This is a genomic window from Streptomyces sp. AC512_CC834, from assembly GCF_019049325.1.
Taxonomy (GTDB): domain Bacteria; phylum Actinomycetota; class Actinomycetes; order Streptomycetales; family Streptomycetaceae; genus Streptomyces.
Window position 1 is genome coordinate 159,764 of sequence record NZ_JAGMUO010000034.1, and the last position, 57,671, is coordinate 217,434.

The 57,671-nt window shown below is 72.7% G+C and carries 36 protein-coding genes (1 of these 36 cut by a window edge); 12 read left to right on the top strand and 24 right to left on the bottom strand.

Going from position 1 to position 57,671, the window contains the following annotated elements; genetic code table 11:
* Window positions 1–88 precede the first annotated feature (88 nt).
* Entirely contained in the window at window positions 89–1,948 is a 1,860-nt protein-coding gene (locus tag KUM40_RS14040; RefSeq protein WP_217166472.1) for a 2-oxoacid:acceptor oxidoreductase subunit alpha, read from the bottom strand.
* A 403-nt stretch (window positions 1,949–2,351) separates the two neighbouring features.
* Here KUM40_RS14040 and KUM40_RS14045 point away from each other — a divergent pair, with 403 nt between their 5' ends.
* A complete protein-coding gene (locus tag KUM40_RS14045) occupies window positions 2,352–2,948 on the top strand; it encodes a TetR/AcrR family transcriptional regulator (RefSeq protein WP_217166199.1) in 597 nt (198 codons plus the stop codon).
* A 692-nt stretch (window positions 2,949–3,640) separates the two neighbouring features.
* Window positions 3,641–5,389, top strand: a complete 1,749-nt coding sequence (locus tag KUM40_RS14050) for an MFS transporter (RefSeq protein WP_217166201.1) — start codon at window positions 3,641–3,643, stop codon at window positions 5,387–5,389.
* Between the two features lie 1,094 nt (window positions 5,390–6,483).
* Here the strand turns inward: KUM40_RS14050 and KUM40_RS42415 are convergent.
* From KUM40_RS42415 to KUM40_RS14085, 7 genes are all read right to left on the bottom strand, one after another.
* A complete protein-coding gene (locus KUM40_RS42415; protein ID WP_217166202.1) occupies window positions 6,484–7,173 on the bottom strand; it encodes a TetR family transcriptional regulator in 690 nt (229 codons plus the stop codon).
* A gap of 311 nt (window positions 7,174–7,484) precedes the next feature.
* On the bottom strand, window positions 7,485–9,359 hold the full coding sequence (locus KUM40_RS14060; protein WP_217166204.1) for an NAD(P)/FAD-dependent oxidoreductase: 1,875 nt from the start codon (window positions 9,357–9,359) through the stop codon (window positions 7,485–7,487).
* Window positions 9,360–9,373: 14 nt separating this feature from the next.
* Window positions 9,374–11,041, bottom strand: coding sequence for an NAD(P)/FAD-dependent oxidoreductase (locus KUM40_RS14065; protein ID WP_217166206.1), 1,668 nt, complete (start codon window positions 11,039–11,041; stop codon window positions 9,374–9,376).
* A gap of 44 nt (window positions 11,042–11,085) precedes the next feature.
* Entirely contained in the window at window positions 11,086–16,554 is a 5,469-nt protein-coding gene (locus KUM40_RS42120) for a type I polyketide synthase (RefSeq protein ID WP_217166208.1), read from the bottom strand.
* Window positions 16,551–25,865 carry a type I polyketide synthase gene (locus tag KUM40_RS14075; protein WP_217166209.1) on the bottom strand — a complete coding sequence of 3,105 codons (9,315 nt, stop codon included), beginning with the start codon at window positions 25,863–25,865 and terminating at the stop codon, window positions 16,551–16,553. The genes KUM40_RS42120 and KUM40_RS14075 overlap by 4 nt, the downstream gene beginning before the upstream one ends.
* 196 nt (window positions 25,866–26,061) lie before the next feature.
* A complete protein-coding gene (locus KUM40_RS14080; RefSeq protein WP_217166211.1) occupies window positions 26,062–27,420 on the bottom strand; it encodes an NAD(P)/FAD-dependent oxidoreductase in 1,359 nt (452 codons plus the stop codon).
* A 49-nt stretch (window positions 27,421–27,469) separates the two neighbouring features.
* Entirely contained in the window at window positions 27,470–27,739 is a 270-nt protein-coding gene (locus KUM40_RS14085) for an acyl carrier protein (RefSeq protein ID WP_217166212.1), read from the bottom strand.
* A gap of 207 nt (window positions 27,740–27,946) precedes the next feature.
* Here KUM40_RS14085 and KUM40_RS14090 point away from each other — a divergent pair, with 207 nt between their 5' ends.
* Both KUM40_RS14090 and KUM40_RS42125 read left to right on the top strand, forming a co-directional pair.
* Complete coding sequence (locus tag KUM40_RS14090; protein WP_217166214.1) at window positions 27,947–28,870, top strand: 4'-phosphopantetheinyl transferase superfamily protein; 924 nt, start codon at window positions 27,947–27,949, stop codon at window positions 28,868–28,870.
* Window positions 28,867–30,315, top strand: coding sequence for a thioesterase domain-containing protein (locus KUM40_RS42125; protein ID WP_302180849.1), 1,449 nt, complete (start codon window positions 28,867–28,869; stop codon window positions 30,313–30,315). Before KUM40_RS14090 ends, KUM40_RS42125 begins: the two co-directional genes overlap by 4 nt.
* Before the next feature lie 77 nt (window positions 30,316–30,392).
* On the opposite strand, the gene KUM40_RS14100 is transcribed toward KUM40_RS42125, so the two are convergent.
* The 5 genes from KUM40_RS14100 to KUM40_RS14120 are packed head-to-tail and all read right to left on the bottom strand — an operon-like array spanning window position 30,393 to window position 36,529.
* Window positions 30,393–30,923 (bottom strand): flavin reductase family protein, encoded by a 531-nt coding sequence (locus tag KUM40_RS14100; RefSeq protein ID WP_217166216.1) that lies wholly within the window; start codon window positions 30,921–30,923, stop codon window positions 30,393–30,395.
* A 57-nt stretch (window positions 30,924–30,980) separates the two neighbouring features.
* Window positions 30,981–32,456, bottom strand: a complete 1,476-nt coding sequence (locus KUM40_RS14105; RefSeq protein ID WP_217166217.1) for an amino acid adenylation domain-containing protein — start codon at window positions 32,454–32,456, stop codon at window positions 30,981–30,983.
* Window positions 32,453–33,592, bottom strand: coding sequence for an acyl-CoA dehydrogenase family protein (locus KUM40_RS14110; RefSeq protein WP_217166218.1), 1,140 nt, complete (start codon window positions 33,590–33,592; stop codon window positions 32,453–32,455). The genes KUM40_RS14105 and KUM40_RS14110 overlap by 4 nt, the downstream gene beginning before the upstream one ends.
* Window positions 33,593–33,645: 53 nt before the next feature.
* Window positions 33,646–35,124, bottom strand: a complete 1,479-nt coding sequence (locus KUM40_RS14115) for a citrate/2-methylcitrate synthase (RefSeq protein WP_217166219.1) — start codon at window positions 35,122–35,124, stop codon at window positions 33,646–33,648.
* 52 nt (window positions 35,125–35,176) lie between these two features.
* Window positions 35,177–36,529, bottom strand: coding sequence for a cation:proton antiporter (locus KUM40_RS14120; protein WP_217166221.1), 1,353 nt, complete (start codon window positions 36,527–36,529; stop codon window positions 35,177–35,179).
* A 313-nt stretch (window positions 36,530–36,842) separates the two neighbouring features.
* Between KUM40_RS14120 and ccrA the strand changes: the two genes are divergently transcribed.
* The 4 genes from ccrA to KUM40_RS14140 all read left to right on the top strand — a co-directional run bounded on the left by ccrA (window position 36,843) and on the right by KUM40_RS14140 (window position 41,936).
* On the top strand, window positions 36,843–38,312 hold the full coding sequence (gene ccrA, locus KUM40_RS14125; RefSeq protein WP_217166223.1) for a crotonyl-CoA carboxylase/reductase: 1,470 nt from the start codon (window positions 36,843–36,845) through the stop codon (window positions 38,310–38,312).
* Window positions 38,309–40,072: a 3-hydroxyacyl-CoA dehydrogenase family protein gene (locus KUM40_RS14130; RefSeq protein ID WP_217166225.1), complete on the top strand. Its 1,764-nt coding sequence runs from the start codon at window positions 38,309–38,311 to the stop codon at window positions 40,070–40,072. Before ccrA ends, KUM40_RS14130 begins: the two co-directional genes overlap by 4 nt.
* 396 nt (window positions 40,073–40,468) lie before the next feature.
* Window positions 40,469–41,725, top strand: coding sequence for a glutamate-5-semialdehyde dehydrogenase (locus KUM40_RS14135; protein WP_217166473.1), 1,257 nt, complete (start codon window positions 40,469–40,471; stop codon window positions 41,723–41,725).
* 16 nt (window positions 41,726–41,741) lie between these two features.
* Window positions 41,742–41,936 (top strand): hypothetical protein, encoded by a 195-nt coding sequence (locus KUM40_RS14140; RefSeq protein ID WP_217166226.1) that lies wholly within the window; start codon window positions 41,742–41,744, stop codon window positions 41,934–41,936.
* Window positions 41,937–42,127: 191 nt separating this feature from the next.
* Here the strand turns inward: KUM40_RS14140 and proB are convergent, their stop codons facing one another.
* The 3 genes from proB to KUM40_RS42665 all read right to left on the bottom strand — a co-directional run bounded on the left by proB (window position 42,128) and on the right by KUM40_RS42665 (window position 45,068).
* Complete coding sequence (gene proB, locus KUM40_RS14145) at window positions 42,128–43,303, bottom strand: glutamate 5-kinase (RefSeq protein ID WP_308401139.1); 1,176 nt, start codon at window positions 43,301–43,303, stop codon at window positions 42,128–42,130.
* A gap of 77 nt (window positions 43,304–43,380) precedes the next feature.
* Window positions 43,381–44,496, bottom strand: a complete 1,116-nt coding sequence (locus KUM40_RS14150; RefSeq protein WP_217166229.1) for an alpha/beta fold hydrolase — start codon at window positions 44,494–44,496, stop codon at window positions 43,381–43,383.
* Entirely contained in the window at window positions 44,493–45,068 is a 576-nt protein-coding gene (locus tag KUM40_RS42665) for a WhiB family transcriptional regulator (protein ID WP_217166231.1), read from the bottom strand. The genes KUM40_RS14150 and KUM40_RS42665 overlap by 4 nt, the downstream gene beginning before the upstream one ends.
* Window positions 45,069–45,665: 597 nt before the next feature.
* On the opposite strand from KUM40_RS42665, the gene KUM40_RS14160 reads away from it, so the two are divergent.
* Window positions 45,666–46,703, top strand: a complete 1,038-nt coding sequence (locus KUM40_RS14160) for a type III polyketide synthase (RefSeq protein WP_217166233.1) — start codon at window positions 45,666–45,668, stop codon at window positions 46,701–46,703.
* 189 nt (window positions 46,704–46,892) lie between these two features.
* Here KUM40_RS14160 and KUM40_RS14165 read toward each other — a convergent pair whose 3' ends face one another.
* Window positions 46,893–47,657, bottom strand: coding sequence for a TetR family transcriptional regulator (locus tag KUM40_RS14165; protein WP_217166235.1), 765 nt, complete (start codon window positions 47,655–47,657; stop codon window positions 46,893–46,895).
* Between the two features lie 266 nt (window positions 47,658–47,923).
* Window positions 47,924–48,574 carry a TetR/AcrR family transcriptional regulator gene (locus KUM40_RS14170; protein WP_217166237.1) on the bottom strand — a complete coding sequence of 217 codons (651 nt, stop codon included), beginning with the start codon at window positions 48,572–48,574 and terminating at the stop codon, window positions 47,924–47,926.
* A gap of 211 nt (window positions 48,575–48,785) precedes the next feature.
* On the opposite strand from KUM40_RS14170, the gene KUM40_RS14175 reads away from it, so the two are divergent.
* The 3 genes from KUM40_RS14175 to KUM40_RS14185 are packed head-to-tail and all read left to right on the top strand — an operon-like array spanning window position 48,786 to window position 51,873.
* Window positions 48,786–49,907, top strand: coding sequence for a 3-oxoacyl-ACP synthase III family protein (locus tag KUM40_RS14175; RefSeq protein WP_217166239.1), 1,122 nt, complete (start codon window positions 48,786–48,788; stop codon window positions 49,905–49,907).
* On the top strand, window positions 49,904–51,574 hold the full coding sequence (locus KUM40_RS14180) for an acyl-CoA carboxylase subunit beta (RefSeq protein ID WP_217166241.1): 1,671 nt from the start codon (window positions 49,904–49,906) through the stop codon (window positions 51,572–51,574). The genes KUM40_RS14175 and KUM40_RS14180 overlap by 4 nt, the downstream gene beginning before the upstream one ends.
* A gap of 56 nt (window positions 51,575–51,630) precedes the next feature.
* Complete coding sequence (locus KUM40_RS14185; protein ID WP_217166243.1) at window positions 51,631–51,873, top strand: acyl-CoA carboxylase epsilon subunit; 243 nt, start codon at window positions 51,631–51,633, stop codon at window positions 51,871–51,873.
* A gap of 95 nt (window positions 51,874–51,968) precedes the next feature.
* On the opposite strand, the gene KUM40_RS14190 is transcribed toward KUM40_RS14185, so the two are convergent.
* The 6 genes from KUM40_RS14190 to KUM40_RS14215 all read right to left on the bottom strand — a co-directional run.
* A complete protein-coding gene (locus KUM40_RS14190; protein ID WP_308401140.1) occupies window positions 51,969–52,676 on the bottom strand; it encodes a TetR family transcriptional regulator in 708 nt (235 codons plus the stop codon).
* A 28-nt stretch (window positions 52,677–52,704) separates the two neighbouring features.
* On the bottom strand, window positions 52,705–54,381 hold the full coding sequence (locus KUM40_RS14195) for an FAD-dependent oxidoreductase (RefSeq protein WP_217166244.1): 1,677 nt from the start codon (window positions 54,379–54,381) through the stop codon (window positions 52,705–52,707).
* The gene (locus KUM40_RS14200) at window positions 54,365–55,741 is read right to left on the bottom strand and encodes an MFS transporter (RefSeq protein ID WP_217166245.1); all 1,377 of its coding nucleotides are present in this window, start codon (window positions 55,739–55,741) and stop codon (window positions 54,365–54,367) included. The genes KUM40_RS14195 and KUM40_RS14200 overlap by 17 nt, the downstream gene beginning before the upstream one ends.
* A gap of 52 nt (window positions 55,742–55,793) precedes the next feature.
* A complete protein-coding gene (locus KUM40_RS42420) occupies window positions 55,794–56,687 on the bottom strand; it encodes an SAM-dependent methyltransferase (protein ID WP_217166247.1) in 894 nt (297 codons plus the stop codon).
* 1 nt (window position 56,688) lies between these two features.
* Complete coding sequence (locus KUM40_RS14210; protein ID WP_217166249.1) at window positions 56,689–57,471, bottom strand: class I SAM-dependent methyltransferase; 783 nt, start codon at window positions 57,469–57,471, stop codon at window positions 56,689–56,691.
* Between the two features lie 81 nt (window positions 57,472–57,552).
* Window positions 57,553–57,671: the end of a hypothetical protein gene (locus KUM40_RS14215; protein WP_217166251.1), read on the bottom strand. The gene runs 610 nt beyond the window's last position; only the last 119 of its 729 coding nucleotides appear in the window; the start codon falls outside the window, past its right edge — the gene reads right to left on this strand; the stop codon is at window positions 57,553–57,555.

Below are 57,671 nucleotides of genomic sequence, written 5' to 3' on the forward strand. Positions count from 1 at the left end.
GACCTCCTGGTCCGACTTGAAGTCCTTGGCGGACAGGGCGACTTCGCTCTTCGGAACCATCGGTACCTTCGGCACCAGGGGCAGTGTCTCAATGGTCATGAAGGGCCTCCGTGAGCGCCTGCGCGAGCTGTTCGGCCTTGAACGGCATGCCGTTGATCTGGGTGTGGCTGTGGGCGTCGACCGCGTAGGCGGCCCGGACGAGGGTGGCGAGCTGGCCGAGGTTCATCTCGGGGATCACCACCTTGTCGTACCTCTCCAGCACCGCGCCGAGGTTGGGCGGGAAGGGGTTGAGGTGGCGCAGGTGGGCCTGCGCGATCCGGCCGCCCTCCTTGCGGATCCGGCGCACGGCGGCGGTGATGGGGCCGTAGGTCGAGCCCCAGCCGAGGACGAGGGTGGTGGCGTCGCCGGTGGGATCGTCGACCTCCAGGTCGGGGACGTCGATGCCGTCGATCTTGGCCTGCCGGGTGCGGACCATGAAGTCGTGGTTGGCGGGGTCGTAGGAGATGTTCCCGGTGCCGTCCTGCTTCTCGATGCCGCCGATGCGGTGTTCGAGGCCGGGGGTACCGGGGATCGCCCAGGGGCGGGCGAGGGTGTGCGGGTCGCGTTTGTAGGGCCAGAAGACCTCGGTGCCGTCGTCCAGGGTGTGGTTGGGTCCCTGGGCGAACTGGACACGCAGGTCCGGCAACGCGTCGGTCTCGGGGACGCGCCAGGGTTCGGATCCGTTGGCGAGGTATCCGTCGGAGAGCAGGAAGACCGGGGTGCGGTAGCTGACCGCGATCCGGGCTGCCTCGATGGCCGCGTCGAAACAGTCGGCCGGCGTGCGGGGCGCGACCACCGGGACCGGGGCCTCGCCGTTGCGTCCGTACATCGCCTGGAGCAGGTCGGCCTGCTCGGTCTTGGTCGGCAGGCCGGTCGACGGGCCACCGCGCTGGATGTCGATGACCAGCAGGGGCAGCTCGAGGGAGACCGCGAGACCGACGGTCTCCGCCTTGAGGGTGACCCCCGGACCCGAGGTCGTGGTCACCGCCAGCGAGCCGCCGAAGGCCGCGCCGAGAGCCGCGCCCACGGCTGAGATCTCGTCCTCGGCCTGGAAGGTGCGTACGCCGAAGTTCTTGTGCTTCGACAGCTCGTGCAGGATGTCCGAGGCCGGCGTGATCGGGTAGGAACCGAGGAACAACGGCAGGTCCGCCTGCCGGGAGGCGGCGACGAGCCCGTACGACAGGGCCAGGTTCCCGGAGATGTTCCGGTAGGTCCCGGTGGGGAAGGTCTCGGCGGCGGGGGCGACCTCGTAGGAGACGGCGAAGTCCTCGGTCGTCTCGCCGAAGTTCCAGCCGGCGTGGAAGGCGGCGATGTTGGCGGCCGCGATCTCCGGCTTCCTGGCGAACTTCGACCGCAGGAACTTCTCGGTGCCGTCGACGGGCCGGTGGTACATCCACGACAGCAGACCCAGCGCGAACATGTTCTTGCACCGGTCGGCGTCCTTGCGCGCCAGCTCGAACGAGGCGAGCGCCTCGACGGTCAGCGTCGTCAGCGGGACGGGGTGGACGCGGTAACCGTCCAGCGAGCCGTCCTCCAGCGGCGAGGTCGCGTAACCGACCTTCTGCATCGCACGCTTGGTGAACTCGTCTGTGTTGACGATGAGTTGGCCTCCGCTCGGCACGTCCCCGACATTCGCCCTCAGCGCGGCGGGGTTCATCGCCACCAGCACGTTCGGCGCGTCGCCGGGCGTGAGGATGTCGTGGTCGGCGAAGTGCAGTTGGAACGACGAGACGCCGGGCAGAGTGCCTGCGGGGGCGCGGATCTCGGCGGGGAAATTCGGCAGGGTCGCCAGATCGTTGCCGAAGGTCGCCGTCTCGGAGGTGAACAGGTCACCTGTGAGCTGCATGCCGTCGCCCGAGTCACCCGAGAAACGGATGATCACCCGGTCGAGCTGCTCTGTCTGTTTCATCACCGGCAAGTGCCTCTCCCTGGGGCGGAATGCGCGTGTGCGGGCAGCACCCGTAGAGCCGTCGCGCCGACGGAGGGCTGGGCGCCCGCAGCGAGCGTAGGACGGCCACGAGAGAATTTCAATGGGCGTTGAATTGCGGCCGTCCGGAGGTCCGGCGCCCCGAGGTGTCGACGGTGGCCCGGCGTGATTTCGCGGTTGGCGTCGAGACGGGTGGGGCTGGTGTGGCTGGTGTGACTGATGGAGTAACAAAAGCCGCATTTTGCCCGATGGTTGAGGGTCTGGAGGGGCCGGAAAGCTTTGACCCTGGAAGTCACTGAATGTAGACTTCATGATCAGGTGAATTGATGTAACCGGGCGGAAAGCACGTCTTACGGGGGACTCGTGATGGAGAGGAAGTGCCGCCGTGGCCGAGGCTAGAGGAGTTTTCAACACCCGTCAGGCCATCATGCGGTCCGCGGCGGACCTGTTCGCCGAACTGGGCTACGGAAACGCGTCGTTGCGCGCCATCGCGGCCGACGCGGGCTGCGATCCGGCGCTGATCGCGCACTACTTCACCTCCAAGGAGGCTCTGTACGACGCGGTGGTCGCCGAGACGGTTCGGCCGGCCGGTGTGTTCCGGGAGGCGGTCGGGCGCCGGGACGCCGCCGCCGCGGAGTGGCTGCTGCGCCATGCCGTCGCCGACTGGGACGACTCCGTGCAGCGGCTGCGGATCCTCGGCGTGCTGCGGTCCGCGCTGGACCTGCCCGCAGCCAAGGCGCGCATCCGGCAGTCGCTGGTGCCGGAGGGGGTCGGCGAGGACGACGAGATCCGGCTGGCACTGGTCAGCAGCCTCTTCATCGGAGTCATGACGGCCCGTCACATGGACCTGCTGCCGCCCGAGCTCATGAAGAGCGACGAGGATCCCGAGGGGCTGGTGAGGGCGCTGGCACCGGTGGTCGCCGCGTACCTGGCCGCAGGCCCGACGGAGGACGAGGGCGGAGGCGGGGCGGCGCGGCGGTAGCGGGGCGCCGGTGCGGGCGGTGTCCGCGCAGCCCGCACCCGCACTCGCACCCGCACTCGCACCCGCACCCGCACTCGCACCCGCACCCGCACCCGCACCCACACCCGCACCCGCAAGCGGTCCTCCGTATGCGCGGCGACCTCGGCTGGCCGCTTCCGGGCCGACGCTGTTGGTGATTCCGTAGCGGTCGGTGTTTGGACAGTCTGTCCCGGCGCAAGCGCCACTTCGGCGGCGTGTCGCCGGGGCAAACTGTCCAATCATGAGCCCCGGACCACGGGGTCGACGACCCATGGCCTCAAGTCCTCGACGGCCGCGTCGATCCCCGACTCCTCGGCGAGCCGGCGGGGTGTTCGTGCCGAGGCTCGGCGCCCCCGCTGTCGGCCGCTGCGGCCCGCTGCGGGCACGTTCGGCATCCGTTGACTTGGCCGGCGGTCGGACCTCGCGTGCTCTCCGAGCCCCGTGGTTCCGGGGTCCGGCATGACGGTGCGGTGGGCCCGCCGGCGTGCTCCGCCCCACGTCCGCCCGCCTGACGCGGCCTCAAACCCGATGGCCACCAGTGATGTTGAACGGAGTGTCGGTGTCCGGATCGCGGTCATCCAGCTTGCGGTGTGGAATTCAGTGCTCGTAGACTTCATTGGAGAATGAATAACTCGCGGGCGCTGTCACTAGGGCAGTGGACCCAAGGAGGGAACATGGAATCGACTGACACGGGCGTGCAGGGGACTGCGCCGCCCGGTACCTCACGTGGTCCGGGCGCCGTCGCGAATCCGGCACGTTGGGTCGTCCTCGCGGTCACACTGTCCGCGATCTTCATGCAGATGCTGGACACCACGATCACGATGGTCGCGCTGCCCTCGTTGCAGAGCGACCTCGGCGCCACCTTCGCCGAGATCCAGCTCGTCGTCGCGGTCTACTCGCTCGCGTTCGCCTGTGTGCTGGTCACCGGCGGCCGCCTCGGCGACATCTACGGCCGCCGCAAGGTCTTCCTGATCGGCATGCTGGGCTTCACCGTCGCCTCGGTGCTCTGCGGCGCGGCTCCCGGTTCGACCTTCCTGATCGCCTCCCGGGTGCTCCAGGGCATGTGCTCGGGCCTGATGTTCCCCCAGGTGCTCTCGATCATCCAGGTCACCTTCTCGACGAAGGAACGCCCCAAGGCCCTCGCCATGTACGGCGCCTCGATCGGTCTCGGCACCGTGCTCGGCCCGGTGCTCGGCGGCTGGCTGATCGACCTGGACATCCTGGGTACGGACTGGCGGGCCATCTTCTACGTCAACCTCCCGGTCGGCCTGATCGCCCTGTGCCTCGGCCTGGCCAAGATCCCCGAGTCCTCCGCCGAGGACTCGAGCCGGCTCGACGTCGTCGGCGCGCTGATCCTCAGCGCCGGTCTCTTCAGTCTGATCCTGCCGCTCGTCATCGGCCGGGAGCACGACTGGCCCGGCTGGAGCCTGGTTCTCCTCGTGCTGAGCCCACTGCTGCTCGTCGAGTTCTTCGTGTACGAGAAGAAGCTGACGAAACTGGCCGGCAAGTCACCCCTGGTGCCGACGGGCCTCTTCAAGGAGCGCTCGTTCACCGTCGGCCTCATCATCAGCGTGGTGTTCTTCGCCGGCATCCCGTCGTTCTTCATGACCTTCTTCATGAGCCTGCAGATCGGCTTCGGCTACACCCCGATCTCCGCCGGTCTGGTCAGCCTCGGCTTCGCCCTCCTCATCGCCGTGGGGTCGGCCCGTTCGACGGCCGTGGTCAAGCGGCTCGGCACCAAGACGCTCGCGGTGGGCACCGGGTTGCTGCTCGTCGGCATGGCAGGTGTGATCGGCACCCTGCACTGGGCCGGTTCCGACCTGCACGGCTACCAGTTGATCCCGTCCCTGATGGTCGCCGGTCTCGGTGGTGGCTTCTTCCTCGCCCCGTGCACCGGGATCATCCTGGCCGGAATCCGTTCCCGTGAGGCGGGAGCCGCGTCCGGCATGCTGGCCACGGTGCAGCAGGTCGGCATCGCCATCGGCATCGCGGTCGCGGGCATCCTCTTCTACGGACTGCTCGGCTCCAACGCCGACGGTGCCGCGCAGGCGGCGGTGCCGCAGTTGCGGCAGGACCTGGCGGCGGCGGGGCTGAGCGAGGCTCAGCAGGACAAGGCCACGGCCGGGTTCGAGACCTGCTTCCACGACCGGATGAACCAGAAGGACCTCACCGAGACGCCGGAGAGCTGCGCGCGCATCGAGCAGGAGATGGCGAGCACGCCCGCACCTGCGGAGGTCAAGGAGAAGGTCCAGGCCGCCGTGCTCGGCGAGGCGGTGCCCGAGGCACGCAAGACCAACTTCGGCGACAGCTTCGAGCAGGTCGTGTACTGGCAGATCGGCTGCTTCGGCCTGTCCTGCCTGCTGGTCCTCGCCCTGCCGAAGGTCCGCCCGGAAGACGTCGGGGACGTGCCCGGCGGCGCCTGATCGGGCCCAAGTGTCCGGACAGGGACCACGGGTCCCGGAACACCTCGCGGCAGGCCGGGCGCCGCTCCGCATCTCCGGTCCGTGACCGGGGGCGGGGCGGCGCCGCCGCTGCGCGCCGCTGCCGCCCCCCGGCCCCAACCTCCGCGTACACGCGGTGAAAGGACGTCGTGAGCATCGTGTTCTGGGTTCTGACGCTCGGCGTCGCATCGGCTCTCGCGTACGCGGCCGCGGCCGTCGCCCAGCGGGCCGTGGCCACCCGCGACCGCGGGACCGACCACGACGCCGGCGCGGCATCCGACGCCCCGCGCGGACGTCGGCGCGCCGTCCGCCCGGTGACGTGGCTGGTCGCCCTGCTGTGCAACGCGCTGGGTGCCGCCCTGCACGCGGCGGCGCTGCGCTACGGCTCGCTCGTCGCCGTGCAGATGCTCGGCGTGCTCACCCTCGTGGCGGCGCCCCTGCTGTCCGGCGTGGTGACGCGCCGCCGTACGACCGGTGCGCAGGCGCGGGGCATCGCGCTGACCGTGACCGGTGTCGCAGGCCTGCTCTGCCTCACCCGGACCGCCGAGCCGAGCCGTGCCCTGGACTCCTCGGAGGCGACCGAGGTGGTCGCCCTGACCGTCGTGGTGCTCGGCGCCGCGATAGCCGCCGGTGCCGTGTCCCGGCGGACGTCGGCCACGAGCCTGTGGCACGCGCTCGCCGCGGGGGTCGCCTTCGGGGCCGCGTCGGCCCTGACGCAGACCGCGGTGCTGGAACTGACGGGCGGGGGAGCGGAGGCGAGCTCGACGGGCCTTGCCGTACTCGCCGTGGCGGGGGTGGCCTGTCTGGCGTCGGCCGGGCTCGCCCTGTGTCAACTGGCGTACCGGGGCGGCCTGGTGGCACCGCTGGCCACCCTGACCCTGGTGAATCCGCTGTACGCCGCCGTCATAGGCGTCGTCGTACTCGGAGACCGCTACGCGACCGGAGTGCCCGGTGCGCTGGCCTCGGCCGCCGCGGCGTTCGCGGCGGCTCGAGGAGTCTTCGTACTGGCCCACGCGGGGCCGTCGGGGGAGCGGGAACCGCTGCCCCCGTGTGAGCCGCTACTCCCGTGTGAGCCGCTACTCCCCGGTGAGCCGCTCGAAGTGGACCTCGACGGCCGGCACGAACCACTCGACGAGTTTCTCGAAGTCGAGCGAGGCAAGCGGCTCCACCTGGAGGACGTACCGGAGCAGCACCAGGCCGGCGAGCTGCGCTGACACGAGGGAGCCGAGCGCCGGAGTCCGGTCGGTCTCCTCGGGGACGAGCTGCCGTACGCAGGCGGCGAAGCCTTCCTCGATCTGGTCCCGGAACCGCTGGGACGTCGCCTCGTCGGACAGTCCCGTCCGGTAGACGGCGACCATCGCGGGCCGCGTCGTCTCGTCCTCCCAGAAGGAGAGGAACGTCCGCGCCACCTGTTCGCCGGGGCGCTCCAGGGGCGTTTCGCGGCCGGTGTCCGTCAGGGCGTCGAAGAGAGCCGACACGTCGAGACGGGAGGCGATCGCGTCCCGGAACACCCCTTCCTTGTTGCTGAAGAAGTGATGGATCAGGGCCGGGTCGACCTGTGCCTGCTGGGCGATGCCGCGCATGGTGGTCCCGGCGTAGCCCTTGGCCGCGAAGAGTTCGAGTGCCGCGGTGAGGATCTGTTCCTTGGTGCTGGTCTGTCCCGGGCGTCGTCCGCCGCCGCGCGAGGGCGGCCGGGCGGCCCGCGCGGCGGCGGACGGGGGCGCGGTGGCCTTCTTCGCGCAGGGGATCCCGTTACCGGTGCTCACTAGGCCCCCTTCATGTTAATTCATGTTTCGTAGAAATCCACGGTACAGCATTCCACATGGGACGACTCCCCGGTAGGGAGCATTCCGGCACCCCCGCGCCGGTGTCGAGTCCCGCCGGCCGTCGTGGCGGAAGCTGGCCGGATCCGGTCAGTGTCCGGCCGGTCGGCGCCCTCGGGAAACCGCTTGCGGCACAGAGAACCGCCGCCCCTGGGCTCTCGTCGGTGAGCCCGTACGGGACGGCGGTCGTTCTGCCCGGATCCTCCTTGTGGCGCGGGCCCTTCACGGCCCCGGGGAAACCCCCGCGGGGGCGCTCACCGCTCGACGTCCGGCAGGACGGTGGCGCCCCGGGTGAGGACCCGCTGGACCATGTACGGCGCCTTGCGTTTGGCCCACAGCAGCACCTTGATCCGCTTCAACGGCGTGAAGTTGTAGTAGCGGTCGGCCGGATCGCCGAAGGCGAAGAGCGGCGGGATGAACGAGGCCGAGCGCAGTTGGCCGAAGATCCGCTCGGCCGCGGCGCCCGGCGCCAGCCGGTTGTCGGCGACCTGTCGCAGCGTCCGGTCCAGGTCGTCGAAGAGTGCGACGAAGCCCGGGTAGACCGGGAACCACAGCCCGGCCCCTCTGCGGCGCCCCAGCTCGTCCCACTGACCGGGACGTCCTGGCCGGGCGAGGGCGTCGTTGCGGGCCCGCTTCAGGGACAGCGCGGCGAACATGGAGTGCAGCAGCCACACCCGGCAGAAGGCGTTCCAGAGCCGGAAGTCGGTGGTCGCGGCGAGCGCCGAGCGCAGCAGCCGGTCTCCGTGCTCGACGAGGTCCGCCTGGAACGCCTCCAACGGCCGGAAACGCTCCACCGACCAGTCGCAGGACCGTGCGGCCCCGATGATCCGGGCCGCCGCCTCGTGGACGAGTTCCGCGGTCAGGGTGACGTCCCGGGAGAGGGTGAAGTCGCAGCGTACGGCGGACCGGTCCAGGACGACGAAGCCGTCGCCGGCGGCCGCGGTGGCCGCGTACTGCCACGGCTCCGAACCGGCCCACGGACGGACCGCGGTGGCCTCGGCGAACTGCCACTCCAGGTCCGGGAACCGGCGGATCAGTTGCCGGAAGTCGTCCTCCGCCGACGCCGACCGCTGCGGCCACAGCTTGGCGTCGAGGCTCACCGACACGCTGGTGAGCGCGGCCTCGCCGGTACGCTGCTCGCCGAACGGCACGAGCTGGATCCAGCCGCCGGGGAACACCACCTGGGTGGTGCCGCCCGTCCAGGGCGTGCCGCGCTCGCCCGGGTCCACGCGCCGCTCCAGCGGCCGTACGCCCCGCAGATGGGCGGTGAGGACCCGCGAGGAGTGGCTCAGCGGGCGCAGCGCGGGGCCGTTGTCCAGCCGCTCCAGCATGGGGGCGTCGGGCCCGGACATGTCGACGACGAACTCGGCGCCGACCGTGCCGCCGTCGGCCAGCTCGATGGCGAAGTCCCCGGCCTCGCCCCGTACTTCGGTGAAGACCGGCCGCCCCTGCGGGATCCGGCTGCCGTAGTTCACGGCGAGCCGGTGCACCCAGGCGTCGACGTCCGGGCGGTACAGGTGCGACTCGCCGTGCTCGCTGGGCACGTTGAACTGCACCACCTGCTGTCGCCGTACGAGCGCGCCGGGCCGCGCGTACACGAAGCCGATGCTCGACTTGACGCCCGAGGTCCGCCGGATGTCCGCGGGCAACTGCCCAAAGTGTCCGAGCGTGGCCAGTTCGGGCACGTCGTAGCGGCGGGCGAGCAGTTCGAAGACCTCGGCGGTGTACGGGACCGTGGTCTCGCCGGCCGGAGCGGTGGCGTCGTGCGGCGAGTCGACGAGGACCACGTCCAGGCCGGCGCGGGCCAGGATCGCGGCGAGCATGCCGCCGCCGAGGTGGGCGCCGAGCACGGCGACGGTGTGCCGGGCCCCGCTCCCAGGCCGTACGGGGGCGGGCTCGTCCGCCGGGTCGAAGGGCAGCGCGGACTCGGCGGCGCCCACCGCCTCGGCGCCCTCGTCCCAGTCGCCGCCCCGGTCACCGGATGCGCCCGCGTCCGCGTCCGCCGCCGTCTTCGTCACCGTCCTCGTCACCGTCACCGGCCTGTGCGCGGTCCGCGGCGGAGTCCCGCTCTCCGCCGCCCCTTTCGCCGCCGTTCCCTCGCGTGCGTCCTTCGACTTGTCCTGTGGCATCTCCCCGTCCTCCTTCATGAGTGCCTGCGGAAACGGGAGCGCAGGAATCCGCCGAGTGCTCCGGCCACCACGGGGCCGGTGTCCGCTGCCGCCGAGCCGCGCTTGGCCCAGAGCATGGTCCGGATCATGCGGGCCGGGTTCGGGTTGTAGAAGCGGTTCGCCGGGTCGTGCAGACCGAACGGCGGCGGCGCGTAGCCGTCGTCCTGCAACAGGTCGAACAACTCGCCCGTGGCCCGGTCCGTCGTCATCAGACCCGCCTCGACGTCCCGGCAGGCGGACCACGCGGCGTCGGTGATCTTGTTGAAGCCGACGCTGGCCGGGAAGAGCGCGCCGGGATGCGGCTGCGCCTCCAGCTCCCGCCAGATCAACGGGTCCTTGCTCGCCTGGAAGCGGGTGAGCGCGTCCTGCGCGTTGAGCGTGCCGAGGACCGTCCCCAGCGCCCACATACGAAACGTGCCGTTCCACATGCCGTAGTCACGGAACGAGGTGAACGAGGACGCCACCACGTCGTCGTGGGCCCGGACGAGCCCCTGCTGCAGCGCCTCGATGTGCCCGAACCGCTCGGCGGAGAAGTCGTCGTCCCTGACCGCCTCGATGAGCTGCCAGGCCAGCGAGTTGACCACGTCGGTGGTGTTGGTCAGGCCGCGGGAGAACAGCGCGTCGACGAAGCCCGCGGCGTGCGAGGTCAGGCAGAAGCGGTCGCCCACGACCTGGTGGGAGGAGTACTGGAGCCGGCCGGTGGAGACCCACGGCCGGGCCGCCTTGGCATGCTTGAACTGCGGGGCGACGGCCGGGAAGCGCTCCAGGAACTGGGCGAACTCCTGCTCCGGCGGGGTGTCCGTTTTGGGGTGCCTGCGCGGGTCCAGAGTCAGGCCGACGCTGCACAGCCGGTTGGTGGCGCCCCGGTGGTTGTCGAACGGGATGACCCACAGCCAGCCGCCGTCGAAGACGTGGTGGAGGGTCCCCTGGTGCCAGGGGCTCGGGTTGTCGTGCGCCTGCCCCGCCGGGCAGTCGTCGTAGGGGCGCACCCCGAGCATGTGCGTGAACATGGTCCGCGAGTGGGTGCGCTGGCTCGGCACCTCGTCGCGCAGCGCGAACTTCCGGGCCAGGGGCGAGTTGTGGCCGCCCGCGTCCACGATGTACCGGGCGCGGATGTCGGGCCCGTCCGCGACCGCGAGGGTCACCCCCGAACCGTCCGTCTCGACGTCCGTGACGCGGGTGTTCAGCCGTGGCACGGCTCCGTAGCGGAGCGCCACGTTGAACATGTAGGCGTCGACGTCCTGGCGGAACATGTGGGACTCGGTGGACAGCGCCACCGGGATCACGAACTGGTTGATCTCGTAGGGGTCCTGCCGCTCGCCCTCACGGTGGTACACGAAGCCGAAGTTGCGCTTCTGGCCGGAGTTCGAGGACACCTTGGAACGCATCGTGGAGAAGTGGCTCAGATGCGCGATCTCCGGCACCCCGTAGCGCGCCGCGAGAATCCGCAGCATCACGGAGGTGTACGGGATGGTGGACTCGCCGACCGCGAAGCGCGGGTGGGCGCCGGCGTCGATCAGGACGGTCTTCACCCCGTTGCGGGACAGGATGGCCGCGAGGATGGAGCCGGCGATCCCGGAGCCCAGGACGGCGACGTCGTGGACGACCTTGCCGGGCGAGTCGGACGCGGACAACGGTTGCATGATGCTCTCTTCTCCAGAGGTCGGGACGGGGTCGTTCTCGGTGGTCACGTCTGGTCCGCGAGCCGCTTCTGGCCGGACGCGTCGGTGGCCGGGTACTTCTCCTCGAGCAGCTCCTGGAGGAATGAGCCCCAGTGGATGCCGGGGCAGGCGAAGAAGTCACGGCTGTTGATCTCCAGGCGGAGATCGTCCCGGCAGCGGCTGATCAGCTCCATCACCATCAGGCTGTCGAGGCCCATGTCCGCGAGACGGGTGTCCTCGGTGAGCGTGTCCAGCTCCAGCCGCAGGATCCCGGAGAGCTGGACGCGGATGTAGTCGTTCAGTTCCGCGAGGCGCTCCTCCCGCCCGAGACCCGCCAACCGGGCGGTCAGCGAACCCGGTTCGGCGTCCTGTCCGGCCGCCGCCGCCGGGGGAGCGCTGCGGATCTCGCTGAGGATCGGCCGCTCCCGTCGGGCCTCCATCAGATCGCGGAACAGCGCCCAGTCCGCCGAGCACACCGTGCGGTTGGCGACCCCGTCGACCACGGCCTCGCCGAGCAGTTCGAGGGCGTACTCGGGATTGAGCTGGTGCAGGCCGATGGAGCGCAGAAACGCCATCACCTCGTCGTCCGCGAGCCCGGAGGCGGCGCCCCACGGACCCCAGCCGACGGTCGTGGCGGCCAGGCCCCGCGACTGCCGGAAGTGCGCGAAGGAGTCCAGGAAGGCGTTGGCCGCCGCATATCCCGCCAGATGCTGCGAGCCCCAGACCGAGGCGATCGACGAGAAGGAGACGAACAGATCGAGGTCCTGGTCGGCGGTCGCGTTGTGCAGCGCCCAGGTGCCCGCCACCTTCGGGTGCAGGCAGCGGTCGTACGTCCGCGGGTCGCTCTCCCGCAGGAACTGCGGCTCCGACAGTCCGGCCGCGTGCACCACCCCGCGCAACGGCCGCCCGGACAGCCCGAGCTGGTCGGTCAGCGAGCGCAGCGCCGTCTCGTCGGCGACGTCCAGCGCCGCCACCCGTACGTCGGCGCCCTGGGCCTCGATCCGGCGGACCCCGGCGATCCGCAGCGCTGTCGCGTCGTCCAGACCGGGGTCGTCCCAGGCGGCGCGCTCCGGCAGACCCCTGCGGCCGGCCAGGACGACGGTCCCCGCGCCGGACCGCGCGAGCCACTCGCCGAGCAGCAGCCCGAGACTGCCCAGACCGCCCGTCACGAGATAGCTGCCGAGGTCGCTCAGGCGCGGTGCGGGGCGCGTCGCCGACGCGTCGCCGGAACCGGCGGCCACCAGGCGGGGCACCAGGACCGCGCCGCCGCGCCGGGCCGTCAGGTCCTCGGCCGTGCGGCTCGCGAGGAGACCGGCGATCTGCTCCGCCTCGTCCGCGGCGCCCGCCGGGTCCAGGTCCAGCAGCCCGCCCCACAGCTCGGGGTGTTCCAGAGCCGCCACCTTGCCGAGCCCCCACAGCGGGGCCGCGGGCAGGCAGATCCCGTCCTGCTCGGGTCCGGTCCACTGGGCGCCCCGGGTCACCACCCACAGCCGGGTGACGGCCTCGTCGACGGCCAGCTTCCGGGCCGCGGCCAGGAAGACGTGCTCGGCCTGCTCCCGTGCCACGCCCGCCGACGCGTCGTCGTACCCGGACACCGGCAGGTCGAGGCCGCTGAGCAGCACCAGGTGCGCGAACGGCGTGTCGCCCGAGAGCGCCGCCAGGACCGCGTCCACCGAGGCATCCGCCCGGGTCACCACCGCCCCGCGCAGGGCCAGCCGCTTGGCCACGGACTCCGGCACCCCGGTGTCCGCGTCGACGCCGCCGGAGCCGGGGCCGCCGGCGCCGACCAGCAGGACCCGCTCGTCGCGCAGGTCGTGCGGGGTGAACGCGGCCGGGTCCGCAGGCCGCCAGACCTGCTCCCAGACGGTCTCCTCGCGGACACTGCGCGGCACGTCCCGCCCGTCCCGCCCATCCTGCCCGTCCGGGGCCGACGACCGCAGATGAACGTTGCGCATCATGATCAGCACGCTGCCGTCGGAGCCCAGGATCTCCAGGCCGCCGCGCAGCTCACCGTCCGCCTCGGCCGGGTCGAGCCAGCCGTGGATGTAGCGGCGGGTCCCGCCCGGCACCGCCGTCGGCGTGGGCACGGCGTCCGGGTCGGGGGCGTGGGCCGACTGCCGCAGCAGCCCGAGCGTCAGGTCGAGCAGCGCGCCCCGGGGCAGCTCCTCGGCGGCCCGGTTGACCTCCGCCAGCACCTCGCCCGCACCCCGGTACACCTCGGTGAGCACCGGCTGTGCCCATCCGGGCACGTCGATGTCCGCCGGGTTCGCCGGAACGCACCGGGCCCGTACCGACTCCAGGTCCCCGCCCGCCGGACGGGAGTCCGAGTCCGTGGGACGGCGCACCAGCACACCGCGGGCGTGCAGCCGCCAGCTACCGCTCTCGGCGACGTCGACTCCGTGCCGCGAGAAGCACAGGAACAGCGAACGGCCCTCGTCGTCCTGGGGCAGCACGTACACCCGTATGCGGTCCGGCCGGTGCTCCGGGTCGAGGAGCAGCGGTTCGCCGACGACGAAGCGGTCGACGAGCCGGGGCTGGGCGCCGGGCAGCTTGGCGGCGCCCGCCAGCGCCCAGTTGCAGAAGCCGCCCGCCGTCACCGACCGGCGGCCGTCCGCGTCCGTCTGGACGAACACCTCGGACACGTCCTCCAGACTCGGCGAGAACGTGGGCGGACCCGACAGCAGGTGCCCCTCGAACAGGGCCCCCGGCGCGTCGTCGGCCGCGGTGTCCGCCGGAGCGCCGCCGGTGGCGTCGTCGTTGAACCAGTACCGCTCGCGCTGCCACGGGTAGCTGGGCAGCGTGGTGCGGCGCGGCAGTTCGTGCGCGTGCACCGCGTTCCAGTCCACGGGGACGCCACGGTGGTGCAGCGCGCCCAGGGCCTGGCCGACGATGTGCGCGTCGTCGCGGTCCCGGCGCAGCGAGGGCACCCAGCCGACCCCGTCCTCGGGCAGGCAGCGCGCGCCCAGACCCAGCAGCACCGGCGCCGGTCCGAGCTCCAGGAAGGTACGGCAGCCCGTCTCGTACAGCGCGGTGACGCCGGCGTAGAAGCGGACCGGCGCGAGAACGTGCTCCGACCAGTACTCGGGGCGCAGTTGCTCTGGCCCCCACTCCTTGCCGGTGACGTTGGAGACGAGCGGGTACTTCGGCCGGTTGAACGTCAGCGTCTCGGTGACCTTGCGGAACTCGTCGAGCATCGGGGCCATCAGCGGCGAGTGGAAGGCGTGCGAGACGACCAGCGCGCGATGCTTGACGCCGCGGGCGGCCAGCAGGGCGACGACCTCGCCGACCTCGTCCTCGGCGCCGGACAGGACCACGTCGGTCGGACCGTTCACCGCCGCCACCGCGACCCGCGGCAGCGGCCCGGCCTCGGCGATCGCCGCCCGTACCGTCTCCTCGTCGCAGACCAGCGTCTCCATCACGCCGCCCGGCGGCAGCGCCTCCATCAGCCGGGCGCGGGCCGTCACCAGCCGGGCCGCGTCCTCGAGCGAGTGCACCCCGGCGACGCAGGCCGCGGTGATCTCGCCCAGGCTGTGCCCGATCAGCGCGGTCGGCCGGATGCCCCAGGACTCCCACATCCGCGCCAGCGCGTACTCGACGGCGAACAGCGCGGGCTGCGTGAAGCCCGTCCGGTTGATGCGCCCACTGTCCCCGGCACCCGCGAGGACCGGCCCCAGCGGCTGGTCCAGGTGCCGGTCGAGCGCCGCCACCGCCTCGGCGAGCGCCCCGGCGAACACCGGCTCGGCGGCGGCGAGACCGGCCGCCATGCCCGCGTACTGCGAGCCCTGCCCGGTGAACAGCCAGCCCAGCCGGCGTGCCGTGGCGCCCGTCGGCGCGTGCGACGTCACCTGGTCGGCGCGCTCACCGGCGGCGAACGCCGCGAGGCCCGCGGCGAGCTGGTCACGGTCCCCGGTGACACTGAGCCCGTGCTTCATCCGGGCCCGCCCGACGTGCGTCGAGTAGCAGATGTCCGACAGTCCGCGCGCGTCGGCGGCCCGCACCGGAGCCTCGTACGTGCGCGCCATCGCCCGCAGCGCCTCGGTGCTGTTGGCGCTCAGGGTCAGCAGGCCCACGTCGCGGGGCGTGCCCTCACGGGGGGCGGGACGCGGCGCCTCGCCGATCACGGTGTGCGCGTTGGTGCCGCTCGCCCCGAAGCTGCTGACACCGGCCAGCCGGCGGCCCTCGGGCCAACGGGTCTCCTCCGCGGTCACCTTCAGCTTCAGTGTGTCCCAAGGGACCTGCGGGTTCGGGTCGTTGAGGTGCAGGTGCCTGGGCAGCGTGTCGTGCTGCACCGCCAGGACGGCCTTCAGCATGCCCGCGGCGCCCGCGGCCGGCTCCAGGTGGCCGATGTTCGTCTTCACCGAGCCGACCAGCAGCGGCCGGTCCGGGGCGCGGTCCACACGGGTCACCGCGTCCAGCGCCTTCAGCTCGATCGGGTCGCCCAGTTGGGTGCCGGTGCCGTGCGCCTCGACGTAGGTGAGTTCGGCGGGGGCGACCCCGGCGTCCCTGAGCGCGGAGCCGATCACGTTCTGCTGCGCCGACGGGTTGGGCACCGTCAGACCGCTGCTGCGCCCGTCGTGCTCCGTCGCCACCCCGTGCACGACGGCCAGGATCCGGTCGCCGGCCGCCTCTGCCTCGCTCAGCCGCTTCAGGACGAACAGCGCGCCGCCCTCACCGCGCGCGTAGCCGTCCGCGGACGCGTCGAAGGTCTTGCAGCGGCCGTCGGGAGACAGCGCCCGCAACTTGCTGACGAGCACGAAGCCGTACGGCGACAGCATCAGGTTCACACCGCCGACCAGCGCCATGTCGCAGGCGCCGGACCGCAGCGACAGCACGGCCTGCTCCAGGGCCACCAGCGACGACGAGCACGCCGTGTCGATCACCATGCTGGGACCCTGGAAACCGAACGTGTACGAGATGCGCCCGGCCAGGAAGCTCGGCTCGCCGATCAACTGGTAGGCGTCGACGTCGGCCATCGCGCCCTTCTGCTGGCGCATCCGCACGTAGTCACTGGTGCTGGCGCCGAGGAAGACACCGGCCCGGCTGCCCTCCAGCTCGGCGGGCGGCAGGCACGCGTTCTCCATCGCCTCCCAGGCCAGTTCCAGCACCAGCCGCTGCTGCGGGTCCATGCCCGCCGCCTCCCGCGGCGAGATGCCGAAGACGGTCGGGTCGAAGGCGTCGACGGGTCCGTCGAGGAAGTTCCCCGACAGCGTGTACGCGGTGCCCGGGTGGTCGGGGTCGGGGTCGTAGAAGCCGGCGGTGGAGTGCCGCTCCTCGGGGAACTGCGACGTCGAGTCACGGCCCTCGGCCAGGGACTGCCAGAACTCCTCGGGCGTGGCACCGCCCGGCAGCCTGCAGGACAGTCCGACCACGGCGAGGGGCTGCGGCTTCTGCAGCTCCTGGACCCGGGCGCGCAGACTGCGGATGGTGCCGAGCGAGTCCTTGAGCCGGCCGCGCAGGACATCCTGGCTCGGCTGCCCGGAGTTGCTGTTCGTCATCGGTTCTCCTCAAACCCAAGCGTCCGTTCGTCGGAGATCTCCGCCTCCAACTGGCGTAGCAGTTCGTCGTCGTCGAGGTCGTCCAGCCCGTCCGCGTCCCGCGCCCCCTCGCCCTCGCCCCGGTCGGCCGCGTCCGCGGCCCGGGAGGCGTCGTCGGGCGCGGGGCCGCCGTGGCCGAGCCGGTCCAGCAGATGCGTGGTGAGCGCCACCACGGTGGGATGCTCGAACGCCACCGTCGAGGACAGCTCCGTCTCCAGCTCCCGCGACAGCCTCAGCCGCAGCGTCAGCGACATGACCGAGTCCATCCCGAGGTCGAAGAAACCCTGGTCGGCGCGGAGTTCGTCCTCGGACAGGCCGAGTACGGCGGCGACCTGGGCGCACACCCAGTCGAGCATCCGGTCCCGTCGCTGCACCGGGTCGAGAGCGCCGAGACCGGCCACGAACTCGGTGCCGCCACTGCGCTTCGCGGCCCCCAGGACGCTGCGGAACAGCTCCCGGTGCGGGGCGTCGGCGAGCGCCGCCCCGAACAGCTCCCAGTCCACGTCGGCCACACAGGTGTGCACCGTGTTGTCCCAGGCCAGCAACGAGAGCGCGGCGACCAGGTCCCGCTCCCGCAGCGGGGCGATCCCGCTCGACTTGAGCAGGAGAATCGTCCGTTCGTCGAGGAGCGTGCTGCCCTCCATCGGCATCAACTCCACATGCGACACCGGCAGTCCGCCGGCCCGCCGCCGGGCGGCCAGCGCCCGCAGCGACCAGTCGGACGGCGCGGCCGCGCCCGTGACGGCACCGCCCCACGTGCCCGGCACCGAACCCAGCAGCACGAACAGGCGTACGGGATCCTTCTCGGTGAGGCGGTGCAGCAGCTCGGCCGTCCCGGCACGGTTCAGCTCGGCGTTCACCGTGGACTCGGTGGTCTCCTCCAGCGGAGTCGCCACCCCCGGAGAACCCGCGCACACCACCCCCGCGATCCCGACGTCCGCACGCAACTCCTCCACCAGAGCGGTCAGTTCCGTACGCGACCCCTGTGTCCGGGCCGTGCGGATCTCGGCGCCGGCAGCGTGCCAGCCGTCGATCCGGTCCTCGCCGGGCCACCGCTCGCCGCCCGCGGGCTCGGTATCGGCGAGCACGATCCGCCGCGCTCCCGCGGCCACCAGCCAGTCGACCACCGGGGCCGCGAGGACGCCGCCCGCACCGGTCACCAGATGCCAGCGGTCGGCCGTCAGCGGGCGGTGCGCGCTCCGCTCCGGGGCCTGCGCCCGCACCAGTGAACCGACCTGCACGGAGGAGTGCTCCACCTGGATGTGCTCGTCACCGGGCGGGCACAGCAGCCGGGTCACCAGGGTGCGCAGTTCCTCCGCGCTGCCCCGGCTCAGGTCGACATGGCCGCCCCAGGCGTCCGGCCGGGTCATCGCGAGGGTGCGGCCGAGGCCGGCGTGCGCCCCCTGGTTGCCGTCGGGGAAGCCCTCGTGGCCGGTCGGCAGCAGCGCCTGCCGGGTGACCAGCCACAGCCGGGGCGCACCGCCCTCGACATCGGCGAGCGCGGTCGTCAGCGCCGTCGTGACCCGCCATCCGTCGGGACGCGACTCCAGGTCCTCCAGCGGCCACAGGTCACAGATCGCCGTCGTCGACTCGTTGGCGTGCGCCGCGAGCAGCGTCTGCCACGCCTCCCGGTCCGCCGGGTCCAGCCGCAGCTCGCGTCCGGCACCGCCGCCCGACGACGGTGCCGCGTCCAGCGAACGCACCCGGCGCACCTCGTGGCCCGCGGCCCGCAGGCCCTCGGCCACCGTCCCCGCCAGATGCTCGGTGTCACCGCACACCAGCCAGCGCGTCGCGGGCGCGGCGAGGCCGCCGTCCCGGTCGGCGGGCCGCTGCCCCGCGGGACTCCACACCATCCGGTAGAGGAGATCCGACAGCCGGTCCCGCTCCGCGTCGGCCCCCGCCTCGTCCGGGGAACCGGCGAGCCGCAGCCCGGCCAGTTCCGCCACGGCCCGCCCGGCCGAGTCGAGCACGCTCACGTCCGCCTCCGGCAGCCCGTCCACGCCGAACCGCACCGGCCCCCGGCACACCCGAAGGGTCCCCTCCACCGCCGACCTGACCCGCACGGAGGCAACGGCACCGACGACCGGCTCCCCGGGGGCGACGGGTCCTGTTCCGGGGGCGGTGAGTCCTGCTCCGGCGGTGACGGGTCCTGTGCCGCCACCGGTGGGTCCTGTGCCGGCGGTGGTGGGTCCTGCTCCGGTGGTGGCGGGCCCTGTGCCGGCGGCGGCGGATCCTGCTCCGGTGGTGGCGGGTCTTGTCCCGGCGGTGGTGGGTCCTGTCCCGGTCGCGGTGGATCCTGTGCCGGTGGCGGCGGGTCCTGTCCCGTCACCACCAGTTCCTGTCCCGGCGGTGATGAGTCCTGCCTCGGCGGTGACGGGTCCTGCTTCTGCGGTGGCGGGTCCTGTCCCGGTCGCGGTGGATCCTGCTCCGGTGGCGGCGGGCCCTGTCCCGGCGGCGGTGGATCCTGCTTCTGCGGTGGCGGATCCTGTCCCGTCACCGGTGGGTCCTGTGCCGGTCGCGGTGGATCCTGCTCCGGTGGCGGCGGGCCCTGTCCCGGCGGCGGTGGATCCTGCTTCTGCGGTGGCGGATCCTGTCCCGTCACCGGAGGTGTCCGTCACCCCGGGCGTGGTCGTGCCGTCCGGGGCGCTCGCGGCGTCCGCCACCAGGCGTACCGCCAGCCGGAGCACGTCTGCGGGCAGGCGGTGGCGGGACATGCCGTCGGGAAGCTCCACGGTCACCGCCGCACACCCGCGTCCGCTGTCGGCCGACCGCACGCCGAGCGCGGGGAAGAGCGCGCCCAGCGTCGCCCGCAGCGGTTCGTCGTCGGCCAGCCCGTCGAAGTCGGCCGGCGCAACGACGGATCCGCCGCCCGACGCCGCCGTGTTCGCCGTGAGCGCCGGCCCGGCCGGTGTGTCCCCGGCGAGCCGACGCAGCACCACACTGCCCTGCCGGGTGTCGACCACGGCCTGCAACCCGGCCCGCGTGTCCTCGTCCACAGGCGGCGCCACGCCGAACCGCACGTCGTCCAGGGCCGGTGCCGGACCGCCCGTCGCCGCGGCACTGCCCAGCGCCGCCTCCAGGAGCCCGGCCGCGGACACCGTCGTACCCGCCCCGGACGTCGTCACCTGCCAGGGGCTGCGCGTGCCGTCGAACGCCACCGGGAGCAGCGCCGTCCACGGGGCCGTCGTCGGCCGCACCGGCGCCCCGACGAGCGCGCCGCGCGCCGCCGAACCGTCCACAGGCGCGTCCGGCAGCCAGTGCTCCTTGCGCTGCCACGGATAGGCCGGCAGATCCACGACCGTGCGCCCGGGTCCCGCGAACGCGGCCCAGTCGACCGGGGCGCCCTGCGCGTGCAGCACACCCAGCGCGGTCAGCAGCGAGCCCACCTCGTCCTCGTCACGGACCAGCGACGGCAGCACCACCGGCCGCTCCACACCGGCCTCCCGCAGCGACTCCTCGGCCCCGGACACCAGCACCGGGTGCGGGGAGATCTCCACGAACACCCGGTCCCGCGGGTCCTCGACCGCGCTCACCGCGTCCTGGAAGAGCACCGTGTCGCGCAGATTGCGGCCCCAGTACTCGGCGGTGAGCGCCGAACCCGGCAGCTCGCCGCCCACCACCGCGGAGTAGAACGGCACGCGTGTCCCGGACGGCACCAGGTCACCGAGCCCGGAGACCAGCCGTTCCCGCAGCGGCTCCGTCAGCGGTGAGTGCGGGGCCACCGGCACCTTCACCCGGCGTACGAACACATTCGCCTCGGCCAGCTCAACGGACAGTTCCTCGAGCGCCGCGAGATCCCCGGCGACGACCGTCGTCCGCGGCCCGTTGACCGTGGCGACGTCCAGCTTGTCCTCGTACAGGACCAGATACGGCGCGAGTTCCCGCCGGGGCAGACCGACGACGATCGAGCCGCCGGTGCCGACGATCGTGTCCAGCAGCCGCGAGCGCAGGCAGAGGATCTCCGCCGCCTGCGCCAGGGTCAGCGCCCCGGCCGCCCACGCGGCGGCGACCTCGCCCATGCTGTGTCCGACGACCGCCTCCGGCACCACGCCCCAGCTCCGCCACAGCTCGACCAGACCGACCTGCACGGCGAAGATCAGCTCCTGCGGGATGCCCTCGTCGAAGGGCCGGCTGTCCGGCTCGCCCCGCAGCGACGCCAGCGGTGACCAGGCGATCCACTTGCGCATCTCCTCCTCGCAGGCCTCCACGGCCGCCCGGAACACCGGCTCGCCCGCCAGGAGTTGCCGGCCCATCCCGGCCCACTGCGAGCCGAACCCGGAGAAGACGAAGACACAGGAGCGGGCGGCCTCCGCGCTGCCGGTCAGCACGCCCGGGTGCTCCTCGCCCCGGGACAGTGCCCGCAGCGCCGAGCGGACCCCGACGACGTCCTGGCCGACCACGACGGCCCGCTGGTCCAGATGGCTGCGCCGCACCGACGCGGTGTACGCGAGGTCGGCGAGCGTGCGCGCGCTGCTCGACTCCAGCAGCCCCAGGTACCGCTTCGCCGCGCCGGGCAGCGCCGTCCGCTGCGCCGCCGACAGCGGCAGCGCGAACCGCGCGGGAGGCGTGGTGTCCGCCTCCTCGGCGGCCCGTGACCGCTCGGGGGGCTCGGCCACCAGCACATGCGCGTTGGTGCCGGTGAAACCGAAGGAGCTGACGCCCGCTATCCGGCGCCGGCCCTGTTCCGGCCAGTGCGCCGAACCCTCGGCGATCCGCAGGCCCAGCCGCTCCCAGTCGATCTGGCGGGTCGGCTCGGTGGTGACTCCGATGTGCGGGGCGATCCGCCCGTGGTGCACCGACAGGACCGTTTTGATGAGGCCCGCCATGCCGGCGGAGGCCTCCAGATGGCCGATGTTGGGCTTGGCCGACCCCACCACCAGCGGGGCGCCGTCGCCGTCGCCGTCGCCCGTTCCACCCGGACGCAACGCCTGGGCGAGCGCCCGCAGTTCGATCGGGTCGCCGAGCGGGGTGCCGGTGCCGTGTGCCTCCGCGTAGCCGACCTCGGGGCCAATCAGGCCCGCCTGCTCCAGCGCCTGGTGGATGAGCGCGCGCTGCGCGGAGCCGTTCGGGACGGTCAGGCCACTGCTGGCGCCGTCCTGGTTCACGGCGCTGCCCGGCAGCACCGCGTAGACCCGGTCGCCGTCGGCGAGCGCGGTGGACAGCCGCTTGAGGACGACCGCTCCGGAGCCCTCGCCGCGCAGATAGCCGTCGGCGGCCTCGTCGAAGGTGCGGCAGTGGCCGCTGGGGGAGAGGGCGCCGCCGGCCGAGACCGAGACCGGGATCACCGGGCTGAGGATCACGTTGACACCGCCGGCCACCACCAGGTCGCTCTCGCCCTGCCGCAGGCTCTGCATGGCCAGGTGTACGGCGGTCAGCGAGGAGGAGCAGGCGGTGTCCACGGCCATGCTCGGGCCGGTCAGCCCGAGGAAGTAGGAGAGCCGTCCGGAGGCTCCGGCGAACGAGTTGCCGGTGCCGTAGTAGAGGTCCACGTCCTTCAGGTGGCTGCCGACGTGCTGGGCGTGGTCGGAGCTGTTCATCCCGACGAACACGCCGGTGGCGGAGCCGCGCAGCCGGTCCCTGGTGGCGCCGGCGTCCTCCAGCGCCTCGTAGGCGACCTCCAGGAAGAGCCGGTGCTGCGGGTCGAGGCTGCGGGCCTCACGCGGCGAGACCCGGAAGAAGGCCGCGTCGAACCCGCGTACGTCGTCGAGGTAGCCGCCGCGCAGCGAGGTGATGGTACCGGGTGTCCAGGCCCCGTCGGACAGGAACGCCTGGCCGTCCCAGCGGTCCGAGGGCACGTCACGGATGACCTCGCGGCCGTCGGTGAGGAGCTGCCAGTAGTCCTGTACGGAGGGGCTGCCGGGGAAGCGGCAGCTCATGCCGACGACGGCGATCGGGTCGTCGGCGGGTGCGGGTGCGGGTGCGGGTGCGGGTGCCTGTGCGGACGCCTCGGCGGGGACGGGGACGGGGACGGGGACGTGGACCGGCGGTGCCGCCGCCTGTGCCGTTCCCGTCGCGCGCGTCTCTCCCGTCGCGGCCGCCGCGGCCACCTGGGGCAGCAGATGGTCCACCAGCTCGTCCAGGCAGGGGTGTTCGAACGGGGTGGAGAGCGGGATGTCGAAACCGAGCCGGATACCGAGGCGGTCCACGAACTCCACGATGCTCAGCGAGTCCAGACCGAGGTCGGCGAAACCGCGCCGGGGCGGGATGCGCCGGTCCGGGTCCTGGCCGAGGACCTCGGCGAGCACCCCGGACGTCAGCCGCAGCAGCGACCTGCGCTCGCGGTCCGTGCCGCCCGCGCGCTCCGCTGCCGCCGCCGCCTCCTTCCCGGTCCCGTCCGCCACCGCGCCCGCAGGGGGATGGAACGGAGCGGTGGCGGACGGGACGACTTCCCGGCCCGGCCCGTCGGGGGGCGGGACCGCGACCGGGAGGTCACCGGCGGAGCGCGGCGGCTCCGCCGGGGTCGTGGGGCCGCCCGTTCCGGCGGCGTTCAGCTCGACGTGCTGGGCGGGCCCGACCGGGTTCCCGGCCGGGTCCAGCAGTTGCACCGCGAGCCGGGCGGGCGCCGTCCGGTCGTCCGGGACCGCGCCCGGCGCGTACTGCGTGCCGGGTGTCACCTCGGGCAGCCAGAACGACTCGTGCTGCCAGGGGTGCCGGGGCAGTTCGGTGAGATTGCCGGGCAGCAGCCGGGCCCAGTCGACCTCGGCGCCCGCGCAGTGCAGTTCGGCGAGCGAGGACAGCAGCGTCGCGGGCCCGTCGGCGTCCCGGCGCAGCGAGCCGACCGCGACCCCCTGGCGGCGCAGTGTCTTCAGAGCGTCGTTCAGGGGGCGTACGAGGGTGGGGTGCGGGCCGATCTCGATGAAGTCGGCGCCCCGGTCCTGGAGCAGCCCCCGCACCGCCGGCCACAGCCGCACCGGACTGACGACGTTGGCCGCCCAGTACCCGGCGTCCAGCACGGGCACCGGTTCCTCCGTGCTGACGGTGGACACGAACGCCTCGGGGGTGGCCGATGCCGCCAGAGCGTCCAGCTCGCCCCGGAGCTGCTCGGCGTACGGGGCCATGGCCGGGCTGTGGAAGGCGTAGTTGCCGGGGACGAACCGCGCGGTGACGGAGCTCTCGCGCAGCAGGGAGGCGATCGCGGTGAGGTCGTCCTCGGACCCGGCGAGGACCGTGGCATTCGGTCCGTTGACGGTGGCGACGGTGACGGCCCGGCCGGTTCCGGTGGCGGCGGCCAGCGCCTCCTCCTCGGGGAGCGCCACCGCGAGCATCCGCCCGGTGCCCGCGGCGGCGCTCATGACGCGCCCGCGCCGGACCGCGAGGTCCAGCGCGGTGCGCAGGTCGAGGGCGCCGGTGAAACAGGCCGCCGAGATCTCGCCGAGGCTGTGGCCGATGACCTTGTCCGGCTCGACCCCGCGCTCGCGCCACACCTCGGCGACGGCCAACTGAAGGGCCACGACCGCGGGCTGGGCGAGTTCGGTGGCGGCGAGATCGCCGGCGCCGAGCAGTTCGCGCAGCGGGGGCAGGCCGGCCTCGCGCAGCACCGCGTCACTGCGTTCCAGGACGGCGGCGGCGACCGGCTCGCGGTCCCACAGGTCCAGGCCCATGCCGCTCCACTGCGAGCCCTGACCGGAGAAGACGAAGACGGTCCGGTGCCGTCGCCGGGGCTCGGCCGTGCCGGTGACGGTCCGCTCGTCGGGGGAGCCGTCGGCCAGTTCGCGCAGCGAGGCGCGCAGTTCCCCGGCGTCGGCGCCGACGACGGTGGCGCGCGCCTCGTGGTGGGTGCGGCGGACGGCGGCGGTGTGCAGGACGTCGGCCAGCGGCCGGTCTTTGTCGAGCGCCTCGGCCAGGTCCCGTGCGCGTTCCCGCAGCGCGGTCTCGGTGGACCCGGACAGCAGCAGCACCCGGGGCGCCGCCTCCCCGGATCCGGCGGCCGGCGCGGCGGAGGCCGGCGTGGCGGCGGTCTCGGGCGGCGCGGAGAGCAGCACATGCGCGTTGGTGCCGCTGAGGCCGAAGGCGCTCACGCCGAACAGCGTGTCCTCGTCCGCGTCCAGCGGGCGGGCCTCGGACGAGATGCTCAGCGGACCGTCGGCCCACGGGATCGCGGGGTTGGGAGTGTCGAGGTGCAGTTGCGGCGGGACCAGACGGTGCCGGGCGGTCAGGACGGTCTTGATGAGGGCGGCGACACCCGCGGCGGCGTCGGTGTGCCCGAAGTTGGCCTTGTGCGAGCCGATGTGCAGCGCGCGGTCCCCGTCCCGTCCGGGACCGAAGAGCCGCGACAGCGCGAAGGCCTCGATCGGGTCGCCGAGCGGTGTGCCCGTGCCGTGCGCCTCCACGTACGCGACCCGGTCCGGTGTGGCGCCTGCGCGGTCCAGGGCGTCGCGCAGCAGCATCTCCTGGGCGGTGGCGTTGGGCACGGTCAGACCGGCGCTGCGCCCGTCGTGGTTGAAGGCGCTGCCGCGGATCACCGCGAGCACCTGGTCGCCGTCGGCGAGCGCGTCGTCGAGCCGCTTCAGTACGACGACACCGCAGCCCTCGCCCCGTACGATGCCGTCCGCGTCGGCGGCGAAGGGCTTGCAGCGGCCGGTGGGGGAGAGGGCCTGCACCTTGCTCATGAAGATGGACAGCTCGGGCGCCGCCAGGACGTTGACACCGCCGGCGAGCGCGGTGTCGGCCTCGCCGCAGGCCAGGCTGCGGCAGGCCAGGTGCACCGCCACCAGGGACGAGGAGCAGGCCGTGTTCACGGAGAGCGCCGGCCCGTGCAGGCCCAGGGTGTAGGCGACCCGGCCCGGCGCGAAACTGAACTCCTTGCCGCTGGCGTAGTAGGGGTCGATGCCCTTCACTCCGCGGGTCTTGGAGTGCAGCAGCGTGTAGTCCATCCCGAGCATGCCGAAGAAGACCCCGGTACGGGACCCGGCCAGCCGGGGCTTGGTGAGTCCCGCGTGTTCCAGGGCCTCCCAGGAGACCTCCAGCAGGAGGCGCTGCTGCGGGTCCATCTCGCGCGCCTCGCGGAACGAGATGCCGAAGAAGTCGGCGTCGAACCGGTCGAGTCCGGGGAGCACACCGGCGTGGCGGCAGTACCCGGTGCCCGGTGCCGAGCCGTCCTCGCTGACGTACTCGGAACCCCAGCGTTCCGGGGGGATCTCCCCGATCACGTCGACGCCGTCCCGCAGGACGTTCCAGAAGGAGTCGGGACCGTTCACACCACCCGGGTAACGGCACCCGATGCCGACGAGGGCGATGGCCGGATCGGTGGTGATTCCGTTGCGGGCGGGCATGAATCCCCCTCATGGAGAGCGGCGGTCGGGCCGATGACGAGCCGTCCGGGCGCGGCAGGGTGCGCGGTCGGGTGCGCGGCAGGGTGCGCGCGTCCGGGAACTGGCGGTGAAGGCGGGTGAGGACAGAGGCCCGGGTGGCGGGAGGGGCGTCCACGCCACCCGGTCGTGTGGTGCGGCGGCGGGAAGCCGGCCCGCCCTAGAACTGGGCTGCCGCCGAGGGGGCCTTGAGGGTCCCCAGGTACTTGTGCCACAGGTGGTCGGGGTCGTTCTCGACCGCCTCGACAATCTCCCGCATCGCCGCCAGCGCCTTGGGCTCCCCGTCGTACACGTCGCCCTGGAGCATCTTGAGGACGTCCAGGCGGTAGCGCGGGTCTTGGACGAACGCGGTGAACAGGATGTTGAGCCGGTAGTAGATCGAGATGAACTCGTACCAGATCCCGCACGCCGCGCGGAGCTTGCCCACGTACGTGTCGAACCGCTCCTGGCGGAAGTCGCCGGCCTTGTGGGCCGCGACGATGTCCGCGCAGGCCATCCGGGCACTGTTGAGCGCGACGCTGACACCGCTGGAGAAGATCGGGTCGACGAACCGGGCCGCGTCGCCGATCATGACGAGCGAGTCGTCGGAGATCTGGGTCAGGGCGTAGCTGTAGTCGCCCTCGGCCTTGAACGGCTTGACGCGCTTGGCGTTCTTGAGCGCGTCCTGGAGGGCCGGGCGGCTGCCGACCATGTCCCAGAAGAACGTCTCCAGGTCGTTCTTGGCTTCCTTGAACCGCTGCTTCTGGGTGACGACACCTATGGACGTGATGGTGTCGGTGATCGGGATCTGCCACACCCAGGTGTCCTCCAGCGGGAGGAAGTGGATGAAGATGTAGTCCGCCTGGTCCTTGTTGACGGCGAGGGCCTTGCGGTCGAAGTCGTCGAACCAGGCGTGCACCGCGTACTGGTTGAAGACCGGGTCCGGCTGCTTGACCTTGAGCTGGCTGCCCATCATCGTGCGGCGGCCGCTGGCGTCGACGACCATGCGCACGGGCACGCCGACCTGCTGGTTGCCGACCTTCGCCCGGATCACCGGGCGGTCGCGGTCGGTGAAGTCGACGCGGTTGACCCGGACGCCGTGGTAGACCTTGGCGCCCAGGCTCTCCGCGTGCTGCAGCAGGATCTGGTCGAACTTCGAGCGGTCCACGTGGAAGGTGTGGTCCCGGTCGACGCCGGCCTGGTCGCGCTCGCTGAACAGCACCTCGGCGGCACGGAAGTCGTGGTCCAGGCCCGTGAAGCCCAGGTGGTCGATGTCCCCGTCCTGCGCGGAGGTCCAGGCGGCGCCGTACTTCTTGGGGAAGCCCGCGGCCTCGACCTTCGCCATCGCGCCGGTCTCCAGGAGCACCGGCGTGGTGGCCGGGACCAGCGACTCGCCGACGTGCTCGCGGGGAAAGGTCTCCGATTCGAAGACCACCACCGACATCCCCTCCTTGGCGAGGTAGGAGGCGGCGGTGGCGCCGGCCGGGCCGCCGCCGATGATGCCGATGTCGTAGTCGTAGTTCGCCGATGCCTCAGACACGTGAGCTCCTATCGGGTTCTGGTGGGTGACGTCGCGCCGTGGCCGCAGGTCAGTGGACGGGCGTACGGAGGGACAGCAGCAGGTCGGTGATGCTGTCCAGGTTCTGGAAGTTGGTGCCGGTCAGCTCGGTCGGCGGGATGTTCGTTCCCAGCTCGTCCCGGATGTAGGTGAGCAACTGGGCGGTGTTGATCGAGGTGAGGATGCCCCACTCGAGCAGCGGGGTGTCCGGGGCGATGCCCTGGCTGTCGGGCTCCGCGAGCAGTCGCTCCTGGACGAACTCGGTGAGCTGGACGATCAGTTCGTCGCGGTCACTGGCCACGGCGTACCTCCTGGAGGCGTGTTGACGGGTGGGTGTCCCGCCGGATGTCCCGCCGGGAGTGCGGCGATCGGCGGTTTCAACGCCGTATTTCAACGCCTGATGATGTCATTTCTCGATGAACTCTACTAGTGTTGAGTTCATCGTCAAGGGGTCGGCGGCAAGCGAGGACGACAGACCGCCGCCGACCGGGGACCGAAGGGGCCGGGGATGCGGGCACAGGACGACGCGAACCGGGCGGTGCACGGGCCGCCGCCCGGGCAGACCCACGTCTGGGCGGTCCCCGAGCCGGGCCCCGGACCCGGCGGCGAGGCGGTCCTGCGGCGCTGCGCCGCGTTCCTGCCGCCGGACGAGCTGGCCCGCCTCGGGCACCTCGTCGCCTCCCAGCGGGCGCTGTACGCCTCCGCGCACGCCGCGCTGAGAGGCGTCACCGCCGCCTACGCCGGCGTGCACTGGTCCCAGGTCGCCTTCGTCCGGGGCACCTTCGGCAAGCCCTACGTCCGCGGCCGGCCGGGCCTGCGCGTCAGCCTGGCTCACACCGGCGGCATGTCCCTGATCGCGGTCAGCCGCGACGGTCCCGTCGGCGTCGACGTCGAACGGATCGTGCCGCTCCGGGACCCGGCGGGGATGCGGCGCCAGATCCTCTCCGACTGGGAGGCGGACCGCTGGCCCACCGACCGCGAGGACGCCGCGCACACCGGCCTGTTCGCCCACTGGACCTGCAAGGAGGCGGTCCTCAAGGCGATCGGCAGCGGACTCGCGGGCGACCTCACCGCGGTCCGCGTGACCCCGGGCGCCCGCCGCGCGGGCCCGGTCCCGGTGCACGCCGCGCCCGGCGCCCCCACCCGCCGCTGGACCGTCCGCCTCGTCGACCTCGGCCCGCACTACCGGGCCGCGGTCGCGGTCACGGGCGGCGGCGAGGACGTACGCGTGCGCACGCTGACGCCGGGCGCGCGCCTCACGCCGTCCGAGGTCGCCGCGGTCGCGGTCGCGGGTGGCGACGAGGGCGACGGCGTACCCACGGGCGCCCCGGAACACGTCGTGCGCCGCCCGCCGTCGCCGCCCACGGCGCCCCCACTGACCGCCGCTTCGCAGCCGACCGGCTCACCAGCCACCAAGGAGACCCCGTCATGAAGCTGAGCACTCCCCGGCACACCACCCCCGCCGAGACACCCACCACCTCCGGCGCGTCCGTCCCTGCCGGGTCACCCGCCACCGCGGTGGCGCCCGCCGCCTCCGGGTCACCCGCCACCGTCGAGGTACCCGCCGCCTCCGGGGCGCTTGCCGCTGCCGGGGTGCCCGCCATCGTCGGGGCATCTGCCACTGCCGGGACACCTGCCACTGCCGGGGCACCTGCCACCGTCGAGGTACCCGTCCCCTCCGGGGCACCTGCCGCTGCCGGGGCGTCCGCCATCGTTGGGGCGCCTGCCGTTGCGGGGGCACTCGCCACCGGGGAGGTACCTGCCACCGCGGTGGCGCCCGCCATCGTCGGGGCATCCGCCACTGCCGGGTCACCCGCCACCTCCGGGATACCTGCCACTGCCGGGTCGCCCGTCCCCGTCGGGGCATTTGCCACCGTCGGAGCACTCGCCACCGGCGAGGTACCTGCCATCGCGGGGGCGCCTGCCATCGTTGGGGCATCTGCCACTGCCGGGGCGCCCGTCCCCGTTGGGGCACTCGCCACCGGCGAGGTACCCGCCACCGCCGAGGCCCCTGGCCCCATTGAGGCACCCGTCCCCGCCGAGGATCCTCGCGCCACCGGGGCACCCGTCCCCGTCGGGGCGCCCGGTCCCGTCGGGGCACCCGGTACCGCCGAGACACTCGGTCCCGCCGAGGCGCCCGGCGCCGTGCCGGCGTGGGGCGGGCGGATCGGGCCCGCGTTGATTTGCCTTCCGCATGCGGGTGGTGCCGCGCGGGCGTTCGCGAGTCTTCAGGCCGTGCTGCCGGACGCCGCGCGCACGACGCTCCTCGAACTCCCCGGCCACGGCACCAGGATGGCCGAGCCCGTACGCGACGACTTCGGCGCCGTCCTGGAGGATCTGATCCGCGCAACGGCGCCGCTCACCACCGGGGAGTACGTCCTGCTCGGCCACAGCATGGGCGCGGCGTTCGCGTACGAGATCGGCCGCTACTGGAGCGCCCTGGGCAGGCCGCCCGCCGGTGTCGTCGTCGTCGGCCGCAACGGTCCCACCGCCCGCCGCGTCCTGCCGGACCTGCACACCCTGGCCGCCCCCGCCTTCCTGGAGTCCGTGCGCCGGCTCGGCGGCACCCCGCCGCAGCTCTTCGACCACCCCGAGCTGGTCGAGCTGTTCCTGCCGGTGCTGCGCGCCGACTTCACCCTCTCGGAGACGTACACCCCACTGCCCGGACCGCCGCTGCGGGCCCCGCTGTGGGTGTGCGCGGGCGTGGACGACCCCATGGTCGACGACGCGGGCCTGCGGGACTGGGAGAACCACGGCGTCGGTGACGTCTCCGTCGAGTGGCTGCCCGGCGCACACTTCCTGCTCGACGACCCGGCCTTCCACGCCTACGTCGCCGGAGTGCTCCGGAGCCTGCCGGACCCCGGTTCCCGGGCCTGACCACGACCCGCGCCACGCATACAACGCCGCCGGCCCCCTCCCGGGAAACGGGACGGGGGCCGGCGGCGTGTGGCGGCTCAGGCGGCCGGACGGGCGCGCAGTTCCGAGAAGCGGGCCCGCCAGTAGGCCAGCGGGGTGCGGGTCGCGGAGACCTCGCCGTGGACCAGCCGGCCGATCAGGACCTGGTGGTCGCCCGCCAGATGGCTGCTGGTCAGGACGCACTCGGCGAAGGCGACCGTGTCGTCCAGGACCGGCGCGCCGGTGCGCTTGCCCGGGCTCCAGGACACCGCGGAGAACCGTTCGGGCACCGGGGAGGCGAAGACGCGTGCCGTCTCGGCCATCTCGGCGGACAGGAAGTTCACCGCGAACACCGAACTCTCACCGATGGCTTCGAGCGTGGCGCTGGGCTGCTTGACACAGACCAGGAGCAGCGGCGGCGAGGCCGACACGCTGCACACCGCGCTGCAGGTGAGCCCGCGTGGCTCACCGTCGGCCGTCAGGCTCGTCACGACGCTCACACCGGTGGGCAGTGAGCCCATAACCGAGCGGAACGTGTCGAGGTCCACCTGCTCCAACAGGGTGTCGGACGTGCTGAATCGATGGGACATGTGCAGTTCCTCGTCTCTGACTCCGAGGCGGATCAGGGCCGCTGAGGTCGTCGGGGTTCACCGTGCGTCGACGGAGGTGATCTCCTCCCGCAGTGCCCGGGTGTCCGTCTTGCCGTTGCCGGTCAGCGGCAGTTCGTCGCGGACGTGCACCGCGTCGACCACCATGTAGAGGGGCAGCCGGTCCGCGCACTCGCGCTTGAGCTCCAGAAGCCCGGGGCCCGCGGGCCCCTCGGGCACCACCACGGCGTGGATCTCGGCGTCCAGACCGCTGCCCACCACGACGCACGCCGCCGAGGCCACCTTGGGGTTCGCGGCGACCACCGTCTCGATGTCACCGAGCTCGATCCGGTGCCCGCGCACCTTCACCATGTGGTCGCGGCGCCCGACGTACTCCAGCATCCCGTCGGGGCCCATCCGCCCGATGTCCCCGGTGTAGTAGGCGCCCTTCTGCGGCTCCTGCCCCCAGTAGCCGAGCATCACCGTCGGACCGCTGACCACGATCTCGCCCTCGCCGGCGCGCGGCGGGTGCAGCCGGATGCGGTCCCCGGAGACGGCGGTGCCGATCGGCAGCGGGCGGGTGCTGCCCAGGTCCCGGTCGGTGACCTCGTAACTCGTGCACACATTGGTCTCGGTCGGCCCGTACCAGTTGAACATCCGCACGTCCGGCCAGGCCTTGCGCAGCTCGTGCAACTGCTGGATCGGGAACGGCTCCCCGGCGAACACGCAGACCCGCAGGTCCTGGGGCGGCTCACCGCCGAGCAGCTCGCCGCGCCGCATCATCAGCACCAGCGCCGACGGCACCGAGTACCAGACGCTGATCCGCTCACGGCGTATCAGGGTGCCGAGCTGCGCCGGGTCGTAGGCGAGGCCCTCGGGGATCAGCACGACCGAGGCGCCGGCCAGGAAGGTGGCGTACAGGTCGAACACCGACAGGTCGAAGTTGAACGGCGCGTGGTTGGAGAGCCGGTCGTCGGCGCTCACCCCCACCTCGGCGGCGGCCCAGCGGACGAACGCGAGCGCGTTGCGGTGGCTGATGCAGACACCCTTCGGCTCACCGGTCGAACCCGAGGTGTAGAGGATGTACGCCGGTTCGTCGGGCTCGTTCTCGTACGGGGCCGGGGCGTCCTCGGCGGGCGCCTCCTCGCGCACCTCGGCGAACGAGGCGAGCGGCAGCGCGGGGTCCCAGCCGGCGCTCGCGGCCCGGCGTACCCCGTCGGCGTCGGCCACCACCAGGGCGGGCGAGCAGCCGGCGGCGATCCGCAGCACGCGGGCGGCCGGGTTGTTGGCGCTGACCGGCGCGTAGATCGCGCCGACGCGCAGCGCGCCCTGCATGAGGGCGATGGCGTCCAGGGTCTTGTGCGTCCACAGCACCACCCGGTCCCCGGGCCGCACCCCGCGCCGGTGCAGCGCGGCCGCGTACCGGTCGGCGAGGGCGTCCAGGTCCCGGTAGCTGAAGACCCCCTGGGAGGAGCGCACGGCCGGGGCGTCCGGGGTGCGCCGGCTTGAGTCGATGACGAGCTGGTGGAGCCTCACAGACCTATCTCCTTCACTATCAACTGACGCTGGATGTCCGACGTTCCCGAGAAGATCGTGCTGGGCACGGCGTCGCGCAGGGCCGCCTCGACGCCGTCCTCCCGCAGATAGCCGCGGCCGCCGAACACCCGGACCGCGTCGGCCGCGGAGGCCAGCACGCCCTCCGAGACGGCCAGCTTCGACAGGGCGATGGCGAGCACCGACGGGTCGCCCCGGTCCATCGACCAGCAGGCGCGGTACAGCAGCAGCCGGGCGCTTTCGAGACGCAGCTTCATGTCGGCGATCCGGTGGGACACCGCCTGGAACTCGCCGATCCGGCGCCCGAACTGGCGCCGCTCGCGAGCGTGCGTCACGCACTGCTCGACGAGCCGGTCGAGCAGGCCGACGTAGAGGGCGAACAGGCAGGCCCGCTCCCAGCCCATGGAGTGCTGGAAGATCGCCGCGCCGCCGCCGACGGCCCCGAGCGCGTTCTCCTCGGGCACGAAGCAGTCCTCGAAGCTGATCGCGCCGGCCGGGCAGGAGTGCAGGCCCATCTTCTCGTACGGCTTGCCGACCACGACCCCCGGCGTCTCGCGGTCGACGACCAGGCCCGTGACGCCGAGGAAGCCCATCTTCGGGTCGACGGTCGCGTAGGTGACGTACACGTCGGCGGCAGGGCCGTTGCTGACGAAGCTCTTCGTGCCGTTCAGCACGAACCCGCCGTCCACCGGCCGGGCGACGGTGCCGAGCCGCGACGAGTCCGAGCCCGCCTCCGGTTCGGTCATCGCGTTGCCCGCGATCAGCCGGCCCGACGCCAGTGCGGGCAGCAGCCGCCGGCGCAGCGCCTCGCCGCCGAAGCGGGCGACGGGCACGGCGCACGCGAAGGTGTGCGCGGCGGCGCCGAACACCAGTCCCGTGTCCGCGCAGCCCCGGCCCACCGCCTCCACGACCCGCGCCGTGTCGAGGGCGCCGAGTCCCTGACCGCCGTGTTCCTCGGGCAGGCAGGAGCCGAGCATGCCGATCTCACCGAGGCGCAGCCAGTCCTTGCGGGAGTAGAACCCGTGGCCGGGGCCCGGCGGCGCGGGAAACGCGGTCCGGGTCGCGTCCAGTACCTCGTCGTAGCGGGCCTGTTGGCCCTCGTTCCAGCCGAACTCCACATCTGCTCCTGGGGGTACGGGGAAGGGGGCGCCCTCCCTCATCGGATCGCTGGTCAGTCCTGCTCGGGGAAGTGCCGCAGGTTCCGCGGGCCGACGTAGCGCAGCCGCGGATGGATGCGCCCCTGGCGGGTGCGCTGCTCCTCCACGTGGGCGAGCCAGCCGGGCACCCGGGCGGCCGCGAACATCGGGACGAACAGGTCGGCGGGCATGCCCAGCAGGTGGTAGATCGCGGCGGCGTAGCAGTCCACGGTCAGATAGGGGCGGGGCCCCTTCGACGGGTGGGCCGCGGCCCGTACCGCGTCCAGGACCTGCAGGACGTGGTCGTTGCCGGGGCTGCCGTTGAAGCGGCGGGCGGCCTCCCGCAGGGGCCGTACGCGGGGGTCCTCCTCGGCGTACGAGACGGTCCGGGCGCGCGCGGCGGCGGCCTGGTCGACCCGGCCGCGCAGATAGGCGGCGGCGGTGTCGGGGTCGTCGTCGCCGCGGGCCAGGTCGATGACCTGGTGGGCGGCGCCGCCGTGCAGCGGGCCGGTGAAGGTGGCGAGCGCCACGGTGATGGTGGCGAAGGTGTCGGCGCCGGTCCCGGCCGCGACCCGGGCCGCGAACGCCGAGGCGTTGCAGCCGTGTTCGGCCTGCAGCACGAGGCAGAGGTCGACGAGGCGGACGCGTTCCGGGTCGCGGGGCAGGCCGAGCATGTAGAGGATGTTCTCGGCGTGCGACAGTTCCGGCGCGGGGTCCGGCATCCGGCGTCCGGCGCGGGCCGCCTGCTGGGTCGCGAAGATCGTCGGTATCCGGGCGATCAGCCGTTCGCGCAGGTCGATGTGGGCGGCCGGGTCGGCGTTGGCCTCGGCGGCGACTCCGAGGGCGGGGACGGCGGTGCGCAGGACCGACGAGGTGCTGGCGCCCGCGTTGAGTACGAGGTTGGTGGCGACCATCGGCGGCAGCTCGCGGGCCGCGGCGAGGCGGGCCCGGAAGGCGCTCAACTCGTCGGGGTCCGGCAGCCAGCCGCGGATCAGCAGATGGACGACCTCCTCGAAGGTCACCCGGCCGATCAGCTCCTCGATGGGGTAGCCCCGGTACGACAGCCGGCCGCGGGCCGGGTCCACCTCGGATATCCCGGTCTCGCCGACGATCATCTGCGAGATGTCGGCCGGCTCGTCACCTCGGGGGCGCTCGTGCTGCTCCGGCGAGGCGTCGGCGTCGGCGCCGCCCCCGCCCCCGCCGACGCCGCCGCCGGCCCGGACCGCGGGCAGCGCGGGGGCGATCGACGACGCGTCCGGCGGGGCCTTGAACCGCGACAGCTCGGCGAGTCGCTCGTCGTAGAAGGCGCGTAGCTGTCCCACGGAGTCGATGTGCTCGATGAGATGGTCGTCGAGTGTGGTGCCCAGCTCGTGCTCCAGATGTACCTGGAGTTCCACGGCGGTGAGGTTGTCCCAACTGGTGACGGCGCGGAGTCGCATCTCGTCGCCGATGAACTCCGACGGCATGTCGAAGACGCGGGAAAGAGTGCTGATGACGGGGTGCACCAGGGCCATCTCCTTGTTCGTGCGGCGCTGTTGGGGCGGGGCGGTGGCCGACGCGCGGCGGTCAACCGGCCAGGTCCGACGTCGCCCGGCCGCGCTGCTGTTCGGGCAGCCGGACGACGGGCGCGGAGCCGGCGTGCGAGGAGTCCGCGTGCGAGGAGACGAGGTCCATCCGCGCGCGGGGGATGACGTAGGGGAGAATGGGACCGGCCATCGCGGTGGTGATCAGCGCCATGAGAACCATCTCCGTGAACAGGGTCTGGTCGAGCACCCCCAGGTTCAGACCGACCCCGAGGATGACCAGTTCGGTCAGGCCCCGGGTGTTCATGAGCACTCCGACGCCCGTCGACTCCCGCCAGGTCAGCCCGAAGGTCCTGGCCGGCAGCGCGGCCCCGAACAGCTTGCCCAGGATGGAGGCGGCGAGGATGAGCGACAGCTCGCCCCAGGCCGTCGCCGACATCGACGCGATGTCGACCGAGAGCCCGGTGATGATGAAGTAGACGGGCAGCATCAGCTCGCCCGTGTGCTGGAGCGGGCGCAGCATCTTCTCCTCCAGCAGCGCCTTCGGCCTGCGCGGCATGGCCAGTCCGAAGGCGAACGCGCCGAAGATGGGGTGGATGCCGATCTTGGCCGTGGCGAACGCCGAGAGCAGCAGACCTGCCGTCACCAGCCCCGCCAGGTAGGTGCCGCTGCCCCGTTTGGACGTCCACGCGACGGAGCGGGCCAGCAGCGGGCGGACGACGACGATCATCGCGGCGCCGTAACCGGCCGACATCCAGACCGTGTCGGTGAACGCGGAGGGTCCTGACGAGGTGACGACGGCGACGACCGCGGCCAGCAGGCACCAGGCCAGTACGTCACCGAACGCGGCGCTGGTCAGCGCGAGCGCCCCGATCTTGGTGCGCCCGATGTGGTTGTCCTTGAGGATGCGGGCCAGCACCGGGAACGCGGTGATCGACATGCTGACGCCCAGGTACAGGACGAAGGAGAAGAACGGCACCTTGTCGCCGTCGATGTGGGAGTGATTGCCGTAGATGATCGCGGCGACCCCCATGCCCAGCAGCAGAGGGCCGAGCATGCTGCCCGCGGTCACCGCGGCGACCGAGCGCTTCCTGCGGCGCATCGTCGACCAGTCCAGTTCCCAGCCGACGGTGAACATGAAGAGCAGTAAGCCCAGTTGGGCGACCATGGCCAGGACGGGCCGGACGTCGTCCGGGAACAGCCGCTGCGTCAGGTCGCCGGGGAACAGCCCGAGCAGGCTCGGACCCAGCAGGATGCCCGCGGTGATCTCTCCGATGACGGCCGGCTGGCGGAGCCGTCGCGCGAGGCGTGCGAGGGCCGCGCCCACGATGAGGATGACGGCGATCCCGGCGATGGCGGTGGCCTGCATGTCTTCGAGCGCGTGCGGTTGCGTCACGGCGTCTCCTTGGGCTTCGGCGGTCGTCGAGCGACGAACAGAATTCATTGGCAACAGAAATCAACCGTTGATGAGTTTTGCACGGGCGCCGGTGTCCGGACAAGGGGCGTCGGTGCCCCGCGGTGCCGGCGGTCCCGTGCGGGCGACCTCGCGGGGCCTGCTCGCGGGGCCCGCTCTCGGGGCTTGTTCGCGGGGCTTGCCGGTGTCCCGGCCCTGTGTAAAACTCCCTACCTGTTGAGTTCGTCATTCGTTGAGTTATCCGTTTGCTGAGTTGTGTCTCCCGAGCACGAACCGCGGAAGGCGGTGCCAGACCATGCGTGAACTGGTGGAGGTCATCGAGTCCCCGGACTCGGTACCTGCCGATGTGGCGGCTCTCGAAGTCCCCGAATCCTTCCGGGCCGCCGTTCTCCACAAGGACGAGGTGGGGATGTTCGAGGGCGTCCCGCTGCGCGAGCGGCGGCCCGCCGACTCCCTCCACATCCAGGACGTGCCGACCCCCGATCCCGGACCCGGCGAGGTCCTCGTGGCGGTCATGGCCGGCGCCGTGAACTACAACACCGTCTGGAGCGCGCTGTTCTCGCCCGTCCCCACCTTCGCCTTCCTCGAGCGCTACGCCCGCCTCGGCGGCCTGGCCGCACGGCACGACCAGCCGTACCACGTCATCGGCTCCGATCTGGCCGGCGTCGTCCTCAAGTGCGGCCCCGGTGTGCGCCGTTGGAACGCCGGCGACCGGGTCGTGGCGCACTGCGTCTCGGTGGAACTGGAGGACGCCGCAGGCCACGGCGACCCGATGCTCGACCCCGAGCAGCGCATCTGGGGATACGAGACGAACTACGGCGGACTCGCCGAACTCGCCCTCGTCAAGGCCACCCAGCTCATGCCCAAGGCAGCCCACCTCACCTGGGAGGAGGCCGCCTCGCCCGGACTGGTCAACTCGACCGCGTACCGGCAGTTGGTCACTCAGAACGGCGCCGGTATGAAGCAGGGCGACAACGTCCTCGTCTGGGGCGCCGTCGGGGGTCTCGGCTCCTACGCCACCCAGCTCGCCCTGGCCGGCGGCGCCAACCCCGTCTGCGTCGTGTCCTCACCTCAGAAGGCGGCCCTCGCCCGCGCACTGGGCGCCGAACTGATCATCGACCGCACCGCCGAGGACTACCGCTTCTGGCGGGACCCGCACACCCAGGACCCCAAGGAGTGGCGCCGGTTCGGCGCCCGCATCCGCGAACTCACCGGAGGCGAGGACGTCGACATCGTCTTCGAACACCCTGGCCGCGAGACCTTCGGCGCCTCCGTGTACGTCACCCGCAAGGGCGGCACCATCGTCACCTGCGCCTCCACCACCGGCTACAGCCACGAGTACGACAACCGCTACCTGTGGATGTCCCTGAAGCGCATCATCGGCTCCCACTGCGCCAACTACCGCGAGGCCTGGGAGGCCAACCGCCTGGTCGCCAAGGGCAGGATCCACCCCACCCTGTCGCGGACCTATGCCCTCGACGACGTCGCCGACGCCGTCCAGTCCATCCACCGCAACGAACACCACGGCAAGGTCGGCGTCCGCTGCCTCGCCCCCGCCGAGGGCCTCGGCGTCACCGACCCGGAGTTCCGCGCGCCCCGCGAGGCGGCCATCAACCGCTTCCGTATCCAGCCGCCGGGCCCCGCGAGCCCGGGACCGGCCCTGACGACGACCGCCACCAGGACCTCGACGCCTACTACGCCTACTACGCCCACTACGCCCACTACGCCCACGACGACCGCGGGGGCCGCGGGGGCCGCGGCATGAGCGACCACACCCGCCGCCACCCTGGCCCCCTGGGCATCGTCGGCCTGGGAACCATCGGCAGTGCCCTCGCCCACCGGGCCGCCCTCGCCGGGCTCGACGTCCTCGCGCTCGACCCCCGCCCCGAGGCCCGCACCCGGCCGCGAGGGCTCCTCGAGACTGCCGTCGCCGACGGTACCGTCACCCGCCAGGAGGCGGCCGACGCGCACGGACGCGTACGGCTCGTGGACCACTGGGAGCAGCTCGCCGGGGCCGGTACCGTCGTCGAGGCGGTGCCCGAACGCCGGGACGTCAAGGTCGAGGTACTGCGCGAACTCGCCCGTGTCTGCCCCCTCGACACCGTCCTCGCCACCAGCGCCTGCGCACTCTCCCTCACCGACCTCGCCGCCGCCTGTGGCCGCCCCGGCCGGCTCGTCGGCCTCCACCTCGCCCTGCCCACCTCCGGCGTCGCGGAGATCGGCCGCACCGTCATGGCCGACGACTCCGCCCTCGACCGGGTCCACGACCTGACCGGTGCCCTCGGGCTGCGCGAGGTGACCGTCGGCGACCGGGCGGGACTGATCTCCGCCTCCCTGCTCTTCGGCTTCCTCAACCAGAGTGTCACCATGTACGAGCAGCGGGTCGCCGAACGCGACGACATCGACGCCGCCATGCGCCACGGCTGCGGACTGCCCCTGGGACCGCTGCAACTCCTCGACCTGGTCGGCACGGACACCGCCTGCGACATCCTCGACGTCCTTGCCGCGCGCCTGGACGAGCCCGCACTCCAGCCCGCCCGCAGGCTCCGCCACATGGCCCTGGCCGGCCTGCTCGGCCGCAAGTCCGGACGCGGCTTCTACGACTACCGCACGCCGCCCTCCCACAACACCGGTACCACCGGCCCTGCGGCGCCCGCCGCCCGGCCGGCGAACCCGATCGCCACCGTGGGCATCGTCGGCACCGGCACCATGGCCACCGGTATCGCGGAGGTCCTCACCAAGGGCGGCTGCGCCACGGTCCTCGTCGGCCGCACCGACGAACGCGCCAAGTCCGCCCGGGAGTCGGTGGCCGGGTCGACCGGCCGGGCCGTACGGCGCGGAAAGCTGGCCGAGGCCGAGCGCGACGCCGCACTCGCACTGCTCACCCCCGGCAGCGATCTGACCCGGCTGGCCGACTGCGACCTGGTGATCGAGGCCATCGCCGAGGACCTGGACGTCAAGAAGCGGCTCTTCGCCAAGCTCGGCGTGCTGTGCAAGCCGGGCGCGCTGCTGGCCACCACCACGTCCAGTCTGCCCGTCATCGAGTGCGGTCTCGCCTCGGGGCGTCCCGAAGACGTCATGGGCATGCACTTCTTCAACCCGGCGCCTCTCATGCGGCTCGTCGAGGTCGTCCCCTCGCTGGAGACCTCGCCCCATCACGTACGGACCGCGAGGGAGTTGTGCGAGCGGCTCGGCAAACACCCCGTGCAGTGCATGGACCGGCCCGGCTTCATCGTCAACGCGCTGCTCTTCCCGTACCTCAACGGCGCCGTCCGGCTGACCGAGAGCCACTACGCCACCGCCGACGACATCGACGACGTGATGAAGCTGGGCTGCGGCTACCCCCTGGGCCCCTTCGAACTCCTCGACATCATCGGCCTCGACATCTCGCTCAGCATCCAGCGCGTCCTGCACGACGCCGACCGCCACCCCGGCTCCGTCCCCGCGCCCCTGCTGGGCCACCTGGTCGCCGCCGGCCGTGCGGGACGCAAGTCCGGGGCGGGATTCCGGGTGTACGGCGGCTGACGCGGCCCGGTCCGTACGGGACCGGCGGCACCGCAGGCTTCGGCGTCCCGGGTACGGGGCGCCACGTACCGAGGGAGCAGACGATGGGCAATCGAGGCTCCGACAGGACCACCCGCGCGAGCGGCGACGACACCCTCGCCCGGCAGCCGACCGGCTGCCCGGGGGCGGCCCGGCCCGGTGGCGTGCCCAACCCTCACCCCTCACCCCTCACACCGACGGCGCGGACCGACCTCCGCGCGACGCACGGGGCCCGGTGAACAACGTGTCCGCGTCCCGGGACGGAGACGAGCAGTGACAGTGAAAGCGAAAGTGACACCCGCAGAGCGCGCCGAAGCCGGACCCTCCGCGGCCGTCCCGCGCCCGGCGCCCGTACCCGGGGGCGGTGCGCCCGCCACGGTGCGCGACGCCGCCCTCGCGGCGCGCGAGGCCGCCGTCCGGCTGGCCAGCACGACCGGCGCCGAACGCGCCACCGCGCTGCGGGCGATCGCCGTCCGGCTGACCGCGAGCACGGCGGACATCCTCGCCGCGAACGGGCGCGACATGGCCGCCGCCGAGTCGGCCGGACGGTCGGCGACCGTCCTCGACCGGTTGAAGGTCACCGAGTCGCAGCTCCGGGCCCTCGCGGACATGGCCGCCGATCTCGCCACCCAGGACGACCCGGTCGGCGAGACGGAGAGCGGCGCCGTCATGCCCAACGGCCTCGAAGTACGGCGGATCCGGGTGCCCCTCGGCGTCGTCGGCGTGATCTACGAAGGCCGCCCGAACGTCACCGTCGACGCCGCCGCCCTCTGTCTCAAGAGCGGCAACGCGGCCCTGCTGCGCGGTTCCTCGAGCGCCCGGTACACCAACGCCGCCCTCGTCACGGCGATGCGGTCCGCCCTGGCGGACACCGCCGTACCGGCCGACGCCGTCCAGTTGGTGCCGGGCACGACACACGCCTCCGTCCACGAACTCATGGCGCTGCGCGGACTGGTGGACGTCCTCGTCCCGCGCGGCGGCCGGGAGCTGATCCGGGCCACGGTCCGCGAGTCCGCCGTCCCCGTGATCGAGACGGGTGTCGGCAACTGCCATGTCTACGTCGACGAACACGCCGACCTCGACAAGGCGCTGGCCGTGCTGCTCAACGCCAAGACGCAGCGGCCGTCCGTCTGCAACGCCACCGAGTCGCTCCTCGTCCACGAGGCCGTGGCCGCCCGTTTCCTGCCCCGCGCGCTCGCCGCCCTGGCCGGACACGGCGTCGTGGTGCACGGAGACGCGCGGGTACGGTCCTTCGACGACGCGGTGGTGCCCGCCACGGAGGAGGACTGGGGACGTGAGTACCTCGCCCTCGAACTCTCCGCCGCCGTGGTCGGCTCGCTGGACGCCGCCGTCGCCCACATCCGGCGCCACGGCAGCGGCCACACGGAGGCGATCGTCACCGACTCGCAGACCGCGGCACGCCGGTTCGTAGCGACCCTGGACACGGCGGTCGTCGCCGTCAACGCCTCCACGCGCTTCGCCGACGGCGGGGAACTCGGCCTCGGCACCGAACTCGGCATCTCCACCCAGAAACTGCACGCGCGCGGTCCGATGGGACTGACCGCGCTGACCACCGCCAAGTACGTCCTCGTGGGCGACGGGCACACCCGGAGCCAAGCCGCGACACGCCCCTAGAGCAGGAGGTCCGGTCATGTACGTGCGCATCATCACCGCGACGGAGCCCACGGGGTGGCTCCTGTACGAGAAGGAGCCACGGGGGGAACACCGGCAGTCCGTCGCCGCCGCCGTGGCCGCTGTCACCGCCGTGGCCGCGGCCCCGTGGCTCGGACTCGCCGGAGCGGAGGACGACCCCGCCGAGTTCCACATCGTCCGGGGCATCGACTGACCCGAAGCCCGATGCCGGGGTCGCCGGCCGACGACCCCGGCCCACGGACCCGGCCGATGACCTCGGCCGACGGACCCGCCTGACGAACCCGGCCGGCGGGGCGTCGCCACAGCGGGCCTTCGGCCTGCCGAACGGGCCGGACCCGCTCGCCCTCGGGCAAGCGGGTCCGGCCCGTTCGGCAGGCCGTCCGGTCAGGGCCGTGCCGCGTACTCCCGTGCGGGGCGGACGCGGATCCGGATCCGGGCCGTCGGCGCGGGCACCGGCGGCGGGGGAGCCGCGGGGCGGGCCAGCGGTGCCAGGTCGTCCGGGTGGACCACCTCACGCGTAGAGCGGCCCCGCAGTGGCGCCAACTCCCGCGCGCCGATGGAGGTGAGACCACGCGCCACCACCCGGCCCTCCTCGTCCAGCAGCTCCACCGGGTCCCCGGCGACGAAGTCGCCCTCCACCCGGGTCACTCCCGCCACCGTCAGGGGGCCGCCCCGCCGTGTGACGGTGGCGACCGCGTGGGCGTCGAGGCGCAGCACACCGCGCGGGCTGCTGGCGTGCTCCAGCCAGAGCAGATGGTCGGCGGAGCGCTCCCCGGTGCGGTGGAAGAACGTACCGGTCTCCCGTCCGGCCAGCGCGTCACCGGCGTGCCGGGCCGCCGTCAGGACGACGGGAACACCGGCGTCCGTCGCGATGCGGGCCGCCTCCACTTTCGTCACCATGCCTCCGGTGCCGACCCCCGAACTCCCCGCGCTGCCGATCTCCACCCCCTCCAGGTCCTGTCGGCCGCGTACGTCGCTCAGCCGCCGGGAGCCCGGCCTGCGGGGATCGCCGTCGTAGAGGCCGTCGACGTCCGACAGCAGGACCAGCAGGTCGGCGTGGACGAGATGGGCGACGAGGGCGGCGAGCCGGTCGTTGTCACCGAACCTGATCTCGGCGGTGGCCACCGTGTCGTTCTCGTTGACCACCGGCACGGCGCCCATGGTGAGCACCTGGGCGAGCGCGCGGTAGGCGTTGCGGTAGTGGGCGCGGCGGCTGACGTCGTCCGCGGTGAGCAGCACCTGCCCGACCCGCAGTCCGTGCCGGGCGAACGAGGCCGTGTAGCGGGCGACCAGGAGCCCCTGGCCGACGCAGGCGGCCGCCTGCTGCCGCGCGAGGTCGCGCGGGCGCTCGTCGAGGCCCAGCGGTGCCAAACCGGCGGCGATCGCCCCCGAGGAGACCAGCACGACCTCGACGCCGGCGGCCCGCGTCCGCGCGAGCACGTCGACCAGGGCGTCCACCCGGTCCGAGTCGAGGCCTCCGGCGGCGGTCGTCAGGGACGAGGACCCGACCTTCACCACGATCCGCCGGGCCCCCAACACGTCGGGACGCGGCCACGGCACGCCGAACGGCCCTTCCGCTTCCGCGCCGAAGGACCCGTCCGCTTCCGCGCCGAGGGGCCTCGCCCGCGCCCGGCGGGTCACCGGAGCGCCGGCTCGGGCAGCGGACGGGGAGCAGGGGGTGTCTCACGGTTCACGAAGGGGCTCCGGGGTATCTCGCGCAACAGGGCGTAGACGGTCTCCACGACCAGGACGGGCCGTTCGTACGGCAGGTCGTGCCCCTGCCCCGGCACGGCCTGGAGCACCGCGCCCGGTATGTTCTCCACCAGTCTCAGTGCCTGTGCGGGCGGCGTGACGCAGTCCAGGGCGCCGACCAGGACGCGGGTGGGCACCCGGGCCAGCGCGCCGAGTCGGTCCATGCAGTCGTGGGTGGTCAGGGCGGCGTAGAACTCGGCGATCGTGAGTACGGGGATCTCCCGGAAGGCCCGCGCGCCCGCCCGGACCGTCTCGGTGTGCGGCCCGGTACCGAACACCGCGCGCCACAGCGGCGCGGCGGTCGGATGCGACAGCGGGCCGGTGACCAGCCGGTGCACGGCCTCGGCCGACCGGGGCGAGCGCAGCAGCCCGTCGGCGACCCGTCGCCGTGCCTGCGCGTGCCGCCGGGCCGCCGGTGTCCCGGGCCGCTCCCGGGGCGTGATCATGCCCGCCGCCACCTCGCCCAGGCACGTCGAGACGAGACCCACGCCGGCCACCTCGGCCCCGAACAGCCCGGGTCGGGCGGCCGCCAACTGCTGGATGGACATCCCGCCCATGGAGTGGCCGACCAGCACCACGGGCCCGCCGTCCCTCGCGGCCTCGCCGAGCACCAGCGCGAGATCACTGCCCAGCAGCGCCATGTCCAGCACCGCCTCGCCCCGGGTGGAGCGGCCGTGACCGCGCTGGTCGTACGTGACCACCCGGACCGCGGGGAAACCGCGGCGGGGCCGCACCAGCGCGTCGGTGTGCGGCCGCCAGTCCTGCGCGCACATCGTCCAGCCGTGACAGAGCAACACGGTGACGGGAGCGGTGGGCGCGCCGTACGTGTAGACGGCGATCTCGGCACCGTCGTCGGTGGTCACGGTGCGGGTGGGGCGGGCAGGGCGCAGGGGATGACGGGAGGAGGGCAGGGCGGGCGAGGCGGGTGCCGCGGGGCTGGACGCGGAACCGGGGCGGGCGCCAGGAGCGGTGGGGATGGTGCCGGCCGTCAATGGGGTCATGACACGGGGTCCCGGTCGAGGTCTCGGTCGAGGCCCTGGTCGAGGACGGCGCCGGTGGCGGCGTGTTCCGCCGCCCGGGCGACGTGGACCGGGCGGGCGCAGCCGTACGCGCAGCCGGACGCGGACCGGGCGACGTGCCAGGCCTGTTGGACCTGGCCGAAGGTGAGCCCGAGGGCTCCGGCGATCCGGCCGGGCGGCCAGCCCTGTCGGTGCAGGAACCACACGTACGCCGGACGCTCGCGCACCGGCGCGCTGATGTGCCGGGCGCCGTCCGCCAGGAACGCGTCCAGTTCGGGGCCCACCGCGTCGAGGGTGCCGGCGACCCGGAGCAGTTCGCGGCGCTCCCGGACGTTGAGGCCGCCCCAGATACCGGTGCTCTCTTCGCGGAGCAGGGCCTCGTGCAGACAGTGCTCGGCCACCGGGCAGCGGGCGCACAGCCGTTTGGCCGACGGCTCACGGTCGTCGTCGCTGCCGCCGGCGGGCGGGAAGAAGATCTCGGGGTCGGCGTCACGGCAGGCGGCCCGTTCCACCCAGGGGTCGGTGTCCGCGTGGCGGTGCGTAGGTGCGTGCATGACGGTCGGGCCTTCCTCGGGCGTGACGGTTCACGACGTCACCGATGAGAATAAACTCAACATGCGATGAGTTCAATAGTCGTTGACATCGCGGAATCCATGGAGATCACCGGAGGGCTTACGTGCTCGACGACTGGTTGAAATGTGTACGTCAGGTGGATTCCACGCTTGTTGAAATCACCCTTGCTGAAGCCGACTCGGCTGGCGTACGGTCGCGTTGGCTCACCCGCCAAGGCCTTCGGAAAGGGCCTGGGAGAGCGCTGCCGGACGTGTTCAGGGCTGTGCCCGGACACCCCCACCGCCGGAGCGCGCCGAAGGCGGACAGCCCAAGCTCCTGATCGTCACGCGCCATCGAGCTCGACGTTCTTCATCCGCGCTGAACAGCGCTTCCAACGGGGGGAGCACGGTCATGCACCTGGGGGTGTTTCACGTGCGCAGACTCCGAGGCGAGAGCTGTCGAACGGAGCGGCGGTCGTCACCGCACTCGGACGACCGGGGTTGAGGACCCCGTTCGTCCAAGCCGGGCTCAGATCAGTTCGCAACTGTCCGAGAGCTCTTGGAGATCCCATGTCTGTGTCTGTTGTTACCGCGCCGGTCGTGACCCTGCCTCGGCATCAGGTGTCCACCGGTGAATTGCTCGACCACATCAGCGAGTTGTACGAAGGTCATCAGGGCCTCCCGGTGGCCCGCAGGATCATCGAGTCCACCAGCGTCCGCACCCGGTGGTACTCGCGTCCGCTCCAGCAGCAGTTCACCTCCGCTCCCGCGCTCGCGGAGCGGACCCGCGAACATCTGCGGGAAAGCCTGGACCTGGCGGAGAAGGCGGCGAGCGGTGCCCTGTTCGAGGCCGGTCTGACCCCGGCGGACATCGACGGGCTGGTGGTCCTCAGCTCCACCGGCCACACCATGCCCGGGCTCGACGTCCTGCTCATCGAGAAGCTCGGCCTGCCCGCCTCGGTCTGCCGCATACCGGTGACCCAAGTGGGGTGCGCAGGTGGTCTGTTCGGCATCATCAGGGCGATGGAGGTGGTCGCGGCGCGACCCGGCTCCACCGTCCTGGTCGTCTGCGCCGACGTGTACAGCCACTATCTGCACGGCGGCGACAGCGGCCTGGACGGCATGATTCTCAAGGGGCTCTTCGGCGACGCCGCGGGCGCCTGTGTCGTACGCACCGAGACGGACGGGCCCCGGATGCGGCTCACCGGGTCCTGGGAGTACGTCCACCCCGGCACCCACCACCTGGTCGGCAGCCACACCGACAACGACGGGCTGCACGCGCACAACTCCGCGGAGCTGCGGCACGCGATCCGCGACGCCATGCCCCGCCTCGTCGACTGGCTGCGGCGCACCGCGCCGGCCGGCGTCGATCCCGCACCGGCTTTCGTGGTGACGCACACCGGCGGCCCGAGAATCCTCGACGTCTTCGCCGAGGGCCTCGGCTGCGCCCCCGACATGCTCGACCGGGCCCGCGACTCCCTGCGCGAACTGGGCAACGTGGGCTCGGTGTCCGTCCTGGACGTCTTGGAGCGCACCTTCGCCAAGTCGCCCCCGGAGGGCTCCCACGGACTGCTGCTCGCGGCGGGGCCGGGCGTCTCCCTGGTCGCCGTCAGGGCGACGTGGCGCACCTGGGACTGAGAACGGGCCGGGAGACGAGCCGAGTGCGCGAGCCGTGCGACGGCAGGCCCCGAGGACCGGGCCCGACAAACCGTGGCCCCGTAAGCCGTGGCCCGGCAGGTCGTGACCTGCCGGGCAGCCCCGGGAGTCGGCCCCGCAGCCCCCGGCCCGACCCTCCGCTGCTCCGACCCTCGGCTGCTCCGGACTCCGCTACTCTCCCTGGTCTTCCGGCACTTGAGGTGCCAGGTCGGGGGACAGGCGGAGCTCCAGAGCCGGGACGACCCAGGCGAGGAACTCCTCGAACTCCATCGTGGCCAGCGGGTGGATGCCGAGGACATAACGCATGAGGGCGAGGCCGACCAGGTGGCCGGAGGCGAGGGCCGCCCGGGTGTCCGCTTCCGGCCCGTCCTTGTAGCCGGACTGTGCGGCCCAGCTCTTGGTGCTCGCCTCGACGCGGGCCCGGAGGGTGTCCGCGGTCGCGCTGTCGGCGAGACCGGCCCGGTAGATGGCGGTCATGGCGTAGCGCGTGTCCTCGCTCTCCCAGAACGTGAGATACGTGCGGGCCAGCCAGGACGCCGCCGACGTGCCCTGCTTGGGGCCGTCCGCCGGGTCGCCGGCGCTCCCTGCCGTGTCCCCGGGGTCGCCCTGCGTCTCCGGGGCGGCCACCACCATTCCGTCGAAGACGGACGAGACGCTCAGCGACGAGTTGACCGCCGCGTCGAACACCCCCTCCTTGTTGTCGAAGAAGTGGTGGACGAGCGCCGGGTCGACCTGCGCGTCCTCGGCGATCGCGCGAATGGTGGTGCGCGCGTAACCGCGGTCCGCGAAGAGGTGCAGCGCCGATTCGAGGATCTGCTCCCGGGTGCCGCTGTCTCCGGGACGGCGCCCGCTGCGGGCCCGCAACGGGCGCGGCTTCTGCGTGGTCTTGGAGTTTCGGGCAGGGCTGGGCGAACTGTCTGTGCGCCTGGGTGTCATGGGATCACTGCACTTCGGGGGTTCTGTCAGTGGCTAATTCATGAGGCAATGAAAACACTGTACCAGCCTGTATGCGGGGATTCCACGTACTCGTGACGCCCATGATTCACCGGCCTCACCGGTCGCGTTCACCGGCCTCGCCGATCGCATTCACCGGTCGTACCGGCTCGCCGGCCCCTCCGTCGGCTCCGTGTCCCATGGTTTCGCCCCTTGGTCCCGGGTGGGGTACGGCCGCCCGCGGAGTGCGCCGCGCCCGCCCGGACCGTTCAGCTCGCGTCGACCTCCTGCGGTGTTCCGAGCAGGGTGGACCGCAGCCCCGGTGTGACCGTCCCGATGACCTTCTCCACGTCGGCCGACGCCAGGGGCTCCACGCCGAGCAGGTGGCGGACGATGGCGATGCCGCCCAGTTGGGCGCCGAAGAGCGCGGTGCGCAACTCCGCGTCCTCGTGCGGCAGCTCCCGGTCGACCTGGCCGTTGAGGACCGTGGCGATGCGTTCGCTCAGCACCCGGGAGGCCTCCGCGTCGGAGAGTGCGATGCGGTACAGCTCGACGAGCGGCGACTCCTCCTCGCCGGGCTCCCACAGCGCGAGATAGGTGCGGGCGAGCCGGGCCGGCAGGTCCTCGTCGACGCCCTCGGTGACGGCCGGACCCAGCAGCCCGGCCACCTTGACGGTCCGTTCGACCAGTGCGCCGAAGACGGCGGCCTTGTCGGGCAGCAACTCGCGGGCGGCCTCCGGCTCCAGTCCCGCCGTCCGGGCCAGCTCGGCGAAGTCGGTCTGCCGGTAGCCCCGGCGGGTGAAGAGGGTGCGGCCGGCGGATATCAGGGCCTGGGTCGTCTCGGTCCGCTGGTCGACCGTGGTCGTCGCGTCGGTGGCGGTCGCCGCGTTGGTCGCGGTCGTCGTGTCGGTGGTGGGCATGCTCTGCAACTCCCCGTTGATGTGTGGGTTGTTCCCGTACGCCGCGGTGGAGGCCGGGTCCGCGCGGCCGTCCGCTCCCGGGTCGTACCGCCGGACCCAACTGATTTCACATCACAGTGAACTCTCTCGGTGTTGAATTCGTCAAGCTCCTCTGCGATGATTTCAACGCCCGGTGAGTTAAGTATGGCTCGCCGCTGCCCGAGGAGGAATCGTGCAGTCCATCGGCATCATCGGAGTGGGCTCCTACCTGCCCGAGGCCATCATCAGCAACGCGGAGATCGGGTACGGCGCCGGCGTGACCGACGAGTGGATCGTCCGCAAGACAGGCATCCGTGAGCGGCGCCGGGCCGCGCCCCACGAGGCCACCTCCGACCTGGCGGTCGTCGCGGCCCGGCGGGCGCTGGCCCGCGCCGGCCTGACGGCGGACCGGCTCGCGTACGTGGTGGTGGCCACCTCCACCCCCGATCACCCGCAACCCGCCACCGCCGCCCTGGTGCAGGACCGCATCGGGGCCCGCCGCGCCGCCGCCTTCGACGTCAACGCCGTGTGCAGCGGCTTCGTCTACGCGCTCAAGACGGTGGAGAAGCTGCTGAGCGGCACCGCCGACGACGAGCCGGGGTACGGCCTCGTCATCGGCGCCGACATCTACTCCCGGATCCTCGACCGCAGCGACCGCAGGACCGCCCCCCTCTTCGGGGACGGTGCCGGTGCCACGGTCCTCGGACCGGTCGCGCCCGGACTCGGCCTGCGCCGGATATCCCTGGTCTCGCGCGGCGACGCACACCATCTGATCGAGGTCACCGCGGGAGGCAGCCGACGGCCGCCCTCGCGGGCCACCGTGGCCGCGGGCGAGCACTACTTCCGCATGGACGGCCGGGGCGTACGCGGCTTCGTCACCCGCACCCTCCCGTACGAGATCGACCGGACGCTGCGTCGCGCCGGCGTACCGGCCAAGACCGTGCGGCACTTCGTCCCGCACCAGGCCAACGGCATCATGCTGGCCGAGATCTGGCCGGACCTCGGACTGAACCGCGCCGCCCTGCACCTCACGCTGGAGCGCTACGCCAACACCGGCGCCGCGTCCGTGCCCATCACCCTGACCGAGATGGACCGTCAGGGTGCGGCGGACCCGGGCGAGCTGGTCGTCCTCGCCGCGTTCGGCGGCGGGATGAGCCTCGGCATCGCGCTCCTTAAGTGGTCGATGGACGCCCGCGGCAACGCCGCGACGACCGGTGCGCACGCCAGGGCCGCCGACCCGGACGCCCCGGCCGCGGGCACCGATTCCCCCCTCCTTCTCACGGCCGGCGACCCCGTCTCGCCGCTCACGCCATGAGCGCCGACGGCACGGCGGCCGGACCGACGACGGTCGCAACCGCGACGCCCGACGGGACGGAGCCCGCCGAGCGGGCAGAGCAGTCCGAGCAGCCCGAGCAGTCCGAGCAGGCAGTGGACGTCCGGGCCGGGGCGGCCCGCCTGCGGGCGCTGAAGGAGCTGGTCGAGCGCGGCGGCCCGGACGAACGGGCGACCGCCGCCCAGCACGCCAAGGGCAAGCTGACGGCGCGCGAACGCATCGCCCTACTCCTGGACGAAGGGTCGTTCCAGGAGGTGGAGCCCCTGCGCCGGCACCGCGCCACCGGGTTCGGACTGGAGGACAGGCGCCCCCACACCGACGGCGTGATCACCGGCTGGGGGACCGTCCACGGGCGGACCGCGTTCGTCTACGCCCACGACTTCCGCATCTTCGGCGGTGCCCTCGGCGAGGCGCACGCGCAGAAGATCCACCGGATCATGGACCGGGCGATCGCGGCCGGCGCACCCCTCGTCTCGCTCAACGACGGGGCGGGCGCCCGCATCCAGGAGGGCGTCACGGCGCTCGCCGGATACGGCGGCATCTTCACCCGCAACGCCCGCGCCTCCGGGGTGATCCCGCAGATCAGTGTGATGCTCGGCCCGTGCGCCGGCGGCGCGGCCTACTCCCCGGCGCTGACCGACTTCGTGTTCATGGTCCGGGAGACCTCGCAGATGTTCATCACGGGCCCCGACGTCGTCCGCACCGTCACCGGAGAGAACGTGACGCTGGGAGCGCTCGGCGGCGCGGACGTGCACGCCGAGGTGTCCGGGGTCGCGCACTTCGCGTACGACGACGAGCGGACCTGCCTGGAGGAGGTGCGCTTCCTGCTCTCGATGCTGCCGCGGAACAACCGCGAGACGGCCCCCGCCGCGCCCGCCGAGGACCCCGTCGACCGCCGTTGCGAGGCCCTGCTGGATCTGGTCCCCGGCGGCGGGAACCGCCCGTACGACATGCGGTGGGTGATCGAGGAGATCGTCGACGACGGCGAGGTCCTGGAGGTTCACGAGAGGTGGGCGGCCAACGTCGTCGTCGCGCTCGCCCGCCTCGGCGGTCAGGTGGTCGGCATCGTCGCCAACCAGCCGCTCGTGCTCGCGGGCGTGCTGGACATCGACGCCTCGGAGAAGGCGGCCCGCTTCGTCCAGATGTGCGACGCCTTCAACATCCCGCTGGTCACCCTCGTCGACGTGCCCGGCTTCCTGCCCGGAGTGGGACAGGAGCACAACGGCATCATCCGCCGCGGGGCGAAGCTGCTCTACGCGTACTGCAACGCCACCGTCCCCCGGATCTCGCTGATCCTGCGCAAGGCCTACGGCGGCGCCTACATCGTCATGGACTCCCGTTCCGTCGGGGCCGACCTCTCGTACGCCTGGCCGTCCAACGAGATCGCCGTGATGGGCGCCGAGGGCGCCGCCAACGTGATCTTCCGGCGCCGTATCCGGAGCGCGGACGACCCCGAGGCGACGCGCCGGCAACTGGTCAAGGAGTACAAGGCCGAACTCATGCATCCGTACCACGCGGCAGAGCGCGGTCTCCTCGACGACGTCGTCGACCCCGCCGACACCCGCCGCGTCCTCGTCGAGGGCCTGCGCATGCTGCGCACCAAGCACGCCGACCTGACCGCCCGCAAACACGGCAACCCACCCCAGTGACAGCCGGACTCCGTCGTCCCGGCACTTCGTTCACGCAAGCCCGTTGGAGGACGAACATGACCACAGCAGCCCAGGCCCCGCCGCTCGTCCGCGTCGTCAGGGGAGGAGACATCGCCGACGAGGAACTGGCCGCGCTGACCGCGGTACTGCTCTCCCGCGCGACGGCGACACCGCCGCACCCCGACACCACCCCGGACCCCGCCCCGGACATCGCTCCGCGGGAGACCTCCGTCGTCCCCCTGTGGGACCGGCCGGCCGCCGGGATGCCCTACCGGTCGCCGCTGAGCTGGCGCGGCTGACACCGGCCGCCGCGAGCCCGCGACGGCCCCGTGAACGCGAGGCGCCCGCCGTCACCTGTCCTGGTGACGGCGGGCGCCTCGCGTTCACGGTCCGCTCACCCGGTGGCGGCCAGCACCGTGCGCATCGCCGGGGCGACCAGGTCCGCCAGCGCCCCGACCGGGAGTTCGCAGATGGGCCGCAGACGCAGCAGATAGCGGGCGAACGCCACCCCGAGCAGTTGCGCGGCCAGCAGGCCGCTGCCGGCCGCGGCGCGCTCCGCGCCGAGCACGCCGGTGAGGCTGTGGGTGAACTGCTCGTGGAGGATGCGCCGCAGACACTCCGCGGCCTGCTCGTTGGTCGCCGCGGACCGCAGCAGCAGGCGCAGTGCCCCCTCGTGCGTGTCCTCCTCCCACGGCGCGAGGAACCCGATGAGCAGGGCCCGCGGAAGCAGTTCGAGTGGGGTGCCGGTGAAGTCCGGCAGCCCCAGGTCGACGTCGAGGACCGCGTCGAAGAGCCGCTCCTTGCTGCCGAAATGGCGCATCACCATGGAGGGGTCGATCGACGCGGTGGCGGCGATGGCCCGGATCGTGGCCCGCTGGTAGCCGTCGGCGGCGAAGTGCAGCCGCGCGGCGCACAGGATGGCCTCACGCGTACGCCGCGAACGATCCGTCCGCCCCGTACGGGAACCCGCCCCCGCACCCGTATGGAGACCAGCACCCGTACCAGAACCAGAACCGGAACCGGAACCGGCACTCGTATGCCGCGACGGGGTCCGTCCGGCCGCCGGCGTGGACGGCGACGGGTCCGACAGAGGCTGTTCCACGACAGCGGCTCCTCACTCCTCGGCCCGTTCAGCCCTCTTCGGTGGACGGCGCGGGCTGCTGCTCGCCTTCGGACTCCGTACCCGACCCCGACCCGGACGCCGATCCCGATCCCGCCCCCGACCCGGACGCCGAGCCCGTACGCGGTCCTGCCTCCGGCGGTGCCGTCGCCTCCGCGACCCGATCCTCGCGCCGTGCCGGAGCAGGCCCCTCGACCCCGCACCACCGGTGCAGCGCCGTCCGTACCCGCTCGTCCCGCCCACCGGGGTCGGCCTCGCCGTCCACCCAGGCCGCGTACCCGTCCGGGCGAACCAACAGGGTGCTGACGCCCGCGAGTTCGGGTATGCCGCCGTCGACCCTGACCGGACTGACCCGGGAGCCCCAGGCCTGAGTCAGCAGGGCCGCGCGGCCGTCGTCGGCGAGGTCCAGCAGGACGAACCTGCCGTCCCGCATCAGCTCGTACAGCCGCACCGGGGCGTCATCGGTCCGGGGGAGGGTGAGGTCGGGCACCCGTTGTCCGGCGCGCAGCCGTGGCCCGCCGACGCCGCGCCGCCCGTACCCGGCGCGCAGGCCCGAGACGGACGCCGCGGCGAACCGGCGGACACGGCGCCGCGAGAGCGCCTTCGCGAACACGGTACGGCGCAGGGCAGTCAGCGCCGCCGAGGGCGTGGTGGCCAACTGGGTGGCCCGGTCCGTGGCGCGCAGGATCCGCTCGGCCTGCGGCCGCCGCTCGGTCTCGTACGAGTCGAGCAGTCCCGTCGGTGCCCAGCCCTGGACCTCGGCGGCGAGCTTCCAGCCGAGGTTGACGGCGTCCTGGATGCCCAGATTCAGGCCCTGCCCGCCGAGCGGCGAGTGCAGGTGCGCGGCGTCCCCGGCAAGCAGGACCCGTCCGGTGCGGTACTGGTCGGCGATGCGCTGGTGGATCTTGAAGCGGGCGAGCCACGTCGGATCGTACGGCTGAGGGTCGAAACCCAGAGACCGGGTGAGCAGTTCGGACAGCTCCTCCAGCGTCACGGGCTCCCGTGTCCACGGCCGGTCCCGGCGCGCCACCGCGAGGCGGTACACGCCGTCGCCGTACGGCACGGACACCATGATGCCGCCGTTGCCGGTGACCATCAGCACGTCGTCCGGCGGCGGCTTGCTCAGCCGGACGTCGGCGAGGATCGGCGCGATCTCGTACGTACGGCCGCGGAAGGCGATGCCGGAGAGCTCGCGTACGGCGCTGTGGGCGCCGTCGCAGCCGACGACGAAGTCGGCGCTCTCCGCCCACTCGCCGGTCCCGGTGCGCACCTGGAGCGTGACGCCCGAGGCGTCCTGTTCCAGACCGTGGACCTCCGCGTCGCGCTCGATGGCGACTCCCAGGTCGAGGGCCCGCTGCTGGAGCACCTCCTCGGTGCGGCTCTGCGGGACGACGTTGAGGTACGGGAACCGGGTGTCGAGTTCGGCGAAGTCGACGGCGGCGTCCCGCGCGGGCACCATGCGGCTGACCGGTCTGCCGAGCGCGACCAGGGCGTCGGCGTGACCGCGCAGGTCCAGCACCTCCATGGTCCTGCTGTACAGCCCCATGGCCCGGGACTGCGTGGACGTCTTGAGGCGGCGTTCCAGGACCGTGCAGGAGACTCCCGCCGCGGCCAGTTCACAGGCGAGGGCGAGGCCGGTCGGACCGGCCCCGACGACGATGACGGATTGCTCAGGAGCGGTGCCCACGTGATCCCCCTTGGATGTCGGGCAGTACGGCGTGCGTCGGTGGTGCCAGTGGCGCAGGTGGAGCCGGTGGTGCCGGTGGTGCCGGTGGTACGGCTGGTGCCGACGCCTGTTCCCGTACGGGTCCCGGTGCGGCCGGAGCGCCGGACCGGCCGAACCGGGCCGCGGCGAACCCCGCACCGGCCACCAGGGCGCCGAGCAGCAGCCAGCCGGCGGCGCCCTGACGCACCACCAGGAAGGTGATGACCAGCGGCCCGTACGTGTTGCGCGCGGCGTTCCCCAGACCGAAGAACGCCAGATACACCTGGCGCCGGTCCTCCGGAGCCAGGTCGTAGGAGATGGCCCAGGCCCCCGCCTGCTGGTGCATCTCGGCGAACGCCTGGAAGGCGACCGCGCCGAGCACCAGGACCACCGCCGCGACCGTGGGCACCGTCCCCGAGACGGCGAGTGCCCCACAGCACAGGGCGAGCAGCACGCCACTGCGCCGCAGCGCCCGGCCGCCGTCCGCGGCGCTCTCGGTGTCACGGGTGGCCCGGACCTGGAAGAGTACGACGACGACCGTGTTGAGCACGAGGGTCCAGGCGATGACTGCCCGGGGGATGCCGTCGTGTGCGAGCAGCCACAGCGGCACTCCGGCCGTCAGCACCGTCACATGCAGGCTGACCAGTGAGTTCAGTGTGGTCAGTACGGCGAACCGGCGGTCCCGGAAGACACTGAGCCGCTGCCGCAGGGGAAGCGGCAGCGGGCGCCCGCCGCCCTCGGACGGCGCGGCCACCGCAGGGCGCAGCCGGGTGACGAGGACGGCGGCAAGCAGGAAGGAGAGGGAGTCGGCGTACAGGACGAGCAGGTAGACGAGGTCGTCGTCGGGCAGCAGCGCCGCCCCGGCCACGAGCCCGCCCAGCGCCAGGCCCAGGTTCTGCAGCGACCGGGCGCGCCCCATGGCACGGACCCGCTGTTCCTTGCCGACGGCGGTCCCGAACAGGCCCTGGACCAGCGGGGAGGCGCCGCGGTCGGCCACCGCGAGCAGCGAGACGACACACAGGAACGGCAGGAAGCCGGACGCGAACGGATAGCAGAGGAGCAGCGCCCCCCGCACCAGATGGGCGGCGATCAGCATGCGCCGCGGGCCGACACGGTCCGCGAGGATCCCGACGGGCACCAGGGACAGGAAGGACAGGGCACCGGCGACGGAGAGCCCGATGCCCACCTGGCCGCTGCCGAGGTCCAGGTAGCGGGTGAAGAAGATGACCGACACGGCCATGTAGAGCCCGCTGCCCAGGGCGTCGACGAAGACGGCGACGAGCAGGGTGACCGCCCCGCCGGACAGCCGCCCCCGCCGCGCCGCGTCCGCTCCCTGTGTCATGCCGCTCCCGCCCAGTAGCCCAGTAGCCCAGTAGCCCGGTGGTCCGTGGCCGTCAGTAGTAGTCGCGCATCAGGTCGTCCACCCAGTCCGGCTGGACGACCTCCTCGCGCGGGCCGAACTGCCGCAGATACGGCTTGATGTCGAGCACGGGGGTGCCGTCCACGGCGTCGAGACCCATGACGTGCAGGTCGAGACCGTCGGTCCGCAGCAGCCGGCAGCGTGAGACGCCGAGCCGGTTGGGGCGGTTCTTGCCGCGCTGGGCGAAGATCCCCGCCGACGGCCACTCCGGGTTGTTCCGGGGGTGGCGCGCGCCCTCCTGCACCTTGTGCGGCGGGACGCGGTGGAAGCGGAAGACGACTTCGAGGTGGGAGAAGGAGTCGAGGCCGAGCACCGCGTCCGTGCCGAACCGGTCGGCGTCGAGCCGGATGACGGAGGCGACGGGACCCCAGTCGTCGTCGACGATCTCCCGGCGGTCGCTGTGCACGTACGCGACCGGTACGACGTCGGTGATCGCCCCGGCCGCCCCGGCCGCCCCGGTCTCGGTCGTCGCGGTCGCCCCGAGCCCGCTCCCCGCGTCTCCTGTCCGCGGGGTCCACACCTCGTCCCGTACGAGCAACTCGCCCGCGGGGGCGCGCTGGACCGCGAGGTAGATGTCCTCGGCGGGGACCCGCAGCAGGCCCGCGAGCCGCTCCTGGAGCAGCCGCAGCAGTCGGCCGACCCGGTCCCTGTCGTAGCTCTCCTTGCACACGACGAGGCCGACAGGCGCGGTGGCACCCTCGCTCCCGTTCCACTCGGGCCGGTGGAAGGATCCGGGCTCCAGCCGCTGCCACCACAGCCAGCACTGGCCGCGGTCGAGTCCGAGCAGCGTCGTCACGTCGTCGGACAGCTTCTCCAGCGCCGCCGCACCCGGACTCGGAGCCGGTGAGAACAACCTGATGACGGGCATGTCAGCGGCTCCCCGTGAGCGGCTTGACCCCGATCACCATGCAGGTGCGTACGGGGATGAGGTACTCGTCGCCGTCCTGGCGGATGCCCAGCGCCTCCCGGTGCGGGGCGGGGGCCTCGGCCAGCCGGCGGCGGATGGCCTCCTCGGCCTCGGCGCCGGACGAGGCGATCTCGCACCACCGTTTGACGGGCACCCCGGTGCGGCTCTCGGACTGCGAGCCCCGGGCCACCGGGACGTTCAGCCCGGCGTCGAGCAGGAAGCGGGTCCACTCGGCGAGGGTGTAGCTGCGCCGGTGCGTCGGGTCGTGCAGGATCTCCAACGCGTGGTTGAGGGCGTCGATCTCGGGTTCGTCGTGTCCTTCGAGGTCGATGACGGCCAGCCGCCCGCCGGGGCGCAGCAGCCGGGCCATCTCGGCCACCGCCCGCGGTATGTCCCGGAAGTGGTGCGGGGCGAGACGGGAGACGACGAGATCGAAGGAGGCGTCGGGGAAGGGGAGTTCCTCGGCGTGGGCCTCGACGGTCTCGACGGGAGCCCCGCGTTCGGCGGCGAGCCGGCGGAAGGACTCCAGCATGTTGGGCGCCGGGTCCACCCCGACCAGCCGGGCGGGCCGCTCTCCGGCGAACGACAGGGCCAGGTGGCCGGCTCCGCAGGCCACGTCGCAGATGGCGCTGCCCGTCTGCGGGCCAAGCGTCTCGTGCAGGGCCTCCATCGTGGGGCTGGAGCGGTGCACCTCGCTGGTCGCGAAGTTCTCGGCGATCTTGTCGAATCGCTGACTGGAGAGCATCTCGTACGCTGCCTTCTGCTAGATCTGCCGACGGGTGCGGGTCACGGGTGCGGGTCATGGGTGAGGGTTACGGGCGGTGCGTCAGCCGGGGCCGCCGCCCACCAGGGTGGTGAGCGCCGGGACCGGGTCCGCGCGGGCAACGGAGTCGGGGCCGCAGGGCTGGAGAGTGTGGCCGAGCCCCTCGAGTACGTGCACGCCGA

What these genes read in the sequence shown, in the direction of transcription:
- KUM40_RS14040 (WP_217166472.1), bottom strand. Translation starts at nt 1,948, where the DNA reads ATGAAACAGACAGAGCAGCTCGACCGGGTGATCATCCGTTTCTCGGGT.
- KUM40_RS14050 (WP_217166201.1), top strand. Translation starts at nt 3,641, where the DNA reads ATGGAATCGACTGACACGGGCGTGCAGGGGACTGCGCCGCCCGGTACC.
- KUM40_RS14060 (WP_217166204.1), bottom strand. Translation starts at nt 9,359, where the DNA reads ATGCCACAGGACAAGTCGAAGGACGCACGCGAGGGAACGGCGGCGAAA.
- KUM40_RS14065 (WP_217166206.1), bottom strand. Translation starts at nt 11,041, where the DNA reads ATGCAACCGTTGTCCGCGTCCGACTCGCCCGGCAAGGTCGTCCACGAC.
- KUM40_RS42120 (WP_217166208.1), bottom strand. Translation starts at nt 16,554, where the DNA reads ATGACGAACAGCAACTCCGGGCAGCCGAGCCAGGATGTCCTGCGCGGC.
- KUM40_RS14075 (WP_217166209.1), bottom strand. Translation starts at nt 25,865, where the DNA reads ATGCCCGCCCGCAACGGAATCACCACCGATCCGGCCATCGCCCTCGTC.
- KUM40_RS14090 (WP_217166214.1), top strand. Translation starts at nt 27,947, where the DNA reads ATGCGGGCACAGGACGACGCGAACCGGGCGGTGCACGGGCCGCCGCCC.
- KUM40_RS42125 (WP_302180849.1), top strand. Translation starts at nt 28,867, where the DNA reads ATGAAGCTGAGCACTCCCCGGCACACCACCCCCGCCGAGACACCCACC.
- KUM40_RS14100 (WP_217166216.1), bottom strand. Translation starts at nt 30,923, where the DNA reads ATGTCCCATCGATTCAGCACGTCCGACACCCTGTTGGAGCAGGTGGAC.
- KUM40_RS14115 (WP_217166219.1), bottom strand. Translation starts at nt 35,124, where the DNA reads ATGGCCCTGGTGCACCCCGTCATCAGCACTCTTTCCCGCGTCTTCGAC.
- ccrA (WP_217166223.1), top strand. Translation starts at nt 36,843, where the DNA reads ATGCGTGAACTGGTGGAGGTCATCGAGTCCCCGGACTCGGTACCTGCC.
- KUM40_RS14130 (WP_217166225.1), top strand. Translation starts at nt 38,309, where the DNA reads ATGAGCGACCACACCCGCCGCCACCCTGGCCCCCTGGGCATCGTCGGC.
- KUM40_RS14140 (WP_217166226.1), top strand. Translation starts at nt 41,742, where the DNA reads ATGTACGTGCGCATCATCACCGCGACGGAGCCCACGGGGTGGCTCCTG.
- KUM40_RS14150 (WP_217166229.1), bottom strand. Translation starts at nt 44,496, where the DNA reads ATGACCCCATTGACGGCCGGCACCATCCCCACCGCTCCTGGCGCCCGC.
- KUM40_RS42665 (WP_217166231.1), bottom strand. Translation starts at nt 45,068, where the DNA reads ATGCACGCACCTACGCACCGCCACGCGGACACCGACCCCTGGGTGGAA.
- KUM40_RS14165 (WP_217166235.1), bottom strand. Translation starts at nt 47,657, where the DNA reads ATGACACCCAGGCGCACAGACAGTTCGCCCAGCCCTGCCCGAAACTCC.
- KUM40_RS14170 (WP_217166237.1), bottom strand. Translation starts at nt 48,574, where the DNA reads ATGCCCACCACCGACACGACGACCGCGACCAACGCGGCGACCGCCACC.
- KUM40_RS14180 (WP_217166241.1), top strand. Translation starts at nt 49,904, where the DNA reads ATGAGCGCCGACGGCACGGCGGCCGGACCGACGACGGTCGCAACCGCG.
- KUM40_RS14185 (WP_217166243.1), top strand. Translation starts at nt 51,631, where the DNA reads ATGACCACAGCAGCCCAGGCCCCGCCGCTCGTCCGCGTCGTCAGGGGA.
- KUM40_RS14200 (WP_217166245.1), bottom strand. Translation starts at nt 55,741, where the DNA reads ATGACACAGGGAGCGGACGCGGCGCGGCGGGGGCGGCTGTCCGGCGGG.
- KUM40_RS42420 (WP_217166247.1), bottom strand. Translation starts at nt 56,687, where the DNA reads ATGCCCGTCATCAGGTTGTTCTCACCGGCTCCGAGTCCGGGTGCGGCG.
- KUM40_RS14210 (WP_217166249.1), bottom strand. Translation starts at nt 57,471, where the DNA reads ATGCTCTCCAGTCAGCGATTCGACAAGATCGCCGAGAACTTCGCGACC.